This window comes from Bacillus sp. EKM202B (assembly GCF_011066025.1).
GTDB lineage: Bacteria > Bacillota > Bacilli > Bacillales > Bacillaceae_G > Bacillus_A > Bacillus_A toyonensis.
Map to the genome: position 1 here is coordinate 1 of NZ_JAAMNK010000014.1, position 57,671 is coordinate 57,671.

Sequence of the window (57,671 nt, forward strand, 5' to 3'; positions counted from 1 at the left end):
TCTTTTGAAGAAAATTTAGCCATAAAAAATGCACCTCCAATTGTTAATTATGTGTCTAACAATTGGGGTGCACTTCATTAGGGTGGCCTTTTTGGTTTGTATGAATGTGTGATTGGTTGGTGGAATGGGGGAATGATTTGTCGATAAGTCAATATACCATGTTGAACCGCTAATATATTTCGAGAATTAATCGATGTTAGATTCCTCTTCTTTCGTTTTCTCTTGTTGTGCGATTAATAAATTGCGCAATACGTGTCCGCGGTAACTTTCTAGTTTTCGTCCTTCATGATAGCGGACACCTAATTTTTTAAGTTCAGCTACGTACCAGCCTTTTGTTCCGTAATACATGAGACCACTTCCTTTTTTCTTTTGAACAGTATATGTTGTGGGGATTTGGAACTTTCTTATCAAATTAATATTGAATATTCAGTTTATTTACATTATGATTAATTTAGTATCGGATGGCAGTGAGTAGCCTCGCTGTAAGCCCGGATTTATATTTGAAAATGAAGAGAGTAACTTCTTTCCACTTGAGCTTCTTTAGCAGGAGTACGAGCTAGAAGGATAAGGGGAGTAAATAAAATTCAATGCAGCTGTATACGATGCTTTTCTGGCTTTTAACATAGTAACGGAGGGTGAAATATGCGCAAAGGAACTTTTTTCATGGCTGGACATTCGAGACTTCCGAAAGGGATGGCGGTTCGCAGTATGTACGAAACGTTAACAATTACAATTGAAGCAGATCATAAATATCATGTCATTATTGAAGCGTCATGTACGCTTGCAACAGAGCACGGGAGAGGCTTCGTCGCCCAAATTTTAAGAGGACATAGTTTACGAGATGGTATTGAAGAAATTGTGCAAGATATTACAGATCATTATCAAGGAAAAGCGCAAAATGCTATCGTCAGTGCGGTCAAAGATTTGCATCGCCAATATGTAAGTTATTTAAATGATGAAAAGCCTGTGGAAGAGTACGAGGAAACAAATTTATAATCAATGTCTAGTTTATGACGATAAATGAGAGCCAGTTGTATTTCCTTTAAAGAGATGCGACTGGCTTATTTTATTTGGGAGTAAGTAAGATGAATACGTGAAAAGAAATTCAAGTTGTAAAACAAGAAGCGAAAAAAGGGGATTTATAAAATGTGTAAAGTATGTCGAGGAAATAATAAAAAACGAATTGACAGTTATAATATTTAGAATTATTATTTAATTAATAAGATCCATTCGAGAAATTAGCCTTCTCTAAATTCGATCTTGTTTTCCTGTTTACACATGTTTTCATATGAACTGTCTATTATTATTGTACTTTAAGAGATTAAAGACACTCGTAATGATAAGCCAGTTGTACGTTTCTACGATTTTCTGTCGTGGTGCGTATGACTGGCTTTTTGCTGTTAGGGCAGTAAGACCAAATCTCGGCATAAGAAGATAAGGATAACTGTCTGTAAAAAGCGTCAATACGTTCTTCATATTTCATTTAGGGAGGAATTGAAATGTCGATTATTACAGAACAAAGTACGAAGATGAAGTTTGCAAAAAAATATGAGGGTTATGAAATTATTCCTCATCCGGAGCATAAACGTTTATATCATATTATGTTAAATCAGCAATTGCTTAAGCAGTTTTTTGAAGAGGTAAAAGAGCATTCAGAGCAGTCATTACAATACATTCCGTATTCACGGTTTAATCTTGCTGATGGAATGAGAAAGATTTTTGGGCAATCATTTATGGATAACATTCGCGGCATTATTCATGACCGTGAAACGGGCGGATTTACAATTGGGGTGCAAGGTGAAACGGCAGATCCAGCAGATTACGTGAAATTTGCAACAGCAATAACACATTTAATTGGGGCACCAAACTTCGATGCAATGACAGGAACGTATTATGCAAGATTTAATGTGAAAGATACGGATAGTAGTGATTCTTACCTTCGTCAAGCGTACCGATTGTTTACACTTCATACGGACGGTACATTCGTTGATGAACCGACAGATTGGCTTCTTATGATGAAAATGGAAGAGCAAAATGCAGTAGGAGGAGAATCTCGTTTGCTACATTTAGACGATTGGGAAGATCTTCAAAAATTTAGAAACCATTCACTCGCATCTGTTAAATTTACGTATAAAGCACCACCAAGTAAAAATGCGCAAGAAATCGTCTATCGTGAAACGTTTTTTGATATAAATAACGCACCATGTATTTGCTTTATTGATCAGTTCGCTTATCCAGATAATATGGAACAAGCAAACTATTTGAAAGACTTATCCTATTCAGTTGAAAACTCACAGGCAACACATGCATTAAAATTACCAGTTGGTGACTTAGTTCTTTTAAACAATTTATTTTGGATGCACGGAAGAGCTGCATTTGAGAAGAATAAAGATTTATATAGAGAACTCATGCGTCAGCGCGGTTGTTTTTCTAAATAATATGTACGGCAGGTCTTTTGAATAGACCTGCCTTTTATCCCGCTATTTGCCGGGCAGTAAAACTCCCACCTTAAAATTCGGCTGAAGCAAAGAAGTTAGGTGGAAGATTAACTGCCTGTAAACGCCCGATTGGTGAAGACTAATAATCAGTGGGGATGGACGAAACCCCACTGATTAAAGTTTCACTTTATACGATTAAGGGGGAATTAGAGTGTATGACTTTATAATTATTGGCGGAGGAATTGTTGGTCTATCAACTGGAATGGCTTTAACGAAAAAATTCCCTCGTGCGAAAGTCGCGATCATTGAAAAAGAAAAGGAACTTGCACACCATCAAACTGGACATAATAGCGGAGTAATTCATTCTGGCATTTATTATAAACCAGGGAGTTATAAAGCGAAGTTTGCCAAAGAAGGAAATGCAGCTATGGTTCAATTTTGTAAAGAAAATGACATCGCTTATGACATGTGCGGAAAAGTAATTGTCGCTACAGAAAGAGAAGAACTTCCTCTTTTACATAACTTATATGAGAGAGGCTTACAAAACGATTTACACATTTCAAAAATAGATAAGGAAGAATTAGCTGAAATTGAACCTCATGTAAAGGGACTAGGGGCCATCCGTGTTCCTTCTTGCGGGATTGCTGATTATAAAGGAGTCAGTTATGCATTTGCTCGCTTAATTCAAGAAAGCGGCGGTGAAGTACACTTAGGAACAACCGCAGAGCGTATTACTGAGAAAAAAGATGCTGTAACAATTGAGACAAACAAAGGCACATTTAAAACGAAATTTCTCATTAACTGCGCTGGCTTGCATAGTGATCGCATTGCGAAAAAGACAGGTATATTAACTGATATGAAAATTGTTCCGTTTCGTGGTGAATATTACGAACTTGTCCCAGAAGAACGCCATCTTGTAAAACATTTAATTTATCCAGTTCCAAACCCAGAATTCCCGTTTTTAGGTGTTCATTTTACAAGAATGATAAACGGAGACGTACATGCAGGACCAAACGCAGTAGTAAGCTTCAAGCGCGAAGGTTATACGAAAACGGACTTTAATATGAAAGACTTCATGGAAACAATGACATACACAGGCTTTTGGAAAATGGCGATGCCAAATATGAAAGAAGGCATAAAAGAGATGGTGCGCTCATTTAGTAAACAATCATTTTTAAAAAGCTTACAGCGCCTCATACCAGAACTAACAGAGAAAGATATCGTGCCAACACATGCAGGGGTAAGGGCACAAGCTATTTTATCAAACGGAAATATGGTTGATGACTTTTGCATTATTCCTGGCATCAATTCTCTACATATTTGTAATGCACCATCTCCAGCTGCAACGGCAAGTATAAAGATTGGTGAGGAAATTGCTAAGCAAGTGCCGGATGTGGTGGCGGTGAGGGTTTGATGGATCCCCCAGGGTTTTCGGGGGATTTTTTTGTTTTGAGGTTTGGTGAGTGTGGGGCTAAATTGGAGGCTAATAGTCACCAACTGTTTACTGTATAAAAAAGTAGACAGTAGTGTATGTTTTTTTGAAAAATGTATACAGATTTATTCCGCTATTCGCCGGGCAGTAAGACCCTCGCCTCAAAATTCAGCGAAAGCAAAGAAATTAGGTGGGGATCGGGCTGCACGTAAAAGCCCGATTGGTGTGGGCTAATAATCAGTCGGGGATGGACAAACTCCCTACTGATTAAAGTTTCACTTTATACTCTATCCGTTGGCATGATACTTGCAATGAAAATAGTATTAATATATAGGGGAGAGATAGAAATGAAGGTTAGCAAAATATACACAACTATTGATGCGCACGTAGCTGGGGAACCGCTTCGAATTATTACGGGCGGCGTGCCAGAGATAAAGGGAGAAACGCAACTAGAAAGACGCGCATACTGTATGGAACATTTGGATCACCTTCGTGAAATTCTTATGTATGAACCGAGAGGGCATCACGGGATGTATGGTTGTATCGTTACACCGCCTGCAAGTGCTCACGCTGATTTTGGTGTTTTATTTATGCACAATGAAGGCTGGAGTACGATGTGCGGCCACGGCATTATTGCTGTTATTACAGTAGGAATTGAAACAGGTATGTTTGAAGTGACTGGTGAAAAGCAAAAATTCATTATTGATAGCCCTGCCGGGGAAGTTATTGCGTACGCAAAGTTTAACGGGAGTGAAGTAGAGTCAGTATCATTTGAAAATGTTCCTTCGTTTGTATATAAAAAAGACGTTCCTATCAAAATAGATAACTATGAATTTCAAGTAGATATCGCGTTTGGTGGAGCCTTTTATGCTGTAGTGGATAGTAAAGAATTTGGTTTGAAAGTCGATTTCAAAGACTTACCTGCTATTCAAACGTGGGGCGGAAAAATTAAACATGATATTGAAAGTCAAATGGAAGTAAAACATCCATTGGAAGAAGGTTTAAAAGGAATATACGGTGTTATTTTCTCAGATGAACCGAAAGAAAAAGATGCTACTTTACGAAATGTAACAATCTTTGCTGACGGGCAAGTAGATCGTTCTCCTTGCGGCACAGGAACTTCTGCGAGACTCGCAACTCTTTTTGAAAAAGGTGCCTTACAAAAGGGAGAAACTTTTATCCACGAATGTATCACAGATGGTCATTTTGTGGGAGAAGTATTATCTGTAACAGAGGTAGCTCAATATGAAGCAATCGTTCCGAAAGTAACCGGGCAGGCATTTATTACAGGATTTCATCAGTTTGTATTAGATCCGAGAGATGATTTGAATCGGGGATTTTTGTTAGGATAGAAGGAGGAGGTGGAAAGATATGCTAGTCATAAGCGCAAACGAACAAAGAAACTTAGTAAATATGAACGAAGTCATTGCATACGCGGCGCTTGCTTTACAAGAATTTTCCGCAGAAAGAACGATCACACCAATACGTACTTCATTACCATTTGCAAGCGAACAAAATACGGCATTAATTATGCCTTCAGTAGCGGAAGGACTTGAGGCACTCGGCTTAAAAGTAGTAACAGTCGCCCCGCAGAACAAAAAGATAGGAAAGAAAACGATAAACGGGATTGTAATGCTATCAGACTTTCAAACGGGAGAACCACTCGCACTTTTAGAAGGATCGTACTTAACGATGATCCGAACAGGTGCCTTATCAGGAGTAGCAACAAAATATTTAGCTCGTCATAACGCAAAAACTTTATGTATTATTGGAACCGGTGAACAGGCGAAAGGAATTGCAGAAGCAGTATTCGCGGTTAGAAATATCGAAAAGGTCATTTTATACAATCGAACGGAAGAAAAAGCGTATGCATTCGTGCAACATATACAAACGACATTCGGCAAACCTGCTTACGTTTATAGAAATCCAAATGAAGCGATAAGCGAAGCAGATATCATCGTCACAACAACAAATGCATCTACACCAGTCTTCTCAGAAAAACTACAAAAAGGTGTCCACATAAACGCCGTCGGTTCATTCAGACCGAGCATGCAAGAACTACCATCTCACGCCATCGCGAACGCAAACAAAGTAGTAGTCGAATCAAAAGAAGCAGCATTAGAAGAAACGGGCGATCTTCAAGTGCCAATAAAAGAAGGTTTATTTAAAGCTAGCGACATACACGCCGAACTTGGTCAAATTATAAGCGGTGAAAAAGCTGGTAGAGAGAATGAGGAAGAGATTACTATTTTCAAATCAGTTGGTTTGGCCGTAGTAGATATTATCGTTGCGAAGTATTTGTATGAGAAAGCGGTGGAGCGTGGGATAGGGAATAGGATTGAATTTTGAGGCTGCCTTTTGGTGGTCTTTTTTTGTGGGAGGTATTTGTTTCTATTAATAGATTTCAAACTTTTTACCTTTGCGAAAAAGTTTGACAATACATACTGGTAGTGGTAATTTAAAACTTATAAGAAAACTCGGAATTAATTCCGAGTTTTCTTATGTGTATAAATAGTTCGAGGGGGCCGAAAGATGAAACAGAAGTTATTTGCATTACCATTTGTCCTAATACTACTTATTGCATTAGCGGCTTGTTCTGGGGAAAAAGATTCTTCGAAGCAAGCGGGCACTAGTAAGTCAGGGAATCCGAAAGATGGAGGGGCGTTAACGATTGGTATTAGCGATAATCCAGATACGATGAATCCGCTTTATGCGAATGATCGTGTGTCATTAACTGTGCAGCAAGCTTTATATGCGCCGCTATATCACATGGAAGACGGTAAGAAAAAGTTTGTTCTTGCTGAGAGCTTTACGCCTTCAGAAGATCAATTAACGTGGACGTTGAAATTAAAAGATAATTTAAAATGGCATGATGGTAAGAAAATTACATCAGACGATATAGCATTTACATTCCAATCTATTTTAGATGAGAAGCAAAATAGCTCAAGTCGTGAAAACTTTATTTTTAAAGGAAAACCGCTTGAGGTGAAAAAAGTAGATGAGTTAACGACTCAATTTGTTTTACCGCAAGTAAGTGCATCCTTCGAAGGTGTAATGAATGATTTCTTCCCAATTCCGAAACATGTATTTGAAGGGGAAGCAGATTTAGCGAAGAGTACGAAAAACTTACAGCCTGTTGGATCAGGTCCGTTTAAGTTTAAAGAGTATAAATCAGATGAGTACGTTGCATTAGATCGATTCGATGATTATGTAGGTGGTAAAGCTAAATTAGACTCTATCGTATACCGCGTTGTAAAAGACCGTAATACAGCAAATGTTTCACTGCAAAATGGTCAAATCAACATGAAGATGATTGAGCCGCAAGACTTTAAGAAATTAGATAGCACTGGGAACTTCTCAATGGTGACATTCCCTGAAGGTAGATTATTCTACTTATCTTATAACATGAATACAGATTTGATGAAGAAAAAAGAAGTGCGCCAAGCAATTGCGCATGCGTTAGATAAGAAAGAAATGATTAACTCAGCGTTCGTTTCAGGTGAATTTGCAGAACCAGCAAATTCAATCTTAACGCCAGATGCTATGTATTATGCGAAAGATATTAAAGACTATAAGTATGATAAAAAAGAAGCGAAAGATTTATTAGCAAAAGCTGGCGTGAAAGATAAAGAAAAAGTACGAGTTATGTATGTAACGAATAATAAAATTATGGAAAGCTTAGCGTTATATACACAACAAAAATTACAAGAAGTTGGCTTACAAGTTGAACTAAATGCATTAGATGCTAGTGCGGCAAGCGAAAAAGGCTTAGATAAAGAGAATAAAGAATATGACATTACATTTGGTGGTTACATTATGGGACCTGAGCCAGATTCATATAAGAGCTTATTCTTAAGTAATGCAGAATACAATTATGCACGTTATAAAAATGCTGACTTCGATAAGCTATGGGAAGAAGCTGCAGTTGAAACTGATAAAACAAAACGCGCAGAGCTATACCATAAAATTCAAGAGACAGCTAGAGAAGACGTACCTTATCTACCAATCGCTTATCCGAAAGCAGTTATTGCAGTAGATAAAAAGTTTGATGGATTAAAAGAAGCGAAAGCAATTCCTGTCACAATGTTTGAAGATCTATCTAAGATTTATGAAGTGAAATAAGAAACAGTAAAGAAGCTGGTGGAAATCAGCTTCTTTATCCCGCTTTAACGGGCAGTAAGACTCCCGCCTCAAAACTCGATGAATGCGAGGAAGTAGGGCGGGAGTCGTCGGATTGTCCATTAAAGCCTAATTGGTGCAGGCTGATTAAAGTTTCGCTTTATCCTGAGGGGGGAAGTTTGTGTATAAAGTAATTGCAAAGAGGCTTTTAAATGCAATTCCACTTTTATTTGTTATTTCTATTATTTCTTTTCTATTAATAAAATTAGCGCCAGGGGATCCGGTTCGAAACTTTGTCACGCCGAATATGAGTCCAATTGACGTGGAGCGTATTCGCAAAAGTTTAGGACTAGATCAACCCATTTACGTGCAGTATTTTTTATGGTTAAAAAACATTTTAACAGGAAACTTTGGTTACTCGCTTCAAAATCATCGTCCTGTTTTGGAGCTTATCACAGAAAGATTACCTGCAACAATTGGGTTAATGGGATCATCTTTACTCGTCTCATTCGTAATCGCAATACCACTTGGATTATTTACAGGTGTGAAAAAGAATTCATACTTTGACCGCATTATAAACTTTATTTCATACGTTGGTATTTCTATGCCGGTTTTCTGGTTTGCACTACTATTAGTCTACTTATTCTCTTTAAAATTGAACCTACTTCCGAGTATGGGTATGCGCACCGTAGGTAAAGATTCTGTCTGGGATATTGTGCAACACGGCATTTTACCTTGCATGGTGCTAGCGTTCCAAAACGTATCTGTTTATATGAGATATATTCGTTCAAGTACGATTCAGCAATTAGAAGAAGAATATGTACAAATTCAATATGCGTACGGCGCTTCAAAGAAAACAGTGTTATTTAATCACGTACTTCGAAATGTATTAATACCGATCATTACAATTTTCGGATTATCGATTCCAAGTTTAGTAGGCGGAGCGTTTATTACGGAAACAGTATTCTCATGGCCAGGACTTGGTTCACTGGGGGTAAATGCTATTTTTAGATTTGATTATCCGATTATCATGGCAATTACATTACTATCATCATTCATGTTAATTCTCGGTAACTTAATTGCTGATATTTTATATGGCGTAGTAGATCCGCGCATTCGCATGAGGGGGTGATTTGGAATGAATAATAGGAGATTTCAAACGATAAAAAGTAGTTTTACAAAAAATAAGTTTGTAGTAATGGGAGTTATTATACTTTCGGTTTTAACGATCGCATCAATTTTTGCATTCGTATCGCCATACGATCCTAGTAAAATGTCGATTCCAGATCGTTTACAAGAACCGAGTTTAAGTCATCCTTTCGGAACGGATGATTATGGAAGGGATTACTTAACGAGGGCGTTATATGGCGGACGCGTTTCACTTGCGGTCGGTTTCCTTGCGATGGTTGTTTCTATTACAATCGGCACTGCAGTTGGAACAATTAGCGGATATTTTGGCGGAAAGTTAGACAACTTTTTAATGCGAGTTGTTGAAGTACTTATGTCAATTCCATCATTCTTTTTAATGCTACTATTAAATGCGTATTTAAAACCAGGAATTACGACGTTAGTTCTTATTATTGGATTACTAACGTGGATGGACACTGCGCGTATCGTAAGGGCAGAAACGTTATCTGTAAAAGAGCGAGAGTACGTTTTATACGCAAAAGTATCAGGACAAAAATCACTCATGATAATTGTAAGACATATCATTCCTAACATTTTATCAACCATTATAATCGCCGCGACATTAACTATTGCGACATCGATTTTAATGGAATCATCACTTAGCTTCTTAGGATTAGGTATTAGAGAACCAGATTCTTCTTGGGGCAGCATGCTAAACAATGCACAAGGATATACTGGTGAAGCTTGGTATTTAACACTCTTCCCAGGATTTCTTATCCTTTTAACGGTACTTAGTTTTAACGTAATTGGTGAAGCGCTTAAGAAAGCTTTCGCGCCAAAAGGAGCTGGACATGAAAACTAACGTGTTAAGTGAAAGGAGTGAGAAACGTGTCTGAAAAACTACTAGAAGTGAAAAATTTAAAGACTTCTTTTTTCATAGAAAGTGGCGAAGTTGAAGCAGTTCGCGGCGTTACATTCTGCTTAAATAAAGGAGAAGTAGTCGGTATCGTTGGGGAGTCTGGAAGCGGAAAGAGTGTAATGGCAAAGTCCGTTATGTCTCTCGTTACGTCGCCAGGCAAAGTGAAAGAAGGAGAGATTCTTTTTCATAATGAAAACATCCTTTCTAAATCTGAAAAAGAATTGCGTTCTATTCGAGGAAATCAAATTTCACTTATCTCTCAAGATCCAATGTCGGCGCTAAATCCAGTCGTGAAAATTGGGAAGCAAATGACGGAAGTAATTATACGACATCAAAAAGTGAAAAAGAAAGAAGCAGAGCAAATCGCGGTCAACTTGTTAAAACAAGTCGGTCTTTCTTCACCAGAAGAAAGGGTGAAACAATATCCGCATGAACTAAGCGGAGGTATGAAGCAGCGAGTTATGATCGCAATGGCGATGTCTTGTAACCCTGACCTTCTCATTGCGGACGAACCGACGACAGCACTTGATGTAACGATACAAGCACAAATACTAGATTTAATGAAAAACTTAAAAAACGAAACGAACATGGCGTTACTTCTTATTACGCATGACTTAGGAATAGTCGCACAAAACTGTACACGCGTTATCGTTATGTATGGCGGACTTATTATGGAAGAAGGACCTGTACTTGATATTTTCCAATCGCCGAATCATCCATATACGAAAGGGCTATTAAACTCTCTGCCAAAAATAGCGAACGGCGTAAAAGAAAGACTCGCTCCGATTCAAGGTGTAACACCAAACTTATTAAACCCACCACAAGGTTGCCCGTTCGCAGAGCGTTGCCCGCATGCGATGGACATTTGTGAAAAAGAACGTCCACCATATTTTGAAATCGGAAACGAAAGACGTTCCATGTGCTGGCTAAACGATAGGGCGGTAGGTGATTTTCATGCATGAAGAAAACTTAATTGAAGTTCGGAACTTAAAAAAGTATTTTCCTATTAAAAAAGGACTATTCGGCAGAAAAACAGAGCAATTAAAAGCAGTCGATGACTTAAGCTTCACTATTAAAAAGGGTGAAACGTTCGGGTTAGTAGGAGAATCTGGATGCGGAAAATCAACGACAGGAAGAAGTATCATTTGCTTACACGATGTCACTTCAGGTAACGTTTTATTTGATGGAAAAGATATCGCAAGTTTAAAGGAAAGTGAACTAAAAGAATATCGAAAACGAATGCAAATCATTTTCCAAGATCCATACGCATCATTAAACCCGGCAATGAATGTATTCCAAATTATTAGCGAACCGATGAACATTCACGGTTCTTACGAAAAAGAAGAACAAAAAGAAATCATTTTAGACCTTCTGAAAAAGGTAGGATTAAAAGAAGAACACTTATATCGCTACCCGCACGAATTTAGCGGAGGCCAGCGCCAGCGCATTAGCATCGCGCGTGCATTATCTGTAAAACCAGACTTTATCCTATGTGACGAACCAATCTCAGCACTCGATGTCTCAGTCCAAGCACAAGTCGTAAACATGCTGCAAGACATCCAAGAAGAAACAGGAGTCACATATTTATTCATCGCACATGACCTATCGATGGTACGGCACATATCAGACCGCATCGGAGTCATGTACTTAGGAAACATAGTAGAAATTGCCGACAGTGAAGACCTATACACAAAACCGGCACATCCATACACACAAGCACTACTCTCATCTATGCCAGAACCAGATCCGACAAACATTGGCAAAGAACGGATTATCCTAGAGGGAGAAGTACCGAGCCCACTAAACACACCATCCGGCTGCAAATTCAGAACGCGCTGCAAATTCGCCACTGAAAAATGCGCACAGGAAGTACCGAAGATGGTTGAGATTGCGAAGGGGCATGAGGTGGCTTGTCATTTGTTTTAGAGGGAGAGCACTAGGGGGGACCTGGTGCTTTTTTCTTTTGTGGTGGGGTGTGGGATTGGTTGTAGACTAATGGTCAGTGATTGTTTATAGTTGCATTTCCTGTTATATAATTTTCCTTATTTTTCAACTATAATTGTAATGATATGTTAGATTGTATATTTTATCCTTAATATATTTAATGGAAGGGGGACTCTCTATGAAATTGCTTCGTTCATTTCTCATTTTGACTCTTGTTGTATTGTTAAGCGCATGCAATACAGCAACAAAAGTCACAAAGGTTCAAAAAAATGGCGAAACGACTTTAACAATTGGTTCTTTGCAGGGGTATTACGATGTACAAACGCTTAAAGCTGAAAAAGGAAATGTGGAAATTCCTTATGAGGCAGCAGTTGAAGAAGGTACGATTTTATTGCAAGTCAAAAAAGATGATAAGGTCATTTATGAAGAAGAAGTTACTTCTCAAAAAGAGGGTTTGCTTTCTTTTGAAGCGCCAAAACCCGGCTCATATGATTTAATTGTACGCGTGAAGGGTGAAGAAGAGAAAGCGAAAGGGATTCAAATACATACGAAGCTATGAAAAAACGGCAAGCGGAGTATAATCGCTTGCCGTTTCCATTTCCAGTTGGTTCTGGCATAACAAATGCTCATCAATTTCAAGAAGTGAACGTAAAGTAATTCCGAAGTATACAATATTTTACTTTCAGCGATGTAATCCCTAATAAAAGATTCAATAAATTTTATAATGTAAATATTTAATTCTAATCATTAAAAATCCTACTTTTTCTTACTTTAATTGTTTCTAAAATATAAATAAGAATACCTAAACCAAATATCTTTTCAGCATTAGAAATATTATTACCTAATTTAATAATAGGTACATTTAAGCCAAATCTTTCATTCCATTCTAAAGGCATATATCCCCTCTTGCAGTTTATTAATATACGATCATCCATTGTATGAAAAGACGTTTCGAAAAAATCAAATTCCACTTCTATCTCAGAAATTTTTATCTCTTTTTCATTCATCAAAGAACCACGTACCATTCCAAATCCTTGTATCATATTTTCTTTAAACATACCTACACAATTATAATTCGAATCATAAATAGCCCAATCATAATTTTCAACTTCACTTTGAAAATATGCGAGAATTTCTCCATCACTTGCTTCCAATCCAAAAACTTCTTTATTTTTTAAAATAGGTAATGTTGAAGAAATCATCTTTGTTCCTGCTACATATCTTCCATCAGGAGTATATAAACCTAAATGTTTATTATTGCCGGGTAATTCTAACAAAACATAAGTATCAATATCCCAAAATGTTAAATCATTTTTAACTATATTTTTTTCTAGTAAATTTCCTTTTCTTAATTGCCAAAATCCAATACTAAAAAATACAAGAGAAGCTATAATAATTAAGATTACTGGTCCCCAATTAATGTTACCCCAAGTATTATACATACCAATTAATCCATAAAGAAAAAGTCCAGTTCCAATTAAACACTTAAACTTCCCTCTTTTTTTATAATACTCAAATAATTCCACGCAAACACCTCTATCAGTTGGTCTTAATATTTCAATTATCCTTCAAATGGTCACATTACCGAAAGTGAAAAATTGTACGCTAAGGGTGTAAAAACCTATTATAGCAGGTTTTATAGAGCATATAAGTCTATGTTGATGCTACCCCAATATAGACTTATATTTAACTTTATAATAAAAGAGGACGTGGAGTAACTGGATTATTCTTAATCATTCGACAAGATGCAACAATTTAAGATGGTATTTTTTGCTATGATAAGTAAGGAATTTACATATCGTGTTATTGGGGGATAAAAAGAGATGTTGAAAAAATTTACTACATGTATTTTAGGTGGCGCTTTAGTATTCAATTTATCTGGTTGCGACAATACATCCGACAAAACTTCTTCAGAATCTAAAGAAACCAATTCTAAACAAGAAGAAAAGAAAGTGCAAACAACTGATGAGGCGAAAACGAAAGAGAATACAAAGCAGAAAAATACAGAACAAACAAAAGAGAAATCAAAAATAAAAGAAAAAGAGTATGCTGTAAACAAGGATTTTCATACACCTAAATTTGATGTAACTGTAAAAAGAGTTGTAGAAAGAGATAAGGTTGGTAAAGAAAGTATAGGATTCCAAAAACCTGAAGATGGACATGTCTTTATTGTTGTAGAAGCAGAAGGGAAAAATATCACAAACGAACCGATGAAATTAGCCGTTTTACCATCAGTGGATTTAGTGGATGAAAATGATAATGCTTACCAAAGTGATGTGTTGGCAGCTAGTAGTTATGCGGTTGAAAAAGGCGAGACCTCTACTCTTACTAAGGGATTAAAACCAGGGGAGGTAATGAGAGAAAGTAAAGTTTACGTGATTAATAAAGAAAAATTTGATACAGGAAAATGGTATGTAGTTGTTAACAATGAGTATAAGGAGCAAATTAAATAGTGTTTATTTATGAAGAGGAGATGGCTCCTCTTTTTTTGTTATAAGTTAACACAGAATTTCGTTATGAGGGACTACCTTTTGGTGGTCTTTTTTGCATAAAATCTTGTAAAGCAAGAAAAAGTAGAATATTAATATTCTAATATTCAATAGAAATATAAAATATTTAAAAGTTCAAAATAATACATTATAATATATTTAGTAAAATTAACCAAAATATATTTTGCTTATTATGTATTAAAGGGGAAATGAAAATGGCTGGACAAATTCGTATGTCACCAGAGGAGCTTAAATCGAAAGCGGCTCGATATGGACAAGGTGCAAATCAAATTGAGGACATTTTAAGTCAACTACAAAACTTACAAAATGAATTAAGAGGAGAATGGGAAGGTCGTGCTTTCGAAGGTTTTGATCAACAGTTCAATCAATTAAAGCCAAAAGTACAAAACTTTGCACAGCTATTACAAGAAATTAATATGCAGCTTAATAAAACTGCAGAAGCTGTTGCTTCTCATGATGAAGAATTATCACGTAATTTCGGTTTGAAATAAAAATTGTTTTACTCTATATAACAAGTATTTCAAATGAGCCATACAGCTTATATTGTATGGCTCATTTGATTGCGTGCCTAGTGAGCGATTGATAGGGATATATATTTAATGAGATTTCTTTGATGCGTTTGGAAAACTTATAGAAAGGGTTTGAAAGAATGGGACAATTTCAAAGTAATTTACAAACAGCAACGCAAATTGCTACGAAAATGGGATCAGCCTCTGATAGGATTCAAAGTGCAACCAGTCGTTCTATAACAAAGGCGGCGCGTACAACGTTGTCTGTTAATTTCAAATCACAAGAAGCGAATCAGCAAGTTTTAGACTTGACGAAACAATTTTCCGCTGCCTTCCAGCAAGCGGTTGATAATATTCATTCGGTAGCTAAAGAATTTGAGAGAATGGATAACGAACTTCACAATACTTTTCGCTGATGTGACAACCTACGTAAAGTAAAATAGTAGGAGGAATATGATGAGTCAAGATATTGAAAAACAAATTAATCAAGTAAATCAAAAGTTACGAAGTGTATTTGAAGAACAGGACCGAAATCAATCTGCGATTCAAGCTCAAGAACAAGCGGAAGCAGATTTTTATGAATGTAGAAGTCGAAATCGTCGTTTGTTTGATCGAATTTTAGGAACTTGGCATGGTGATAGAGAAATGTCTCAGTTTTTTATGAATACGTATCAAGATGCACAACATATTGAACGAAAAGTCACATTTGAATTGGAAAACCAAAAAGAAACGCTGCTTAAAGAAAGACGAAACCTTAGTGATTTAGAAAACGACCTTTCCTATCAACAACAACAATTAGCGAGGGAGGTCAATGCATGAGCTTAAATATGTATTTAGGAGAAGTACAAGGCCAAACTCAAAGCATGAATGCTGTATGTAACGCTACTATTCAAGGTATGGAACAAGTCATTCAGTCAATTGATGCCTTTGCAATTGATACTGTTCTACAAGGACAAACTTATAGCAGTGCAAAATCATTTTTTGTACAAACCTTTCGTCCTTTAGCGCAAGGCATCATTTATCTGTGTGAAGAGTTAATTCGTCAGAACGATGCTTTTCCAAGTCAATTTCAATCACAAGTCGCTTCCACAGATGTAATTGAACAAGAAATATTAGAACAAATTCGAGAAATTGACCGAATGAAAGCAAGTATGGAAGCCATCAGTCAAGCTATGCCAATCCCAGGTATGGACGCTATGGCGAATCTTTTTACTGTGATGAGGAAAAAACTGCAAGAAAAGCTGGATCATTTGTATCAATTCAATCAGACCTCTAGTAATAATTATAGTACAGCACTTCAATTAGCAGCTAGTATTGCTGCAGGTCTTGCGGAAGTTCAAAGTGGGAAAGGGTTTAGTCCCGTAAGTGGTACGTTTAGTACACAAGGTTTGAATATGGAATGGACAACTTCAATTCAAACAATTACAGAAGATAGAAATCGTCAGACTGATAACCTTCTAAATAGTGGTACAATTGAAGAAGGAGCAATTGATGGTAGATTTTCATCGGAATCAGAAGAAAAAGGTTTTGATGGTAAAAAACTAGCAAGGGATATAGCTGGTGAAATAAGTGGTGAATATGATATTCGTCGGGCTTGGGATGGTGTTGATCCATCATCTGGAGAAAAACTGTCTACTTTGGACCGATTTTTAGCTGGTGGGATGGTAGTAGCTGGTCTTACCCCAATTGGAAAAATTTCGAAAGTTGGTAAGGGTGTAAAGATGACTGCTGACGCTACTAAGGTTGTAAATAAAACTAAAAAAGTACCTGTTGAGAAAGTAAATGAAGCTAAAGGTACAAGTGAAGTTAATAAGAAAGTCAGCGGAACTAGTGTAAGAGAAGAAAACGTTACTTATCGTAGGGTTCAAGGTGGTGATAGTAAAGAGTTAATTTTAGTTAATGATGATGGTACACTCTCTTTAAATAGTAAATGGAGGGCAGATCATAATTTAAATGTATCTACTGGAAAAGATCACTCTACATATTTCAAAAATAAACGAGCAGACTCATATATTGTGGAATTTGATGTACCACAGTATTTAGATGATTTAATTAGAGAAAATGCGATTTCTCAGAAGGGTTATAAAACTAATCCACTTAACCAAGGTAGAACAGCTCCTAAGATTGTTGACAAGGGTATTTTTGATAAATATGGATTTGAAGGTGTTGCATACGAATTACCTGACCCCATTAGTCGGTGGTTGGTAGAATACGGACGGAATGCTAAACTTATTAAGTAAGAGAGGAGAGCGTGTTAAATGATTAAGCCTTTATACGCCGAAAATATTATAGTAGGTGTAAAATATAAAAATAAGCTCAATTGGTATATAACTGAATCGGATTTATGGTATTTAGATTATAATCAAGCTGGATATTCTCCTAGTGAATATCCAGAGGAAAGAAAAGGCATTAGTATTTTAAATGAGACTACAATAGCTAACTTTTTAGAAAGAATAGAAAAATATAAAAGATTTACAGAAGATATTAGGTTAGAATTTTTAAGGGAACTAAGAACTAATAGAGAAGAAGCCTATTATGATTATAATCCATGTTTCCTAATAGACTTTGAGCGTTTAATTTTTTATTCTAATTATCCGGAATCAATATCTTTTGAAGAATATATTCCGAATAACTGGAGAGGTTATTTACAGCGATTTGATGAACAAGTACCCTATGAATATAGATATTGGGAAGATGAGAATAAAAACTATTTAGTTAGAGAGGATTAGGTCATGGAAGAAAATAAAGTAGTTATGATAAAAGAAACATTTAAAAATGAAGAAACTGGTGAACTAACGCCAGGAGTTACTATAATACTTGATGGGAATTTAAGGGAAGTGTTGGAGATAATTATGGAAAAAGAAGGCTATTCGGATTATCCAGAAGCTTTAAAAGAAGTAATCTTTGAAGGGATTCATCATTTTGTGAAAAGAAATAAATAATAAGCTGACATATACTTTTAAGGTAAAGGGCAATTCTGAAAGGGATATGCCCTTTTTATTTTTTAAATTTGAAATGTAACTCAGATATTATCTTTTTCTTCCTTATTGATACCAATATATTTTAAGTGTAATTTATGAGGTGCTATGATTGAGTATTTCTTACAACATAGCGAAATCTTTTGTTTGTTTATAGAACCAATAGCCGAAGGTTTTGCGCATGGTGTGAGTCCCAATAGATTCGATACCAGCAAAATCTTTGGCTTTTTGAAATTTTTGATAAGCCTAGATTTTATTGATGGGTTGATCTTCTTTTCGAGAAGGGAATAATATTTCACAGAAGGTGTAAAATGGGATGTTGATTTAGATGGTGATGGTGAAGATAATAGTATTAAGGATAGGGTGAAAACGGGTTCGAAAAAAGCTTGGTCAACAGTTGCGGGGTGGTTTAATTAACATGAAAAAAAATACAGATTTTAATAAAAAAGCTTTTGAATATTATATGGCTCTTTATGCTGTAAATGATATAAGATCGACTATAATTACTCTTGTGATTGGGATAGCAGATATATTTGTGCTTTTACCTGCTTTTGCGAATCCTGTTCAACCGATATATATGTACATAATAGTTCCACCAGTTGCTTTTTTAAATGTATGGGCAATATGGATTGCTATAAACCCTCGGAAACGGCAATTACAATACACTCTATTTCGTGGGGTATTTGGCATCGTATGTTCAGTAGGATTATTAATTATAACCCAAAAGTTTGCATATGGAATGTTAGGATTACAAACTCCAATCTATTTTGTTTTTCAGTTGGTTTGTATATTTTTGCTTTGAATCATTATTATAAAAACCATATTAAAAAACTTCAGGGACCAATCAAAAAATCAAAATCATCGAAAAAAAACTCTGGTTTCGGAGTATTGGCTTTTGTAGGATTGGGTCAACTCGTTGCTAATATCAGTCTTGGTTTTGCAACACAAAAGATGGTAGCAATTGTATTAATGTGTGTATACTCCATGCTTTCGTTTATTTTGTTTCATTTCATTATGGAACTCCATAGGTACTATTATTTAAGGAAGCATATAGAAGATGGGGGTAGAACACATGAAACCTTTTAAAGAGGTTTATTGAATTTTAAGTATTGTGATTTATGGAAGGGAACCAAAACTTATGGTTAAAGAACCTGTGATGTATGACTATATTGGCTGTTTTTATCCAGAAGGAGGAAAGCTGATATGCAAGCATTTAAAGTCGGGAAATTAGTCACATTCCTTGCAATTATAATACTTCTTGTAGTTGCTATTTTATCTCCTTACAACTTATTTAAAAAGATTTATTTTATTATTGGTGTTCTTATTATTGGCGCAATTTCACTTGGTGCAAATAAATTCTTTGAACTGATACACAGTAAATTTAATAAGAAATGATATTACTTATGTGATAGGGAAATTCCCCTCTAAATCCTTAATGATTTAGAGGGGAATTTCTACAATATGATTTTACCGGATTACGTGGAACTAAATTAGTCCATCACCATATTGGTGGTGGTCAAGCTGTTGGGATTCCGCTGCTACTACATCCTGGTTTTGGAGGGATTCATAACGCAGAAAAAGCGATTGAAGCATGGGGGAAAAGATGCAGGGATTGAACCACCCCCATATTCTAATGCAGCACATCATCTAACACCTTGGAACGATAGTAGGGCAGAAAAGGCACAAAAATTATTAAAGGAATTTGGGATAGACCATGATTCGGCGGCTAATGGAGTATTTTTACCTTATAAAGTTAATGAATACGTGACTACTGAGGTCTTACACATAGGGAAGCATAGTTCAGAGTACATACTTAAAGTAGAGAGTATTAAGTCTTGTTAAGAAACGGGGCGGTACTCAAGAAGATGCTGTTGACGCCTTACATGATATAAGAGAGCGTTTATTGAATGGTGAATTAAAATTAAATAAACCGAAGAAAGAGTAATCTTATAATAGAAAAATAACAAAGGAGAGTAAAAATGAAAATTTGGGAATTAAAGAGTTCATTTGATGACTATGAATCCTTTCAACTATTGAACTTAGAAGATTCTAAAAAGTATTTTGAAGGAAAAATTGACTCGGCAGTAAAAGCATCTGATTCATGGGGAGAAATACGTATTAAATGTGTAGAAGAAGGAAATCAAAGTAATTTGCCTCATTTTTGGGGAGAAGTTGGTACACCAATGGTTAGTGGGAAAGCTAAAAAATTTTTAGAGTCTATACTTGGTGATAATGTAGAATTTCTGCCCCTAATTCATGATGTGACGGGAGAAGTGTATTATATAATTAACGTTTTAAATGCACTAGATGCTATTGACTATGAGAAAGCTATACTAAAGAAACTACGTTCTGGTTTAGTAATAGATTTCAAAAAATACGCATTCTTACCTAATATGGTTAAGAACCAAACAATATTCAAAGTTTACTTAAATGAAATATTACATATTCCTTCCGTTTTTGTATCAGATGAATTTAGAAATACAGTGTTAGAAAGTGATTTAAAAGGTTTTGAATTTATAGAGGTATGGGATTTAGAAGCAAACATATAAAAGAAAGGCCTAAAATAATTGATAGGAGTTAGTGACATGGATGTAAAGGATTTAAAAATTCTAAGAATGTTAAACAATTATGAGGGAAATGAAAAAGAAATTTTTGAACTGATTCAAGCTGAAGCAATGGTGAATTTTATATGTGGAAAAATCTGATTTTGGAAATTGGAGATATATTGAAAAGTGTTAATTATAAGCTGAAGACACCTGCAACGGATACTGAAGTTCAAAGATTAAGAGAACATGTAAAAGAGAAATTTAATGTTGATTTACCGAGGGAATACGAAGAGTTTCTTAAAACTGTAAATGGTTTAGACTTTGATGGACTGGTACTTTACGGAGTTGATTCTTCTTTACTAGAAACAAAAAAAGATGAACATATTTGCGGCTTTATAGACACGAATGAGATTTGGTATGAAAATGAATTTCAAAAAGAGTATCTTTTCTTTGGCGATTCAAATATTGCGTGGTTTTGTAAGAGCTTATCAGACGGTACTTATTTAGAACTTGATAAACCATCAGGTACGGTAATGAACACATATAATGATTTTAATACAATGCTTGAGGAAGCGTTAAAAATAACTCTTCTTTAATAGGGGGGTATTAAAAATTATGTTTAATTTTTTAAAAGAATATGTTGTAGCAGACAGAAGTGTCCGTTCTAAACAAAAACCTATTTTCTATCCTATATATCAAGATGAGATAGATGAGGCAGAAAGCTTATTACAAATGGAACTTCCAAAAGAACTGAAACGCTTTTATCAAGAAATAGGTTGTGGTTTTTTAAAGTCTGATACAAGAACGTTTTTCAACAGATTTATGGACCCGATTTCAGTTGCAGATTTCCGTTTAAGGCAAGATATTTATGAATATAATCCAAACCTAGATGATGTAGATGATGATGATTCATTAGTGTTTTTTGAAGTAACAGAACTTAACTTTTTAACAATTAAATTTAAAGAGTGATTGGGTATTAAGATTAATTAATGGAATGAAAGATTTGGATTAAATGCACCTATTATTAAATTTGGGAATAATATCTCTAACGCTGAAAAATATTTGATTTAGGGGTTATTTTCAGTATTTTAGAAATAATCAAAGCAAAAAAAGTAGAATGTTTCATGATTAGAATTGATTATATGCTAATATTCAATAGAAAGATTTGATGTTTGAAAATTCGCAACAAAATCTCATAATATGTTTAGTAAAATTAACCGATTCAAATTTTACTCATTATGTATTAAAGGGAAAATGAAAAAAACTTGGTCAACAGTAGCAGGGTGGTTTAATTAACATGAAAAAAAGTATAGATTTTAATAAGAAAGCTTTTGCACATTATATGGCTCTTTATCCTGTAAATGAAATAAGAGTCCACGTAATTGTTCTTGTCCTTTTGGGGGCAGACGTGTTTGTTCTTTTGCCTGCGTTCGCAAATCCTTTTCAATTACTCTATGTATATATAGTAACTCCTCCAGTTATTTTTTTAAATTTGTGGGCGATATGGATTGCTATCAATCCTCGGAAACGACAATTACAATACACCCTATTTCGAGGAGTATATGGCGCCATATGTTCAGTCGGATTATTGGTTATAACTCAAAAATATGCTTATGAAGTGTTACAATTACAAACTCCCATCTATTTTATTCTTTCATTTGGTTTGTATGGTTTTGCTTTGTATTATTTTTATAAAAATCATATTGAAAAACTTCAGGAACCAAGAAAAAAATCAAAATCAGCGAAAGGAACTGGTGGTGTAAAAGTAGCAACTATTGCAGCGGGATCGGGGCAGTTAATTGCTAATATAATTCTTAGCATTGCAACACAACAGATGGGGGCAATTGTATTTATGTCTGCATGCACAGTGATTTCGTTTGTTTTGTTTTATATGATTATAGAACTCCATAAGTATTATTATTTACGGAAGCATATAGAAGATGGAGGGAAAATACGTATAGGCTTTTAAAGAGAATTTGTTGGATTTCAAGTGTATAATCGCATTCTTCTTATGGAAGCCATTCACGAGACTTATAGCAATAAAAGATGTATAAGTGGAAGATTATATTCTAGTAAAACATCTGAAGGAATGTAAATTAGGTTTGTTCTTATTAATGATAAGATTATAACTGTTTATCCAATGTATTAAAGAATGTGAGGTACTCAAAAATGAAAGTAACTACTCAGCCCATAGTTTAAAAATGCAAGACAATATAGAGGTAATTGCTAAGAAGCACTCCCCCTAAGCTTCAGATGAAATTAAATGATTGAATATTTATATTTAAATAAATGACTATTTATGCTTTAATATTTCTATGTACATAACTGGGATGATTAGGAAATTATATTTAATATGTTTTAAGAAAGGGGAATGTTTTTTATATGGAAACTCCAGAAAATCAATTTAAACGTGCACTTAATCCTTGGTTCTCCATTTGGACAAAACCACGTGATACAATGAAAGAAATTTTTATATCCAAACCTAAGAATGTGTTTTTACTCATTTTATTAGGCTCATTCGTACAGACTTTAGATCGAGCATCTTCTAAAAATATGGCGGATTCAATAAGTAGTCCATTTTCAATAATCTCAATAGTTATATTCGGTACCTTCGTTGCTTTCTTAATTTATTATTTTTTGCTACCAGCGTTATTTAATTGGGTGGCAAAAAAACTTGGTGGACAAGGTACTTTTGAAAAAACACGTTACTCAGTTGCCTATTCTTATATCCCTTACGTTTATTCTCTTATATTAGTTTGGGTGCCTTCATTTTTCTTGTTTGGGATAGAAAACTTTACGAGTGAGACACCGAAAATGGATAGTAGCATAACTTTAACGATTTTGTTTATTATTTTTGCCATAATTGATGTAGTTATTGGAATTTGGACAATCATTATTTCCTTAAAATGTTTAGGAGAAGCACACCAATTTTCAGCATGGAAAGCATTATTAACAATAATAGTGTCCTTTATGATTATCATTCTTCCTTTGGTAATAATAGTATTTCTTATAGTAGGGGTTACAATCCTTTAATAATTTATTTGCTTCTTATGAGCTTAGAAATTTAATTGAGGTTTGGGGACAAGCACAAAATAAGAGGAAAGAAATATATGCTATTAAAAAAAAATCCAGAAGATCCGGTTTATCAGTTCTTAGCAGCAACATTTCATCAAGATACATTTTACGAAGAAGCACTCCAAGAGTTACTTGAAGAAGAAAGTACGGAATATTTACAAGACGCTATTATTTTTCTAACTGAATTTATTCAAAGTGATTATAGTGATAAAGAAAAAAATGAGTACATACAGTTTTCTACAGATGGGATATATTTTGAAGGATTAGAAATAACACCATTAGAATGGCTTGAACAAACAGTTAAAACGCTAAAACAAGCATTAAAAAACACTTAATAAAAAAATCGACCGCCCCGTAATAGGCGGTCTTTATGTTGGTTCTGGGCAAGTTATCGGAGGGATTGTAGAAGGATTCAATTCACTAGATGATACAGTAACAAAAGAAAATATTAAGTATGCTATAGGTCATCCCTTAGAGACAGCATATACCATGTATAATACTTTTTCTGATTCATTTGTGAATGATTTTTGGCATGGTGATGCAGAAAGTCGTGCAAAATGGGGAACAAGTACTTTTATGGAAGTTGGGATAGGATGGATTGGGGATAAAGGGATAGGCAGAGTAGGGAAAATAACTACACTCGGTGAAGGCGCGAATCTAGCAAAATTCTCAGAAGGTATCTCTTCCGTTTCGAATCAAATACCATTGAAAGACCAATTTGCTTTTGCTGGTGGAACTACTTTAAAATCCAATATTACAGGTAATACTTTTACACAAGCTAAAGATACTTTTTTATTCTTCGATAAATTCAAAGCACACCCTAATTCTGTTTTCTTGAATAATAAAGCTGTTGAACATCTTTTTCATAGAAACTTTAATAGAAATAGAGAACCTGGTGGGTACCATCATGAGAGTATGATGGGAGGCGGAAAAATAAAACCTGGAACTGAGTCACCACCTAATCGTTTTGGTGTATATACTGCTGAAATCGAAGTTAATGGGGTTCTAAAGGAATCACCATCGACCTTTTTCCCAAAACATTGGGATAGAACTAAAGTAATGGAAGCCATTCATGAGGCTTTTAATAATAAAAGACATCGACATGGCAATGTATATTCTGGTAAGACTTCTGAGGGAATGGAAATTAGATTTGTTCTTATTAATGATAAAATTATAACTGTTTATCCAAAGTACTAAAGATGGTGAGGTACCAAAAATGAAATATGATTATAAAATAACAAAATATGAAGATGTAGATTCTTTAAAAATAGAATTGCCTAAAGAAATAGAAATTGTAGCCACATTTTTAGAAGATGATATCCAAGAGATTCCCATTAAATGGTGGTTACAACAAATCGATGAAGTATTAAACAATATAAAAGAATATAATGAATTTCAAGGTAATCTATGTGCAGTTCAAGTGAAAAAAGAAGAAACTCTGCTAGTCGATTTATATTCTAATCATGATCCTAATATATGTAAAATAGAAACAACTGAACTTAGAGATTTAATTGAGATATGGGGACAAGCGCAAAAAAATGTATAAAAATAACAATTTAAAAAATAATTTTTATAAAAACATTTAAATTAAGACTCTTCTTAAGTGTGGGCTAGATAGCTCACGCTTTTTATTTCGGGTGACTATAACATTTATTTTTAAAATTTATAATCATACTATTTGTTGCGAACAAACTTTCAAAGAATCTATTGGTGCTACAGCTAATTGAAGGCGTATTAACAATTTGAGAGTAGTTATTGATAAGAATGAAAATGTAATAGCTGTGTTCCTAAAGAATAAGAAAAGTTTAACATGAGTTTATTTTTTTTATTCGGGGAATATGGGCGTAATTGGTTATCGAGAAAAAATTCAGGAGAATAAAATTATGAAAAAAATAAACCATGAATTATTTGGTGAAATTGTTCACGATTTATATTGGAGCGGACAACAAAAGATAACTATTTTTGGGCAGGAAAAAATAGTTTCTTTAACTATTGATGGAGAAGAAGATGATTTAATTCCTAAAGTTTAAGAAGAAGCATATAGGAAGTTCATTACTGATATAAACAAACTTACAAAAGAAGCTGAACAAGCAATATTCGAGTATTATAAAGAAGAATATATGGAATATAGAGATATGGTAGGTGATGAATCTGCTGATAAAATAGCGCCGATTATAACAACCATTCAAGAACTAGGAAAATTGGTGGAACCTGTTGGGTTAATTATATTACCAGATTTTGAAGATGGAATTAGAAGAGTTGGATTAATATTCAATTGTACCTGGGAAGAGGACGGTGTCGGGGTGAAATTTGAAAATGAGCAAGTTGTAGAAGTTGGTTATCAAGACATCGTTATTTAAACTTCAAATTATGTGCTGTCACTATATCGAATAGAAGCTGGGTTTGTAAAATAACAATGAAACTACGTGTTTTTTCGTCATACAAAAACCTCTACATATAAGTAGAGGTTTTTAAATTATATATGAATGAATTATGCTTTTTTAGATAAAGCAAATCGAGTTCAGATAAACGAAGATTATAGAATACATAATTTTAACTAGACTTATTATTAGCTAGTTTATCCCCACCACCAAGCTCCGCCTCAATCTGCGAAGTCTTCGATGACTCATCCATACGCCAATACGTAATAAAGCTGATCGCGATACATCCAGCTACGTAGAAGTAGAAGAGTGATTCCATTCCGATACTCTTTAGCCATAATGCGATGAACTCAGCTGTTCCGCCGAATATCGCAACGGTTAGTGCATATGGTAAACCTACGCCGAGTGCGCGAATTTCAGTTGGGAAGAGTTCTGCTTTTACAATTGCGTTAATCGATGTGTAACCAGTAACGATAATGAGACCGACCATCATGAGTAAAAATGCTACGATTGGTTCTGTCGTTTTTTCCATGAAGAAGAAGATCGGTGCTGTTAGTAATGTTCCGAGAATACCGAAAGCCATTAATAGTGGGCGGCGTCCAATTTTATCGGATAATAGCCCCGCAATCGGTTGAAGTACGACGAAAATAAGTAGTGCGACAAAGTTAATCCAGCTTACAACTTCTTTCGGAAGGCCGACTGTGTTTACCATGAACTTTTGTAAATATGTTGTGTACGTATAGAATGCAACAGTGCCTCCGAGTGTTAGGCCGACTACTGTTAATACTGCTTTCGGATGTTTCATAAGAGCGCTAATGGTTCCTGCGCTTTCGCGTTTTTGCGATTTTATGTTTGAGAATTGCTCTGATTCATCCATCGTGCGGCGAAGCCATAATACAGCTACTGCGCCCATCGCCCCAATAATGAATGGAATACGCCATCCCCAAGCTTTCATATCTGGTTCGCTTAGTAATTGCTGAAGAACAATTTGAACACCTAACGCAACCATTTGCCCAGCAACGAGCGTTACATATTGGAAGCTTGAATAAAAACCACGGCGACCACTACTAGCCATTTCAGATAAATACGTTGCGGAAGTTCCGTACTCTCCGCCAAGTGATAATCCTTGCAGTAAACGAGCAAGAACTAAAATAATTGGTGCCATAATACCGATGCTTTCGTAACTAGGTGTACAGGCGATAATTAAAGAACCACCGGCCATAACTGTAATCGAAAGCGTTAATGCTGCCCGGCGTCCGTGCCGATCTGCATATCGTCCCATTAGCAAACTGCCGATAGGGCGCATTAAAAATCCAACTGCGAAAATAGCTGCTGTGTTCAGTAATTGACTCGTTGGATCACCTTTAGGAAAGAACTCTGCTGAAAAATAAACAGCGAAAGCAGAGTAAACGTACCAGTCGTACCATTCAATTAAATTGCCGACAGAACCTTTGAAAATATTACCGGCGACTCGGTTAGATTTTGCTTGAGCCATACTAATTCCTCCTCTTGCTTATAAATAAAATGATATTTATGAAAGCGCGTTCAATATAGTTGAATTGTACTGTTCATGAATTAAAATCTCAATATTATGACAATTTTATTCTTTTTGTACTTTATGTACATGGATATTTTTAATAGTTGCTTCATTTTCAGTTTTGTCATAATAATAGAAAAAGGAGATTGATAGTTTTGAATATTTTATCAAAGGATATGAAATATGAAGAAATCACGCAAAGTATCATTGCAAACGAAAATAGTAAGCTTAATTATTACGTTAATTTTATTTGTCGTTCTCCTATTAGCAGGAATATTTGTTTACATTCAGTCCGTTGATACGAAACGTCAAGTGGAACAGCTAGCACTGCAAACGGCTAAATCTCTTTCTTTTATGCCAGCTATAAAAGATGCTTTTCAATATAACGAACATAAAAGTAGCATTCAATCCATTGCGGAACAAGTTCGTGAGCAAGCTGGTGCGGATTATGTAATTGTGGAAGATCGCTATGGGTTTATGTATTCCCATTCTAATTCGGAGTTGATTGGTACAAAGAGTAACAATCCATATAACTATGAAGCGCTCACTTTTGGCGGATACTATACGCTCGAAGGAAAGGGTTCAAGTGGCCCAGCTTTAATGGCGAAGGCACCTATTATTGTTCATAACGGAGACTACGATCAAGTTGTAGGCGTTGTGACAGTAGAGTTTTTAATACAAGGTATTGAATCTAACATATTGAGCAGAACGAAAGAAATTATCCTCTTTTCCTTAGCGGTATTATTAGCCGGAATTGTTGGTGGCATTCTTTTAGCGCGTAGCATTCGTAAAGATACACTCGGTTTAGAGCCCAATGAAATCGCAGCGTTATACCGGGAACGAAGTGCGATACTACTATCTATAAAAGAAGGAATCATCGCCATTGATCAAAACGGTTTTATTACGATGATGAACACCTCGGCAGAAGAAATGCTTCATGTAAATGATGATTATATGCAGCAGCACATTTCAAAAGTTTTACCTGATTTTAATATGGAAAGAGTGCTAGAAAACGATCAAGAAATCGCGTTTCAAGATAAAGTGTTTATTTTAAATAGGACGCCGATACTTGAAAATAACAGTACGGTAGGCGTTGTATGTAGTTTTAGAGATAAAACAGAACTGCAAAACTTAGTGAATACGATATCTGAGGTAAGAAAGTATTCGGAGGACTTACGTGCTCAAACGCATGAATTTACAAATAAACTTTTCGTCTTATCAGGATTACTTCAGTTAGGGCACTACAAAGAAGCAATTGAATTTATCCAACAAGAATCTAATATTCATCAAAGTCAAAATCATATTTTATTCCATCAAATTCATGATGCAAAAGTACAAGCTATTTTATTAGGTAAAATCGGAGCAGCATCTGAGAAGAAAATTGATTTTCATATTGAAGGAGATAGTGCGCTTCGTCCATTACCAGAACATATAAAAGTGTCGCATCTTATTACGATTCTTGGAAACATAATCGATAATGCATTTGATGCGGTGAGTGGGCAAGAGGAGAAGAATGTTTCTTTCTTTGTTACGGATATTGGGCACGATATTGTGTTTGAAGTGATAGATAGCGGGATAGGGATACCGGCAGAAAAAATAACGACCATTTTTCAAAAAGGATTTTCAACGAAAGGAACTGATCGTGGTTACGGACTAGCAAACGTGAAAGAAATGGTAGATCTACTAGAGGGAACAATTGAAATTCAAAACGAGAAAAATGGGGGAGCGATTTTTACAATTTACCTTCCGAAAACATTTAGAGAAAGTACATGACAAACAGGGGGATGGGCATATGTTGAAGGTTGCAATTGCAGAAGATGATTTCCGCGTCGCGCAAATTCAGGAAGAGTTTTTATCAAAAATAAAGGACGTAAAAGTGATTGGGAAAGCATTGAATGCGAAAGAAACGATGGAATTACTACAAAGGGAAGAAATTGATTTACTTCTATTAGATAATTATTTACCAGACGGAATTGGAACCGACTTATTACCACAAATCCATGCTGATTTTCCAAACGTTGACGTCATTATGGTTACTGCGGCAAATGAAAACCATATGCTAGAAAAAGCAATTCGAAACGGCGTAAGCAACTATCTTATAAAACCGGTCACGTTAGAAAAATTCGTTCGCACAATTGAAGACTATAAAAGAAAGAAGCAATTATTACATAGTAACAATGAAGTGAATCAAGCACTTATCGATAACTTCTTTGGCCTTTCGCAAACACAAGACATAAAAAACTTACCGACAGGTGTAGATCCGTTAACACTGCAAAAAGTGAAAGGGATTATAAAAGGATTCGAAGAGGGCATTACAATAGAAGAAATGGGCGAACAAATGGGGGCCTCCAGAACAACCGCAAGAAGATACTTAGAATATTTAGTAGCGACCGGCGAATGCACAGTAGAGTACACATACGGCATTATCGGACGACCAGAACGAAAGTACCGAATAGGACGAGGAATATGAAAAAACGATTATTACTATGTATATGGATCATGACAGGAGTAATAGCTGGTTGTTCTTCGGAAAAATCCCATACGAATAAAGTAAACATAGACAAAGTAGAAATCGTTGCGCCAAACGTTCAAGGAGCAGGATGGGACTTAACAGCACGAGCGATGCAACAAACGTTGACAGAAGAAAAAATCTTCACAAAACCAATTACTGTCACAAACAAAGTAGGCGGCAGCGGTGATGTCGGATGGAAATATACGAAACAAAAAGGCGGTCACGTACTGGCGATTAACTCAAGCTTACTCATAACGAACAACCTACTAGGCCACAGTAAACTAACATATAAAGACTTCACACCACTCGCGACACTAGCATCGGACTGGGAAGTCGTTGTTGTATCAAAAGAATCAAACATAGAAAACGCAAAACAACTAATGGAACAACTAAAACAAAACAAGGAAAACTTCAAAATCGGCGTTGCCCCAGGCCTAGGAAACGACGATCACCTATCATTCGTACAAGTAAGCAAAGCATTCGGCATAAACCCTGCCGAACTACAATTCTTCGTCTACGAAAACAAAGAAAAAATCATAAACGCCCTAACGAACAAACAAATAGGCGCCGCAACCATGACCCTATCCGAAGCCGAAAAACAATACAAAGCCAGCAAAATAAAAATACTAGCCGTATCCGCACCAAAACGCCTAGACCGACTACCAGAAATTCCAACGTGGAAAGAACAAGGAATCAACGTCATCTTCCAGCACTGGAAAGGAATTATGGGCCCGAAAGATATGACGGAGGAAGAGGTTGCTTATTGGGATGGTGTGATTAAGAGGATGGTGGAGAGTGATAGTTGGAAGGGGATTTTGAGGGAGAGGGGTTGGGAGAGTTTTTATAAGGGGAGTGGGGAGAGTAGGGGGTTTTTGGAGGAGAGTGATTTTAGGTACGAGGAAATGGTGAAAAAAGAGGCTTAAAAGGGAAGTGTTCAATCAGGCTTTATTTTTGTAGTTACTTCTATATAATATAAAAGAGATGAGAGTGTTAGGCTAATTACATTAAAAGAGCTAGATAGGGATAGATAAAATCTAGCTTACTGATTAAAAATATATTAGTCGTTAAAAGATATAAAAGGCATTTTTCAGTCTATAAAGTGTGGAAACATAAAGTATAGAGTTTCTGTGAGATTTAAGGAGGACATAATGAAGAAAAATATTTATGTTGTTGGAGCAGTAATTGTTCAAGATGAGAAAATTTTATGTGCACAAAGAGGACCATCTAAATCGCTACCTCTTATGTGGGAATTTCCAGGTGGGAAAATAGAAGAGGGAGAAACACCTCAAGAGGCGTTAAAGCGTGAAATTGATGAAGAAATGCATTGTAGCGTGCAGATTGGTGAGCAAATTGATTATACAGCCTATGAGTATGATTTTGGTATTGTTCATTTGAAAACTTTCTATTGTAAACTTGTTGAAGGAAGTCCGGTTCTAACTGAGCACGTAGCAATTAAATGGTTATATCCGAATGAACTAGCAGCTTTAGAGTGGGCACCTGCGGATATCCCGACTATTGAGAAATTATCAAAAGAATCGATTGTAAAGTAATTTGAAAAAAACTATTCGTTTTATACGGATAGTTTTTTATATTTGTAATAAATTTGCACTTTAAATCAGTGAGTAATACAATTAATATAAAAAATTGTCATAAATGGTGATCATATGGAGAATTTTATTCAAAAATTAGAGGGGTCTTTATATAAAGGGTTTATTGATCAAAAACATAATCATCCTGGAATATATAAGCCGAAATTATTAGTAAACAATACGAAAAAAAATGAAAATGTTTTAAGCTCATTATTGGAGGAGCTAGAAAATAGTACATCTTTTATTTTCTCAGTAGCTTTTATTACAGAAAGTGGGCTAGCGACTTTAAAATCACATTTCCTTGATCTTAAACAAAAAGGGGTTAAAGGACGTATATTAACATCTACATTCTTAAACTTTAATACACCAAAAGTGTTTAGAGAGTTAATGAAACTTGAAAATGTAGAAGTAAGATTAACAAATTTATCTGGTTTTCATTCAAAGGGATACATATTTGATAACAAAACACATTGTTCATTAATAGTTGGTAGTTCAAATCTGACTGCACATGCTTTGAAGGTAAACTATGAATGGAACGTCAAGTTAACATCGCATGAAGATGGAGAGATTGTTCAACATTTTAAAAATCAATTTGAAGAAGTTTGGGAGCATTCTCAAGTATTAACTGAAGAGTTAATTGGAAATTACGAAACAATATATGAACAAGTTGCAGAAAATAAGTTACTAGATCGAGTTATAGAATTACCTGGTCAATATCATAATTGAATTGAAGAAGCTTTGAAAATTACCCCAAATAAAATGCAACAAGCTGCGTTAAAAGAAATACAAACTATTCGAGACGCTGGAAAAGAAAAAGGATTAGTTATCTCTGCAACAGGAACGGGGAAGACATATCTTTCAGCATTTGATGTCAGAAGTTTTGCACCTAAACGGATGCTATTTATTGTTCACCGAGAGCAAATATTAAATAAAGCAAAATCAGATTTTCAAAAGGTTCTTGGTGGAGTAGATGAGGATTTTGGAATTTTATCAGGATCAAATAGGCAAATAAATGCTAAATATTTATTTGCGACAATCCAGACTATTTCAAAGGAAGAAAATTTACATCAATTTGATCCTGGGTTATTTGATTATATTTTAATAGATGAAGTTCATAAAGCTGGTGCTAGTTCTTATCATAGAGTCATTGATTATTTTAAACCGAAATTTTTAATGGGAATGACCGCTACACCTGAACGTACAGACAATTTTAATATTTATGAGCTATTTGATTACAACATTGCTTATGAAATTCGATTGCAAGAAGCACTTGAAGAAGATATGCTTTGTCCTTTTCATTATTTTGGAGTTACTGATTTTGAATATAATGGTGAAAAGATAGATGACACTACTGTTTTATCTAAGCTTGTTACGGAAGAACGAGTGGATCATATAGTTGAAAAAGTAAAATATTACGGTTTTTCTGGTAAGAAAGTAACAGGACTAATGTTTTGCAGCCGAAAAGATGAGGCAGAACAATTATCACATGCCTTAAATAATAGAGGTTTTCGCACATTTGCATTAACCGGCGATCATTCCCAAGAGGAAAGAGAACTGCGGGTGAATCAATTAGAAAATGGCATACTGGATTATATTTTAACAGTAGATATTTTTAATGAAGGTATTGATATTCCGAGTGTGAACCAAGTTGTTATGTTGAGACAAACTCAATCAAGCATTATCTTTATACAGCAGTTAGGGCGTGGACTTCGAAAACACGATTCGAAGGATTTTGTTACGATTATTGATTTTATTGGAAACTATAAAAATAACTATTTAATTCCGATTGCCCTTTCAGGAGATAGATCACAAAATAAAGATAATATACGTAGATATACAAATGACACGAGTTATATTAAAGGTATTTCAACAGTTAACTTTGAAGAGATAGCGAAAAAGCAGATCTTTAAAGCGATTAACAATAGTAATTTAACAGCAATGAAAGTATTGAAGGAAGCTTTTGCTGAGTTGAAAAATAGAATAGGAAGAACTCCATATCTATATGACTTTATAGTAAACCATTCTATTGATCCAGTTGTACTTGCAGAAGGATATTCGAACTATTATCAGTTCTTATTGAAAATGAAAGAAGATGTCCCTGCATTAACAGAGTACGAAAATAAAGTTTTAACGATGTTTTCATTGGAAGTATTGAATGGAAAACGTAAAAACGAAATCGTTTTGTTAGACTTATTATTAAAGCAAGAAAAAGTTGATAAGGATGAGTATATAAAACAACTTGAAGAATCTAATTGCTTAACAGATGATGAAACGATTACTTCAGTACAACGAATTTTTGAATTAGAGTTTTTCTCACAAAACAGTCAAAAGAAATATGGAGAAAAGCCAATTCTCTCTTTACAGGACGATAAGATGTATATGTTTAATGATTCTATCCGAAAAAGCTTAGAACAAAATCAATACTTTAAGCGTATGGTTATGGACATTATTAAAAGTGCAAGGAAAAAGAGCAAAAACTATGAGTGTGATAGTAACCTTACTGTATATAAAAAATACTCAAGAAAAGATGTGTGTAAACTTTTAAATTGGCATAATGACGAGAGCTCAACTATGTATGGTTATAAGACAAAGTACTATACTTGTCCAATATTTATCACATACCATAAAAATGATGAGGTAGAATCCAGTGTGGACTACGGTGATGAATTCCTTAATCAAGATGTTCTTAAATGGTATACAAGAAGTAATAGAACATTAAAATCAAAGGAAGTTCAAACAATTATTGATGCTAAAGAAAATAATATTGACGTCCATATTTTTGTGAAAAAAGATGATGACGAGGGAAGCGACTTTTACTATTTAGGAAAAGCGACACCTGATAAAGCAAGTGTAGAACAAACTGAAATGAAAGATAAAAATGGAAAAGAACTACCTGTTGTTACGATGAATATGATTATGGAGAAATCAATTGATAATAAGATCTATGATTATATAAAGGACGGTAATGTTTTGTAGGTATATTAAATTTTTAATATCTTTATGTTTCTAAAATTATTAAGCGAATATAGATGGGGCTGTATCAAAATGACATCGGAGTATGCTTTTGATATGGTCTTTTTTATTGGAATTTAATATGTTTTTTATTAGATTTGTGGATTCATTTAATTGGTTTAAGCAGAATGTGGAGATGGGTCTTTCTAATCGAAGTAACCGATAACTAACCCCTCCTAAGCCCCTTACAAGCCCCTACCAAGTAATAAATCACTAAGAAAAAACACAACAAAAACAAAAACAACAACAAACACCGTAGTAGGCGTCGAAAAAAATTTTGAAATAACACGCCAAAAACCTGGCCCTCCTTTCTATATATAGTACAAAGAGGGATTTTTCATTTTTGAATGGAGACAGGAGGAATTAGGATGGCGGTGTATCGTAATGTGCAGGTGAATTTTTGGCAGGATGATTTTGTTTTGGATTTGACGCCGGAGGAGCGGTATTTTTATATTTATTTGTTAACTTGTTCGAAGACGACGCAGTGTGGGATTTTTCCTTTTCCGAAGCGGTTAGCTGAGATGGAGACGGGTTATAACCGGGAGACTGTTGATAAGCTTTTGCAGCGCTTCATTGATTATGGAAAGATCCTTTATGATGCGGAGACGCGGGAGTTATTCATTTTAAATTGGCTTCGTTATAATCCTGTGACGAATACAAATGTGGAGAAGTGTGTGCTCCGTGAGCTGAAGGGTGTGAAGAATAAGGAGTTTGTACATATGTTTTTGCAGAAGTGTGCGGAGGAGGAGCTGAATGTTCCGATGCTTTTAGCACATTTCGGTATGCCTAGTGATATGACTATGGATGATGTTGATCCAGTTTGCGAGGAAACAGTGGAAGAAGAGGTTATAGAGGAGGAAACGGGAAGTAAGGTGTTCACGTTTTATGAACAACATTTTGGTAGTTTGTCTCCGTATACGGTAGAGGAATTGAATGCATGGATGAATGATTTGTCAGAGGAGCTTGTGCTGAAGGCTCTTCAAATTTCGTATGAGAATAAAAATCGGAAGATGGCTTATGTGAAGGGGATTTTGCGGGGATGGCACGGGAAAGGATTTACGAAAGTGTCTGAGGTTGAGGCGGATACGGCAAGGTTTCGAAAGAAGGAGTCGTCTGTTAGTAGTGGAGAGACGGAGAATTTTTTGGCGAAGTGTGAGGAGTGGGAGAAGAATACGCCGTCAGAGGAAGAGTTGCAGCGCTTTTTAGCGGAACGCGGGTGGCGGCCATGAGTATTCAAAATGTGGAGGCGGAAAAGACGGTGCTAGGTTCTCTATTACTTGATGGAGAGCTTATGAAGGAGTGCCGTTTGACGGAGCACTATTTTTCTATGCCCGTGCACAAGTCTATATTTCAGTTAATGCGAAAAATGGAAGAGGAGGGGCAACCGATTGATCTTGTGACGTTCATTTCTAGAGTAGATCCGAATTTTTTGAAGGGGATCGGGGGAATGGAGTATTTTATAGGATTAATGGATGGTGTGCCTGCGACTAGTAACTTCTCTTATTATGAGGGGCTTGTTCGAGGTGCCTGGAAAATGTATCAGGCGGGTGTTCTCGGGCACAAGATGGGAGAGCGTCTTATTGCAGAGAAGAATGAGAAAGTTATTGGTGAGACGATTACGGCACTTTGTGAGTTAGAGGAAAAGGACTGCGTATGTGAGTTTGATTTGAAGGATGCGTTAGTTGGTTTGTATGAAGAGCTTCATCAAGATACGAAAGAAATTACAGGTATTGAGACTGGTTATACATCGCTAAATAAGATGACGTGCGGATTGCAGGAAGGTGATTTTATTGTCCTTGGTGCGCGCCCTTCTATGGGAAAGACTGCGTTTGCGTTAAATGTTGGACTGCATGCGGCGAAGTCTGGAGCGGCGGTTGGATTGTTTTCGTTAGAGATGAGTAGTAAGCAATTGTTAAAAAGAATGGCTTCTTGCGTAGGTGAAGTGTCAGGTGGTAGGCTGAAAAATCCGAAGCACCGTTTTGCGATGGAAGACTGGGAAAAGGTGAGTAAGGCGTTTGCGGAAATTGGGGAATTACCACTTGAGATTTATGATCATGCAGGTGTTACGGTGCAAGATATTTGGATGCAAACTCGTAAGTTAAAGAGGAAGCATGATGATAAGAAGCTTTTAGTCATTGTAGATTATTTGCAGCTTATTACGGGAGATCCGAAGCATAAGGGCAATCGATTTCAGGAGATTAGCGAAATTTCACGTAAGCTTAAGTTGTTAGCGCGTGATTTAAATGTTTGTGTAGTAGCGCTATCGCAATTGTCTCGTTCCGTAGAGTCCCGGCAAGATAAGCGTCCTCTTTTATCTGACCTAAGAGAGACAGGACAAATTGAGCAAGATGCGGATGTCATTATGCTTATGTATCGAGAGGATTATTACGATAAGGAAACGATGCAGAAAGAGATGACGGAGATTCATGTGGCGAAGCATCGAAATGGACCTGTGGGGAGTTTTAAATTGAGATTTATGAAGGAGTTTGGGCGGTTTGTGGAGAGGGTGAATTAGTGGGAGGGAGAAGCTTGTGTTTTTAAGAACGGAGTAGAAGCGGCTTCAATTATGAAAGGAAAAGAGAAAGGGAAGATTGTTCGTTTAATAATTGGAGGAAATACAGATCTTAAGACGGAAAATTTGTATATTATTTTCATTTTCTTTAGCGGTTCTGGTGCAAAGATAAAATAAAGCACTTCATTCATATTTGTATAAGCTAGAACATTGTTAACGCGTATCCCTATCCTGCTTAAAGCAGGGAGAACCATCGCTAAAAATAGATTAGGTTATTACAAGGTAAAGGGAGTCCATTCTACTGGATTCCCTTTATTATTTCTTCTTTAATATCAACATGAATGTTTAACAAATCGTATTACTTAAAAATCTTTCGCAAAATATTAATTTTGTTCCTATACGGTGGAAATAAAAACCCTAAATCTATCCTTGAGCTTTTCTTTAAAATGCTTTTACGATGTGTAAAAGCATCAAAACTATGTTTCCCATGATAGGAGCCAAATCCTGCAGTTCCTACTCCGCCAAAAGGTAAGTGGAGATTAGCCATATGTGACATTGTATCGTTGACGCATCCGCCCCCAAAAGAAATTCGTCCTAATACCTGCTTTTCAACATTTTTGTTTTCAGTAAACACATACAAAGCTAACGGTTTGGGATGGGTGTTAATCGTATGAATGACTTCATCTAAATCATTGTAATCCATAATTGGTAAAATTGGCCCGAAAATTTCTTCTTTCATAGCTGCATCATCCCATGATTTTACTTCAAGAAGTGTTGGTTCAATATATAAATGGCTTCTAGATGAATTTCCACCAAATACTATATAATTTTTGTCTTGCTCTAATATAGAAAGAAGTCTATCGAATTGTCTCTCATTAACAATTCGACCATAATCATTGCTTTTTAATACATCTGATCCATAAAAGTTTGTAATGATTTCTTTCATTTTCGAAATCAGTTTTACTTTGATAGATTTGTGTGCAATAACATAATCAGGTGCAATACAGGATTGGCCAGCATTTATGAATTTTCCCCAGATAATGCGCTTGGCTGCTATATCGAGGTTAGCGGTTTCATCGACAATAGCGGGGCCTTTTCCACCAAGTTCTAATGTTACTGGTACAAGATTTTTCGCCGCAGCCTCCATGACAATTTTTCCAACTGGAACGCTACCAGTAAAAAAGATGTGGTCAAAAGGTGCATGAATCAATAAAGAAGTTATTTCACTGCCGCCTTCAATTACACGAATGTATTGCTTATCAAACGTTTCACTTATTATTTTGTTCATTACAGCTGAAACATTTGGTGCATTTTCTGAAGGCTTGAGAACTACACAATTTCCTGCTGCAATTGCCCCAATGAGAGGTTCAATTAATGATTGAAATGGATAATTAAAAGGCCCAATAATTAGCACGGTACCATATGGCTCTTTTATTATGTAGCTTTTGGATGGTGCAAAATGAATAGGGGTTTTTACTTTTTGAGGTTTCATCCACTGTTTTAGATATTTCATTATAAAATTGATACTGTTAAATGCGAAACCAACTTCTGCAGCGTATGCTTCAAACTCGCTTTTGTGTAAATCTTGATATAATGCGCTCAGCACTTGACTTTCATATTTTTGAATAGAATTTTTTAGCTTTTCTAACTGTTTAAGCCGAAATTGAAGACTTCTTGTATGATCATGATGGAAAAATTGTCTATGTTCTTGAATAAGTTGTTGTATTTCATCAACCATTAGGAAATCCCTCCAATAGTAAGAAAATATTCACATACCATGTCCATCAATTGTATAAAGCATTTCAGCCACATATCCTATTTACTAATGCATCCGTTTGTTGATAAAAGTTACTGTTAAACTAAGGGTGATAATCTTTGAAAATTTATCCTGTAGATCTGACGTTTTTTTGTTTACGTAAGTGGGATGTATTGGACTATAAATTATTATTAATTATCAGCTTTTGATGAATTAGAATTGTTTTCTAAAAAATAGGGGGCATTATTATTAATCAAACTTTATTCTAAACTAATATCAGCAACAGGAAATAAAATTCCTGTCGCTGAATAAAAGGCATAGCACAGTACGCTTCAGTCACCTGAATATTCTTCTGAGGGACAGATATTCACTTAGAAGTACACTTAGATTAAGAGAATAATACAAACGAATCCTCTTAATGTGGATGTGTAGTTATTTATTTTGGTAAAATATCTATCCCATATTTTTCTTGTAATTTACCTTTAGCAAACTCTTAAAATCCATCTCAGCAATCAACACACTTACTAATATAAGCGTCGCTCCTAAGTATCCTTTTCCGGTAAGTGTTTCACCTGTGAAAACGAAAGCAAAGCCTGCTGAAAAAACAGGTTCTAATGAAAAGATAAGGCCTGTATGTGTAGGCGTCGTGTATTGCTGGGCGATCACTTGCACGATGAATGCGACTGCGGTACAAAATATGCTTAAGGCTAAGATAATTAACCATGAGTTGGTTGTGCTAGGAAGTTTTGGCGTTTCTATAATGAATGAAAATATAAGACTAAATAGACCGACGAAACCGAGTTGTATGACTCCAAGTGCAATGGAGTTCACATGTTTCGTTACGCTTCCGGTAATGATGACGTGAATGGCATAAAATAAGGCTGACAGTATGCAAAATATATCGCCGTTACCGATTTTGAATTCGCTCGTTAATGTTAATAAGCCGATTCCTATTATCGTTAAAATGATTCCTACTATAACTTTCTTTTCCGGAATGTGTTTTAAAAATATAGCTGATAATATCGGAATGAAAATGACTGTGAGACATAGTAAGAAACCAGCATTAGAAACACTCGTATACTTTGTGCCGAAAGTAGCGAAAATGTAAACGATAAATAAGACAGAAGCGAGTATAAATGCATATTTTACCGTTTTAAAATTGATTTTGAATACATGTTTGTAAAATATTAAACCTGATAAAAGAAAGGCAATAATAAATCGTAATGCGATTAAATTGTATTCTTCTATGCCTTCGAGTCCAACTTTTGTAAGTAAGATAGATGCACCCCAAAAGAATGTAACTAGTAGTAGCCCTAAATCTGCTTTTAATTGTAGTTTCATTTCTATTCCCTCGTTATGTATAAATTTTATAATTCCATACCCCTATCCCCATTTTATATTTTAATATTAATTCTGAATATTTAAAACATAAATTTATCGACGGTTTTTTCTTTTCCGCATAATTGGGAAGTAATAGTATGTATAAAAAAAGCCCAGTTTAGAAGGGCTTTTTTTCTATGTAAAATTTCATTTGTTTTGTTTACATAATATCTTTACAATTATTTGATAAAATAAAGTCAATTGCGTATTGTGATGGTGGGTGGTTATCCCTTCTTTCTATTTGGAAGGAAAGGAGGTGATAATATGGAGGTTTTGTTTGACCTTGTAAAAGAGTTTGTCAAAGCGACTGTGCGCGAAGTTTCAGCGTATTTTTTGCGGAAGCAACTTCTAGATAAGGACAACAAAAAACCCACTCCGCGCCGTAGGAAGCAGAAGGGTGGGTTTCGTAAAAAGAAATAGCTTATAATAACTACCACCCATACGGTAGCAGTTAGGGAAGAGATGTTATCGCATCTCTTCTTTTATTATATGCCATTTTATTTGATGTCATACTTATATAGCATTCTACCGAAAATATATCATATTCCTATTTTGTGGTCAATTTGATTGCATAATTGAAAAGGTGTAGTCTTATTCCTCTTCAAACTGAAAAATATCCCGGTTAATGAGTTGGTGGAGATATTGGTCCATTTCAGCAGCAGAAACTTTTCTTTCATTTTTAAACCACCATGCGCTTAATGAGGTGATTGCCCCTGAATAAAATTCAATGATTAGATCATTTGGCATCGTATGGTTTTTGCACAGTTGATTTAACGCTTCTACTTCTTGTTTTCTTGTTTCGTGACTTAAATACTGTGTCCGGTTAATAAATTGTTCATCAGACATTTGTATCTCTAATATTTTACCGATTTCTTCATGATGTAGGAATTGTTCCGTTACTTGAAATGGTTTACTTAATCGATCTGAAACCGGTATTTCAGCAATCATCTTGCCATATCGTTTAAATCCAAATGCTAATAAAGCATCTTTATCTTCAAAATGTTTGTAAAAGGTTGTTCGGTGTACCATCGCACGATCACAAATTTGGTTAATCGTGATGGTACTATATTTTTGTTTTGATTGCGTCATTAATTCGAATAAGGAATCCCATAGTAATTTATGTGTACGTCTAATACGTAAATCAAGTTGTTTTTCATTATCGTTCATCTACAATTCTCCTTTTTTGTAGATTAAGTATACAATGGCTGAAAATTGATTCTCCCTTTTTAATCTACATATGTATATTATATTACATGTGTTCTGGTGTATTTAAAGTTTTTTTAGTAAGAAACAGGAGGAGAATCTGCAAATGAATATGACAACTAAGAGCCCTGCAAGTGGCAAAGTTGATACTTCTAATATGAAACATACCCCCATTTTAATTGCGTTACTTTTAGGGGCAATGGTTGCATTATTAAACGAAACGTTACTTGGTAATGCGTTAACTGTACTAATGAAAGAATTTGGCGTAACAGCTTCAACAATTCAATGGCTTTCTACAGCATACATGTTAGTTGTTGGTGTTTTAGTACCGATTACAGCGTTACTTCAGCAATGGCTTACAACGAGAAAAATGTTCTTAATCGCTATGGTAACATTTTTAGTAGGTACATTAATTGCGGGATTCGCACCGACATTTTCTGTTTTATTAGTAGGCCGTATCGTCCAAGCTGTAGCGACCGGGTTAATTTCACCGTTACTAATGAATACGATTTTAATTATTTGTCCACCTGAAAAACGTGGTGCCACAATGGGATTAATCGCACTTGTGATGATGTCCGCTCCGGCAATTGGTCCTACATTATCTGGAGTAATCGTTGACTCACTGAATTGGCGCTGGTTATTCTATATCGTTATTCCTATCGTAATCATCTCAATTATGATTGGGATGAAGTACATTCAAAATGTGTCAGAGATAACAAGGCCAAAAGTAGATTATCCATCTATCCTTTTATCGACATTAGGATTTGGTGGGCTTGTGTATAGCTTTAGTGCATCGGGTGATTTAGGATGGTCCGATGCGAAAGTGTATGGCACTTTAATTGTTGGGCTTATCTCATTATGTATTTTTGTCGTTCGACAATTGAAAATTGAGAATCCAATTTTAGAATTACGAGCATTTAAAGTCCCGATGTTTACATTATCAGTTGGATTAATCGTCATTGTGATGATGTCGTTATTTTCAACGATGACTTTATTACCGATGTTCCTGCAAACAGTTTTACTCGTTACAGCCTTTAAATCAGGAATCATCATGCTTCCAGGAAGTATTATTAGCGCCATAATGGGACCAATCGCGGGTAAACTATTTGATAAATTTAGTCCGAAAGTTATTATCGTTCCTGGCATTGTGTTAGTAGGGATTGCAATGTTCTTATTTAAAGACATTACGCCTGACACATCAATGTTACAAATTATTGTCATGCATAGCGTATTAATGGTTGGACTCATGTTTGTCATGACAGCACAAACATACGGCTTAAATCAATTAACACCAGATCTATATCCGCACGGAACAGCGTTGTTTAATACGTTACAGCAAGTAGCTGGCGCAATTGGTACAGCTATATTTATATCGAAAATGTCTTCAGGAACAACTAAGTATATGGAAAGCTCTGCAAACCCAATGGACCCAGTGGAGAAGTTAAACGGTTTAACGTCAGGGTTCCAAGGTGCATTTGCACTTGGATTAATCTTTATTGTTGTCGCTTTTATCGTATCGCTATTCTTAAAAGAAGAGAAAAAGGGAGTAGAAGTAAAGGGGGTTTTACAGAACGAAAATTAAGTTTTATATAAAAAGACATCTTTACGATTAAAGATGTCTTTTTATATTTCTTTCGTAATAATAGTTCAAACAGCCGAGGGAAATGTGGTGTATGTATTATCTGTTTTTTAGTAAGAAGAACTATTGAGAACAACGATGTAAAGCTTTACTAATAACTAAAAGTCCAATAATGAGGGAAAGTGTTCTTATAATAAGTTCTGCAACTAATAAGTCACCCATCGTTTTAGTGACATCATACATAGTCCCTGTAATGAGAATAGGTGCGATCATAATGGTAATTCCAATTACTATTTGAAGAAGTAAATTCACGTTTTTACTCAAGATAATCACCTCTAAAAATATTATAAAACAAAATATTTAATTTTCTGTATTATACATTTATTATACTGTATCGAATTAAGATTATGGTAATGTTTCTAAAGTAAAAAAGAGGTGTCACATAGTTATAAGGTGACACCTCTTTGTAGCTAGTAGAAATTAAAGATGCTTCAATAATATAGCGATCTGGGGCATCACCGATGTAGTTAAAGGGGTAACAAGTTGTTAATGTTAGTTTCTCTTTTTTTACAATGACAGTTCGATCTTCTGCATCTGTTATCCAATGGGTGTTAACCTTACATTTCCTCCGTAACATCATACCGCAACAATTGCCCCTGATCATAAAACTTCTCAAAAATAAGGCCCATTACATAGAAGAATACTAAACCGAAGCAAATGTGAATAAGTGTGAAAGTAGCTCCAAATGAAGAAAATTCATATACGATAATTGGTAATTTTGCAGTTGTCCAAACGCCTAAGAAAAATACGATGTATTTAATGCTCGCCCCTTTTTTCAAAAGTAATGCGGCGATTGGAAAGGCGACGTAGAGGGGGCCAGCTGCAATTCCGCCTAATAATAGAGAGAATAAGATACCATATATGCCCGATTTTTCGCCCATATATTTCATTAACGTTTCTTTCTTCACCCATTGATCAAGTAATCCTACAAATAGTAGGACAGGAGGAAGGAGAAACAGCATATCTAAAATGCTATTCCCTGTTAGTTGTAATGCCGCCTTGCCTAAAGATTGATTTATAAAAGTTAATATAAAGAGCCCCAGTAGTAAAACGAAAAAGAAGCGATATCTTTTTAGTTCGTTCATACCATCACCACCCAAATAATATAGGAGAATAGGAGAGACATGAGCAGAGCAGATGCATTACGTGCGTAAGCGAAGCTTCGCCCAAATATCTTTTGTTCCATCGGCATAGTTGTAAGCCCTACTGACATGAGTGTAGACATAAGTGCCGCAACTTGAGGAAGACCTGCACCATGTTGAACTAATGTATTTCCAAGAGGGAATACGACAAAGCTTGGGATGAGTGCCACAGAACCGAGGATTGCAGAATAAATAATACCTAACAATCCAGACTGCTCTCCAATGATGGAAGAGATGAAGGACGGCGTTAATACGGAAAGTGATAAGCCAACGAAAAGCATGATGGAAAGCATGGCAGGTAGAAGATTTCGAAACATTTTCCATGACTTAAATAGAGCGTCTTTCGTTTTATTACGATCTTTCATAAAAGAAATTCCCGTAAGGACAATGGCTAAAGTGTAAAGGATCATACCGTTAATCATGATCGGATTCCTTTAAGTCTTTATATTTGTCTAGGAAAAAGGATAAGTTCTTCATTTTTTCTTCAATATCCATTTGAAAATCTGCTAATTGTTCCTTTCCAGCAGGGGTAATTTTGTACATCTTTCTCGGTTTATCTTGATGAGCTGTACTTACATAAGATGCAATCGCACCTTCGTTTTCTAATTTCTTTAGTGTGCGGTATAGGATGGCACTATCGATTGGATTGACCGGAAGTTCTTCTTCACACTTTTGCAATAATTGCCCGCCATAGTGATCCCCCTCGGCTAGAAATAATAAAAGGAATGCCCCTGTATGTCTTCCTGTATGTTTCATAAATAGACCTCCTAAAATAGATTATTTCACTGTTAATGACAGTATACTGTTGTTAACAGTATATGGTGAATGAAATGCTATGTCAATTTTAAAATGTGCAATTTTTGAGAGGGAAAATAACAATAAATATGAAACAAACAATACAATGGGGGTGCACTTCATTGTGAAAGTAGCCTTTAGTGCTGGGAAATTACTATATGAAGTAATATGTATGTAGAACATAAAAAAAAAGACACTCTCAAGAGTGCCTCTCCTTAGCAGCCGAATCCGCCGCCCCAACAGCTAGCTCCAACGATGATTAATAAAATAAAGAGTACAACAAGTAGGGCGAATCCGCCACCGAAACCACAGCCTCCACCACAACTACCGCCATAACCCATATTAACTCCTCCTTCCGTAATGGATTTAATTCACTTTATGTTTTTACGGATAAACTTGAGCAGGTCCTTTTGAAAAATAAAAGTACTTGGGATTTTATAAGAGTTGACGAACTTATTTTTGTCACCGGTATTTCGTCGTTTACATATTGTATTTTATTCTGTGTATTGGGAGAAGGAGGATCTTTATGGCTAATTCTGAGATGATTTTACGCTTACTTACAGATTTAAAGATTGAACAGCAAGCTTTAAGAGAACAGTTGGAGAAAATGCAAACAGCTTTGACTATTCTTGAAGAAAAACCAAATACTCCTGAAGAGAAATCAACTATTATTGAAGAAAAACCAGCTGTTACAAAGCAAAGAGCTTATTCTGGACGCCCAACATCTTTTCGTGATTGGAGAGCATCAACTCAAAAGAATTCATAAAAATATAAGAAAAGAAGACACCCATTAAGGTGTCTTCTTTTCCTTGTACAATCCAAATGCGATTAGAAGGTATATCCATATTGCTTTAAAACTAAGAAGAAAATAACAATTATCGACTCCAGTTTTAGTATAGCATGTAATAATAAATAATTTTATGTAATATTGCATATATATAGATTAAAGAATGTTTATTCGTATATATTTTAGTTGTCTGTTATTTCTTTTAATTCATTTACTTATATTATTTTTTGAGCGCTCCAGTAATGGGGCCTTTTTTTAGTTATTATTCATGCAGTTCGATTGCTTTACATTGAAATTTTTATGGTAGTTTTATTAAGAAATAGATTCATATCTTTTAGGGCAGGAATGAGAACTACTCAAATGCGGAATGATATACTTGAGTGGTTTTGTGTATGTAATATTATTTATAAAAGTTTACAACAATATAAATATATGACCTTTTACTTTTCTCCTATATCATATATGATATAGTCTGGGACGCCACTGCACTTATGTATATTTAGGAGAACTAGAATGAATAGGAATGATTACACTCAAAGGTTACTATTTAACGAACCTATTGTTTTAATATAAATCTAGTGTATTGAATATTTGGAAGATAGAATGTATAAAACAAGAGAGAAGTTAATTTTACTAATGCATTGTAGTAAGTTTCCGAAAAATCTGTTCTTTAATTTTGGTGGTATCAGATGCATGAAATGAATGTTCTATTTCATAAATCTGGAAGTGAAAAAATCATGTATAGGGGAGGAAGGTATTACTACTAATCTAGTAAAATATACCGTAATAACTATGACAAGAAATCTAGGAAAATACGTAATTACTTTAACAACAGGACTAACTTTATTATCAACTGTGCCATTAACAACTTTAGCAGAAGAGAGTGTTAATCAACCGAATCAATTGTCAATTGCAGACGGAGAAAAAGACGCACATGTTCATGGTGATATAGAGACCGTTAAAGAAGCTAAGACAGGAAAAGTCACGGAAGCGGAAGCTTTAAAAAATATTGAAAATGCGTTTAAAGATGTAGATGGTAAAGGAGATGGAAGCTCTCGCTCTATGCAACCCAAAATGCGTAGTTCTAACCGTATAGGGTATTCAGCAGCAGATCCATCAGCAACGAAGAAAAGTGGAACAATTAGTGGAATTCCGTTTGTAGAGTGGATTATACCAGCTGGTAACACAGATATTCGACCTGCAAACCCAATGAAAGCAAAGTATATTACGATTCATGAAACAGCAAATACGGCACCGGGTGCGAATGCTGAGAGTCATGCAAAGTATTTATACAATCAAGCAACAAGCGGTACTGTTAGAACTGCTTCTTGGCATTTTACTGTAGATGATAAAGAAATTTATCAGCATCTACCAACAAATGAAAATGGCTGGCATGCAGGTGATGGTGGTACAGGTACAGGAAACAGAGAATCAATCGGTATTGAGATAGCGGTTAATCAAGATGGCGACTATAATAAAGCGGTAGAAAACGCGAAAAAATTAGTAGCGCATTTAATGAAACAAGAAGGAATCAGCGCGAGTAATTTACGACGCCATGAACAATGGAGTGGAAAGAAGTGCCCTGATATTATTATCACAAGGGGGACTTGGAATTCATTTGTAGAAGGCGCTAATGGATATCTGAATGGGGGTACTGGAACGAATCCTCCGTTAGTAGACGAAAAAGAAGATGTAGATGGTAACGAAACAAACCCAGCTGAGCCAAATATTGAGTTAGAAATCACTGGTACAAGCGTGAATGTTCGTAGTGGTGCAGGAGTGAATTATGGAGTTGTCCGCATTGCTAAGAAGGGTGAAAAATACAAAGTGTTATCTATTAAAGATGGCTGGTATGAAATCAAGAAAGGTGAGTGGGTGAAATACGATCCAAGCTGGAGTAAGCTCACTAACAATGCTCAAGATAAAGACCCTAATACAACAAAAGAAGGTTGGGTATTTAAAAATAACAATTGGTATTATACAAATAGTGATGGCAAAATGGCTACTGGTTGGAAAAATGTTGGTGGTGCATGGTATTACTTAAATAGTAGTGGTGCAATGGTAACAGGTTGGCAATCAATCGGTGGTGCATGGTATTACTTAAATAGTAGTGGTGCAATGGTAACGGGTTGGCAATCAATCGGTGGTGCATGGTATTACTTACATAGTGAAGGTGCAATGGTAACGGGTTGGCAATCAATCGGTGGTAAATGGTATTACTTAAATAGTAGTGGTGCAATGTTAACGGGTTGGCAATCAATAGGTGGTAAATGGTACTACTTAAATGGTGAAGGTGCAATGCTAACGGGCTGGCAATCAATAGGTGGTAAATGGTACTACTTAAATGGTGAAGGTGCAATGTTAACAGGTTGGCAATCAATCGGTGGTAAATGGTACTACTTAAATGGTGAAGGTGCAATGTTAACGGGCTGGCAATCAATAGGTGGTAAATGGTACTACTTAAATGGTGAAGGTGCAATGTTAACAGGCTGGCAATCAATCGGTGGTGCATGGTATTACTTAAATAGTAGTGGTGCAATGGTAACGGGTTGGCAATCAATTGGTGGTAACAAATACTATTTTGACCAATCGGGTAGTTGGATTGAAGGAAAAATCTAAATAAGTATAGTTTGATATATTTTGTGTATAAAAGAGATAACTTCTATGAAAAAATAATGAATAGAATGTAAATAAAAAAGACACTGTAAAGTGTCTTTTTTATTTAAGTTATGCGCATTGCTTAATAAGACGCTAGTTCCTCAGTCTGACTATGAGTAACTATGTAGGGTGATTTAATTATAACATTTTAACCAGTAATGGGTCTATATGGAATTTTATCGATAATTTCATTTGATTATTCAGAATGATACATGTGGTAAAATATATATATTACCTATAGTAATTGTAAAATATAATGATGTATATAACTAGCCTTGTAATGAATTTCTATTATATTTAAGATTGAAATATAATAGAAAAGTACAAAGAAGGGGCTGTGGAATATGGGCGCTTGGGGAACTGGGTTATTTGATGATGATACAACTTGTGATGTGAAAGAACAGTTTATTGAGTACTTAGAAGAAGATAATAGTGTAGAAGAAGCAACTAAGCTCATTTTAGAAGAGTATTTAGATGAGTTTGATATAGATGAAGATTTAGAGGTTATGTCTTTAGTATATATTGGTCTTGCGGCAATACAATTGGAGAAAGGGTGTCTTCAGGATGAGGTTCGCAACAATGCGATTGCATTAATTGAGCGAGGGGCTGATCTTGAGCTTTGGGAAGAAGCTGATGCAGAAGATTATGAAGAGAGAAAGAAAGTTTTAAATACATTAAAACAACAGCTGATAAACTATTAGTATATCGAAAAAGGAAAAATACTTTTTGAAATGATTAGTCTTTGTTTTCTCTTGTAAAAAAATGTTCAATAATTTATCATTGCAAACGCTTACTTGTTGTGTATAATAAAAGTAAGTTAATAAGTAAAAGGATTGTTACTGTTCGGCAGGCAAAACCTAAATTGATCTAGAGGCTACGGGTGTAGTGTAGCTTTTGGAATCAGTTTAGGTTTTTTTATTACCTTTTGTGACTTTAAGAAGAAGAAGGCGGAACAATATGAGAATCCATAAAATCTTAAATAACAATGTTGTTTGTACGATGAAGGATAATGAGACAGAAGTTGTACTTATGGGCAGAGGTTTGGGGTTTCAGAAAAAAGTAGGCGATGCGATTGATGAATCTAAGATAGAAAAGACCTTTGTACTAGAAACAAGAGAATTATCAGAGAAACTCGCTAGGTTACTAACTGAAATTCCTGTAGAAAATTTAGAGATTACAGAGAGAATTATTCAGTTTGCTAAGACAGTTTTGCCGGGGACTTTAAGTGATTATATTTATCTTACATTAACGGATCACTTAAGTTTCGCCTTAACTCGGCATAAAGAAGGAATGGATCTGAAAAATACTTTGCTTTGGGAGATTAAGAGATTTTATCAGAAAGAGTTTGAAATTGGTCTACAAGCTTTGAACATAATTGAAGAGGAGACTGGCTTTAGACTTTCTGAAGATGAAGCAGGATCAATTGCCTTGCATTTCGTGAATGCGCAGCAAGGAGAGCCGGCAATGCAGCAAACGGTGGCGATGACGAAAATCGTCCAAGATATTTTAAATGTTGTAAAGTACCACTATAAGATGAACTTAGATGAAAATTCATTTAATTATAGTCGGTTCGTAACGCATTTACGATACTTTGCCCAGCGTTTAATGCAGAAGGAATTGCATTCGGCAGAGGATGATTTTTTATACGAGCAAGTGAAAAGTAAGTATGAAGAGGCATATTGTTGTACAGAAAAAATTGAAGCATACTTACAAAAAGCACATAATAGTCATCTTTCAAAAGATGAAAAAGTGTATGTAACGTTGCATATTCACCGTGTAACGAAACGCAATGAATTATGTAATTGAATAAACAGGATTGTTACTGTTTGGCAGGCAAAACCTAAATTGACTTGTAATGGAGTGATTCGTATGTATCACGTCGTTACGGTTAGTTTAGGTTTTTTCTTTTACCCACCTCAAAATTCGGCTGAGGCCAAGAAGTTATGTGGGAGTCGGGCTGCCGTAAATGCCCGATTGGTGAAGGCTAGTAATCAGTGGGGGATGAATACCCCCACTGATTACAGTTTCACTTTATAAAAATGATAAATGGGATGATTGTAGGGAGGAGAAATAACTATGAAGTATGAAAAATTAGCAAAGGACATACTGAAACATGTTGGCGGGAGAGAAAATATAAATAGCGTTGTACATTGTATAACTCGCTTACGATTTCAGTTAAAAGATGAGGGGAAAGCAAATACAGAAGTACTGAAAAGTATGGAAGATGTTGTGACTGTTATGAAAAGTGGCGGACAATATCAAGTTGTAATTGGTAACCATGTATCCGACGTATATAAAGCGGTTATTGCTGCTGGAGGGTTTCAAGAAACAGAGGAAGAAAGTGCGAGTGAGAAGAAAAAGAGTAGTCTTATAGATATTCTTTCTAGCATTTTCACTCCCATTTTAGGAGTACTAGCTGCAACTGGGATGATTAAAGGATTTAATGCACTATTTGTAGCGCTAGGCTGGTTAAGTACGCAGTCAGGAACGTATCAAATATTAAATGCAGTTGGCGATTCATTATTTTATTTCTTCCCAATCTTCTTAGGATATACAGCAAGTAAGAAATTTGGAGGATCACCATTCATTGGTATGGCAATTGGGGGAGCGTTAGTGTATCCGGCTCTATCCGGTTTAAAAGCAAGTGAGCCATTATATACGCTATTTGCAGGAACGATGTTTGAATCACCAATTCATATTACGTTTTTAGGAATTCCAGTTATTTTAATGAACTATGCATCATCTGTTATTCCAATTATTCTTGCTACTTATTTTGGAGCGAAAGTAGAAAAGTCTTTAAAGAAAGTCATTCCAGATGTTGTGAAAACATTTGTACTACCATTCTTAACGTTACTAATCGTTGTACCAGTTACATTTCTTGTTATTGGTCCGATTGCGACGTGGGCAGGTCAATTTTTAGGACAGGCTACACTTTGGGTTTATCATTTAAGTCCATTAGTAGCAGGGATAGTACTTGGTGCTTTCTGGCAAGTGCTCGTTATTTTCGGACTTCATTGGGGAATTGTCCCGATTGGCTATAACAATTTAGCAGTGCACGGTATTGATCCTATATTAGCGCTTATATTCGCTACTTCATTTGCTCAAATTGGGGCTGTTCTTGGAGTTTGGATGAAAACGAAAGATCGGAAATTAAAAACACTTAGTATTCCAGCTTTTATTTCGGGTATTTTCGGTGTTACAGAGCCGGCGATTTATGGTGTTACACTTCCTCTTAAAAAACCGTTTATTATGAGTTGTATTGCGGGAGGAATTGGCGGCGGAATACTTGGCGTATTCGGTACGCAAGCTTATATGACAGGTGGACTTGGTATATTTGCGCTTCCAACATTCATTAGTCCGAAAGAAGGGATTACAGCTGGATTTTGGGGCGCGATTATTGCGATGGTTGTCTCTTTAATAGTAGGTTTTGTTCTTACTTATTTATTTGGTTTTACTAAAAAGAAAGATTCTACAGAATCAGCTGAAACAATTGATAGAATTGCTGCATCAAACGATGCTGAAGCAATTCTGAGTCCATTTCATGGCGCCGTTATGCCACTTCAAAATATTGACGATGCTGCATTTGCATCAGGTGCGTTAGGTGAAGGGGTTGCGATTGATCCTTCAGAAGGAAAGTTGTTTTCACCAGTTTCAGGTACGATTTCTGCACTTTTCCCGACGAATCATGCAGTAGGAATTACGGCGGATTCAGGTGCTGAAATTTTAATCCATATTGGAATGGATACTGTGAAATTAAATGGCGGATTTTTCTCCTCTCATATTGAACAAGGAGCGAGAGTAGAAAAAGGGCAATTACTTATTGAGTTTAATATAGCTGAAATTCAAAAGGCGGGTTATGTTGTGACAACACCAGTTGTTGTTACAAATTATAATAAATATAGTATTAAAAAAACTGAAGTAGAAAAGATTCAAGCTGGAGATTCCTTACTAGAGTTAGGAGTTAAATAGTAGTTACATTTCATACAGGTTTACACGAAGAAAGGTATTCTTTAAAACTTACAATGCCTTTCCTCGTTAATTCTTATATAAAGGAGTTTTTCTATATGTCTAAAGTTATTTTTCCTAAAGGATTTTTATGGGGTGGAGCAATCGCAGCCAATCAAGTTGAAGGAGCATATTTAGAAGATGGAAAAGGATTGACGGTAGTTGATCTATTGCCAACGGGTGAAAAACGTTGGGATATTATGAAGGGGAATATTCATTCCTTTACACCGGCAGAAGGGGAGTTTTATCCATCACACGAAGCGATTGATTTTTATCATCGTTATAAAGAAGATATCGCGCTGTTTGCAGAAATGGGATTTAAAGCGCTACGTGTATCTATTGCTTGGACACGTATTTTCCCAAATGGTGAAGATGAAAAGCCGAATGAAGCAGGATTACAGTTTTATGATAATTTATTTGATGAACTGTTAAAGCAGGGCATTGAACCAGTCGTTACGATGGCTCATTTTGATGTTCCTATTCATTTAGTAGAAAAGTATGGAAGCTGGAGAAGTAGAAAACTTGTCACTTTCTTTGAGACGTATGCAAAAACGATTTTTAATAGATATAAAGATAAAGTGAAATATTGGATGACATTTAACGAAATTAATATGCTTTTACATTTACCTTTCATGGGTGCAGGGCTAGCATTTAAAGAAGGTGAGAACAAAACACAAATTCAGTATCAAGCAGCGCATCACCAACTTGTCGCAAGTGCGTTAGCTGTAAAAGCGTGTCATGAAATGATTCCAGACGCAAAAATCGGTTGTATGCTTGCTGCTGGTGCAACGTATCCATACACATGTAATCCAGACGATGTTTTTCGTGCGATGGAACAAGACCGTGAATCATTCTTCTTCATTGATGTACAAGCAAGAGGACAATATCCTGGATACGCAAAACGCTTCTTTAAAGATAACAATGTAACAATTGAAATGGAAAAAGAAGACGAGGAAATTTTAAAAGAGCATACAGTTGATTATATTGGATTTAGCTACTATTCAAGCCGAGCAACAAGCGCAGATCCAGAAGTGTTAAAAAGCATAACGAGCGGGAATGTATTCGGTTCTGTTGAAAATCCATATTTGGAAAAATCAGAGTGGGGATGGACGATTGATCCGAAAGGCTTCCGTATTACAGCGAACCAACTTTACGATCGTTACCAAAAACCTTTATTTGTTGTTGAAAATGGTCTCGGTGCAATCGATCAATTAAATGGTGAAGACGAAGTGAATGATGAATACCGTATTGATTACTTGCAAAAGCATATGATCGAAATGTCAGAAGCAATTCAAGATGGAGTAGATATTATCGGGTATACAAGCTGGGGCCCAATTGACCTTGTAAGTGCTTCTACTGGAGAAATGAAAAAACGTTATGGATATATATACGTTGATAAAGATAATGAAGGAAAAGGTTCATTAAAAAGATCGAAGAAAAACAGTTTCAATTGGTATAAAGAAGTAATTGAGACGAATGGTGAGAGTTTGGAGTCTTAAGTATGGAAAGGAGACATCTTAAATGATGTCTTCTTTTTTCATTGTAAATAAAGGATAGAGCTATATTTCCCTTTACACGAACATAACGGTATTATATAGTTAAGTGAACTTAACTATATAACGAAACGAAATAACAACATGGAGGAAGAATGCTATGACTAGATCGTATAAAGAAATAATTAATGAAATGAACCGGGCTTATAACGAATTTTACATTTTACTATTTCAGGAGCTAAAAGATGAGTACGGTCTTACAGGACAGCAAGAGAGCATGCTATTTCATATTAATTTAAATGAAAATACGACAGCGAATCACATTGCGACTACTTTTAATATATCGAAAAGTGCTGTGAGCCAAGTTTTATCGAAATTGGAAAAACAGAAGATGATTTCGAAACAAGTAAACCCTAATAATAAACGGGAGTATTTCCTTACACTTGGTCCAAACGGTAGTAAGTATATAGAGCGGTTGTCTGATTTAGATGATGTATTAATTGAGAAGTACTTTTCGAAAATCGATATACATGCTTTAGAGCAAATGACCGATACGTTAACGAAAATAAATAAAGTTATATTAGAAGAAAAACAGAAGGATCTTGATTGTAATGAGTAAGAACTTAGATGAAGCAATTAGTAGAAAGGAGGAGAAGCATGTTATGAGTTACATACCAAATATGATTACGATAGCAAATTTTGTATGTGGGCTTTTGGCTATTTACGCTGTTTTCGTTCACGATATTTATTTAGGAGCAGTTTTTATTATTACAGGTATGTTATTTGATTTTTTTGATGGTATGGTCGCTCGGAAACTTGATGCTGTTTCGGAAATTGGCGGAGAGTTGGACTCGTTTGCGGATTTAGTTACCTTTGGTGTGGCACCGTCTATTCTTGCATATAGTGTCGCATTGAAAGAATTACAGTCTATCGGGATGATATGTGCGCTTGCTTACAGTATTTGTGGCATGCTTCGGCTTGCGAGATTTAACACGCAGCAAAGCAAACTCCCGACATTTATCGGAATGCCAATACCATTCGCGGCAATGTGTCTCCTCATTTTATGCTTTTTGAATAATCCAGTTTCCGTGGCGTTTGGCACATGCGTACTCGCTTATTTAATGGTGAGCAAAATCAAATTTCCTCATTTTAAAAAAGATATATCGGAAAGCTTGAACTCCGAAAGATGGGACTAATGAGAAAGGTAAGGAGCATTGCATGATTCGTATGGCATTAAGATCATTCAATATACAAATGTATTGTTTGCTAGGTGTGATGGTATTAGGATGGCTTATGACACCTTTTTCAGCCCAGTTTGTAGGGGGGGGCATTGGTCTTTTAGTGAGTATGTATTGCGCCTGGATTTTAGGAAGGCGTATTGAAAAGTTCGGAGACAGCATTGTGAAAAAAGAAAAAGCGCCGATGCTTGGAATGATAAATCGGTTTGCAGCCGCAATACTCAGCGCGATCATTATGTATGAAATTGAACATCATGATTTCATGTGGACATTTGCTGCTGGAATTATGGGTGGGTATTTCTTAATTATTATTAATTTAGGATATTACAGCATGAAAGATGTGAAGGAATAAAGAGTTGTGTGAATCACTAATTTGGATGACTTACATGTATAAACGTAAAAGCTTTCCTGTATGGAGAGCTTTTTTATTATAAAGAAAAGACACCCTAAGGTGCCTTTCTCCGACTTGAACCATTTTCATTTCATACGAATCTATCCGTATTACCCCTTTGTTATAAATGTAAACACACCCTATAAAACAGAATCGTTTATATACACCAGATTGTTAGTTCATAAAATAAAAGAGATTTGAGATCAGTATCGGAGTAACGCCACATCCCCTATAATGATTGATATGTTACGCCTGTCAAAAGAATCTGCTTTATAGAACATGTCCACAATTTATATTTTACTATATTTAATATTCATTAAGTGTATTTTTTCACTAATATGTATAATTACATAAAGTTTACGGGGAAAAGAGAGTATACTTTAATATTGTGTAATAAAGATAAAGGCCACCTACGGAAATAGGGGGCCTTTTAACGTAAAAAGAAAAGACACCCATATATGAGTGTCTTTTCCGATAGTTTTTTAGCAGAAGCAAGAAGCTCCAACGATGATTAATAAAATAAATAATACAACTAATAAAGCAAAGCCTCCAGAAAATCCACAGCCGCCACAACTACCACCAAATCCCATAATAGTTCCTCCTTTTAATAAGAGGGGAAAACAAAAGGTCACTCATGTATTTTAACGGATTCAAATTACTTTATGTTTTTTACGCAATAATTGAGCAGGTCCTTTTGAAAATAAAAAAAGACACCCTAAGGTGCCTTTCTCCGACTTGGATTATCTGAACTTTAAATAATAACACTTTTCGAATTATAATAACATTTTTCGTTTTATATAAATATATAGAAATATATATAGAAATTTATATAAATATATGACATTATATAACATGAATTACTATTTTATTTAATATATTTCCAAGGGAGGAAGATTTGTCTTGAAGAAGTTGTTTTCATTTTTATTATTTGTATTTGTAATTTTTTCAGCGAACAACATTTCATTTGCTGATGAAGTTATACCATTTAACAAATCGTTCTTTGCATATAACGAGCCATCGTTTACATCTGCAAAGGGAAATGGTGGAGCTCAATATGGACCTCAAAAAGCTCTAACTGTAAAAGAGAAGCGTTCAAATGGTTGGTGGAAGATAGGAACTTGGGAAGGCGATAAGTGGATTAATACCGATGGGGAAAAAAAGAAAATAGAGAAACCCTATATTACTTTTGCTGAACCTAAATTCACATCACCAAAAGGGAACAATGGTAATGTTATAGCACCTCAAGTAGTTACGGTAATAGATGGACAAGAAGATGGATGGTTAAAGATTCAAACCAATGAAGGAGATAAATGGATTTTCCTTAATTCTGAAGCGGTAAAAGTAGATAAAAATTTCTATGCGTATAATGAACCTTCATTTACATCTGAAAAAGCAAGTGGTGGAAACCAATATGGGCCACAAAAATCACTTGTTGTAAAAGAAAAACGTACAAATGGTTGGTGGAAAGTAGCAACTTATGAGGGTGATAAGTGGGTTAACCTAGATGGGGAGTTAAAAGCATTTGATAAACCATTTTTAGTGTTTTATGAGCCTGCATTTTCATCTCAAAAAGGAAATATGGAAGTACCTTATAGCCCTACTACTATTAGAGTAATTGAGGGAAATACTAAAGGATGGTTGAAAGTTCAAACTTGGGAAGGCGACAAATGGATGTATCCAGGTGTTGCAGAGACAGTAGCAGTTAATAATAACTTTTCTTCTTATAGCGAACCGTCTTTTACATCAGCTAAGGGGAGTGCATATGGGCCACAAAAATTCCTTGCTGTAGTGGAAAAACGTGCCGATGGTTGGTGGAAGATAGTTACTGCAAGTGAAGGCCTTAAATGGGCTGCGCCTAACGGAGCTAGAATTAATGTAGATGTAAATTTCTCTACTTTTGATAAACCGTTTATAGAAGCTGATAGAGTTGGATATTATGGTCCTCAACCGATTTTTGCATATGATATGCAGAAAACAGAGCAAGGAACTTTTTATCTAGTAGGCACTAATTTAGGGAAAAAATGGATGAGCCTTGACGCTGAA

At 35.4% G+C, this 57,671-nt stretch carries 56 protein-coding genes and 10 pseudogenes (1 of these 66 running past the window's edge); 52 read left to right on the forward strand and 14 right to left on the reverse strand.

The features are described from left to right. Positions 1-186 precede the first annotated feature (186 nt). On the reverse strand, positions 187-417 hold the full coding sequence (locus tag G9F74_RS17070; protein ID WP_101557945.1) for a YflJ family protein: 231 nt from the start codon (positions 415-417) through the stop codon (positions 187-189). A gap of 225 nt (positions 418-642) precedes the next feature. Here G9F74_RS17070 and G9F74_RS17075 point away from each other — a divergent pair, with 225 nt between their 5' ends. From G9F74_RS17075 to G9F74_RS17125, 11 genes are all read left to right on the forward strand, one after another. Further along, on the forward strand, positions 643-996 hold the full coding sequence (locus G9F74_RS17075; protein ID WP_001225458.1) for a DUF3870 domain-containing protein: 354 nt from the start codon (positions 643-645) through the stop codon (positions 994-996). 503 nt (positions 997-1,499) lie between these two features. Then, entirely contained in the window at positions 1,500-2,438 is a 939-nt protein-coding gene (glaH, locus tag G9F74_RS17080; protein WP_016107912.1) for a glutarate dioxygenase GlaH, read from the forward strand. A 211-nt stretch (positions 2,439-2,649) separates the two neighbouring features. Continuing rightward, positions 2,650-3,852 carry an L-2-hydroxyglutarate oxidase gene (lhgO, locus tag G9F74_RS17085; protein ID WP_016107913.1) on the forward strand — a complete coding sequence of 401 codons (1,203 nt, stop codon included), beginning with the start codon at positions 2,650-2,652 and terminating at the stop codon, positions 3,850-3,852. A 317-nt stretch (positions 3,853-4,169) separates the two neighbouring features. Beyond that, positions 4,170-5,222 carry a proline racemase family protein gene (locus G9F74_RS17090; RefSeq protein WP_002038054.1) on the forward strand — a complete coding sequence of 351 codons (1,053 nt, stop codon included), beginning with the start codon at positions 4,170-4,172 and terminating at the stop codon, positions 5,220-5,222. A 19-nt stretch (positions 5,223-5,241) separates the two neighbouring features. Then, the gene (locus G9F74_RS17095) at positions 5,242-6,219 is read left to right on the forward strand and encodes an ornithine cyclodeaminase family protein (protein WP_016107914.1); all 978 of its coding nucleotides are present in this window, start codon (positions 5,242-5,244) and stop codon (positions 6,217-6,219) included. Positions 6,220-6,402: 183 nt separating this feature from the next. Then, complete coding sequence (locus G9F74_RS17100) at positions 6,403-7,992, forward strand: ABC transporter substrate-binding protein (RefSeq protein ID WP_016107915.1); 1,590 nt, start codon at positions 6,403-6,405, stop codon at positions 7,990-7,992. 178 nt (positions 7,993-8,170) lie between these two features. Then, complete coding sequence (locus G9F74_RS17105) at positions 8,171-9,121, forward strand: ABC transporter permease (protein ID WP_000278784.1); 951 nt, start codon at positions 8,171-8,173, stop codon at positions 9,119-9,121. A gap of 6 nt (positions 9,122-9,127) precedes the next feature. Beyond that, entirely contained in the window at positions 9,128-9,979 is an 852-nt protein-coding gene (locus tag G9F74_RS17110) for an ABC transporter permease (RefSeq protein ID WP_016107916.1), read from the forward strand. Positions 9,980-10,005: 26 nt separating this feature from the next. Then, positions 10,006-10,998, forward strand: a complete 993-nt coding sequence (locus G9F74_RS17115) for an ABC transporter ATP-binding protein (RefSeq protein WP_001291132.1) — start codon at positions 10,006-10,008, stop codon at positions 10,996-10,998. Further along, positions 10,991-11,962, forward strand: a complete 972-nt coding sequence (locus G9F74_RS17120) for an ABC transporter ATP-binding protein (protein WP_016107917.1) — start codon at positions 10,991-10,993, stop codon at positions 11,960-11,962. Before G9F74_RS17115 ends, G9F74_RS17120 begins: the two co-directional genes overlap by 8 nt. A gap of 196 nt (positions 11,963-12,158) precedes the next feature. Further along, the gene (locus G9F74_RS17125; protein WP_016107918.1) at positions 12,159-12,539 is read left to right on the forward strand and encodes a BA_1872 family lipoprotein; all 381 of its coding nucleotides are present in this window, start codon (positions 12,159-12,161) and stop codon (positions 12,537-12,539) included. A gap of 181 nt (positions 12,540-12,720) precedes the next feature. On the opposite strand, the gene G9F74_RS17130 is transcribed toward G9F74_RS17125, so the two are convergent. Then, complete coding sequence (locus G9F74_RS17130) at positions 12,721-13,506, reverse strand: hypothetical protein (protein ID WP_016107920.1); 786 nt, start codon at positions 13,504-13,506, stop codon at positions 12,721-12,723. Positions 13,507-13,803: 297 nt separating this feature from the next. Between G9F74_RS17130 and G9F74_RS17135 the strand changes: the two genes are divergently transcribed. The 7 genes from G9F74_RS17135 (at position 13,804) to G9F74_RS17165 (ending at position 17,941) form a co-directional block, all read left to right on the forward strand. Further along, the gene (locus tag G9F74_RS17135; protein WP_016107921.1) at positions 13,804-14,433 is read left to right on the forward strand and encodes a hypothetical protein; all 630 of its coding nucleotides are present in this window, start codon (positions 13,804-13,806) and stop codon (positions 14,431-14,433) included. A 251-nt stretch (positions 14,434-14,684) separates the two neighbouring features. Continuing rightward, positions 14,685-14,981 carry a WXG100 family type VII secretion target gene (locus G9F74_RS17140; protein ID WP_000918591.1) on the forward strand — a complete coding sequence of 99 codons (297 nt, stop codon included), beginning with the start codon at positions 14,685-14,687 and terminating at the stop codon, positions 14,979-14,981. Positions 14,982-15,139: 158 nt separating this feature from the next. Continuing rightward, positions 15,140-15,415 carry a TIGR04197 family type VII secretion effector gene (locus G9F74_RS17145; protein WP_000529664.1) on the forward strand — a complete coding sequence of 92 codons (276 nt, stop codon included), beginning with the start codon at positions 15,140-15,142 and terminating at the stop codon, positions 15,413-15,415. A gap of 40 nt (positions 15,416-15,455) precedes the next feature. Beyond that, on the forward strand, positions 15,456-15,818 hold the full coding sequence (locus G9F74_RS17150; protein WP_016107922.1) for a DUF3958 family protein: 363 nt from the start codon (positions 15,456-15,458) through the stop codon (positions 15,816-15,818). Further along, positions 15,815-17,239 carry a pre-toxin TG domain-containing protein gene (locus G9F74_RS17155; RefSeq protein ID WP_016107923.1) on the forward strand — a complete coding sequence of 475 codons (1,425 nt, stop codon included), beginning with the start codon at positions 15,815-15,817 and terminating at the stop codon, positions 17,237-17,239. Before G9F74_RS17150 ends, G9F74_RS17155 begins: the two co-directional genes overlap by 4 nt. An 18-nt stretch (positions 17,240-17,257) precedes the next feature. Next, a complete protein-coding gene (locus G9F74_RS17160; protein WP_000595046.1) occupies positions 17,258-17,728 on the forward strand; it encodes a hypothetical protein in 471 nt (156 codons plus the stop codon). Between the two features lie 3 nt (positions 17,729-17,731). Beyond that, positions 17,732-17,941, forward strand: a complete 210-nt coding sequence (locus G9F74_RS17165) for a hypothetical protein (RefSeq protein WP_000392187.1) — start codon at positions 17,732-17,734, stop codon at positions 17,939-17,941. A gap of 80 nt (positions 17,942-18,021) precedes the next feature. Here G9F74_RS17165 and G9F74_RS30110 read toward each other — a convergent pair. After that, positions 18,022-18,268, reverse strand: a pseudogene (locus G9F74_RS30110) (tyrosine-type recombinase/integrase); the annotation flags it as partial. A 127-nt stretch (positions 18,269-18,395) separates the two neighbouring features. On the opposite strand from G9F74_RS30110, the pseudogene G9F74_RS17170 reads away from it, so the two are divergent. The 14 genes and pseudogenes from G9F74_RS17170 (at position 18,396) to G9F74_RS17235 (ending at position 25,958) form a co-directional block, all read left to right on the forward strand. After that, positions 18,396-19,063: pseudogene (locus tag G9F74_RS17170) on the forward strand (hypothetical protein). Between the two features lie 13 nt (positions 19,064-19,076). Then, positions 19,077-19,169, forward strand: a pseudogene (locus G9F74_RS17175) (DUF4176 domain-containing protein); the annotation flags it as partial. An 11-nt stretch (positions 19,170-19,180) separates the two neighbouring features. Continuing rightward, a complete protein-coding gene (locus tag G9F74_RS17180) occupies positions 19,181-19,372 on the forward strand; it encodes a hypothetical protein (RefSeq protein WP_016107925.1) in 192 nt (63 codons plus the stop codon). A gap of 107 nt (positions 19,373-19,479) precedes the next feature. After that, positions 19,480-19,593, forward strand: a pseudogene (locus tag G9F74_RS30115) (hypothetical protein); the annotation flags it as partial. Further along, a pseudogene (locus G9F74_RS17190) lies at positions 19,562-19,922 on the forward strand (AHH domain-containing protein). The pseudogenes G9F74_RS30115 and G9F74_RS17190, both read left to right, overlap by 32 nt. 34 nt (positions 19,923-19,956) lie before the next feature. Next, positions 19,957-20,526 carry an imm11 family protein gene (locus G9F74_RS17195; RefSeq protein ID WP_000707075.1) on the forward strand — a complete coding sequence of 190 codons (570 nt, stop codon included), beginning with the start codon at positions 19,957-19,959 and terminating at the stop codon, positions 20,524-20,526. A gap of 140 nt (positions 20,527-20,666) precedes the next feature. Then, positions 20,667-21,119, forward strand: a complete 453-nt coding sequence (locus tag G9F74_RS17200) for a YrhA family protein (RefSeq protein ID WP_033668471.1) — start codon at positions 20,667-20,669, stop codon at positions 21,117-21,119. A gap of 19 nt (positions 21,120-21,138) precedes the next feature. Then, positions 21,139-21,489 (forward strand): annotated as a pseudogene (locus G9F74_RS17205) (SMI1/KNR4 family protein); the annotation flags it as partial. 331 nt (positions 21,490-21,820) lie between these two features. Beyond that, the gene (locus tag G9F74_RS17210; RefSeq protein ID WP_000748161.1) at positions 21,821-22,492 is read left to right on the forward strand and encodes a hypothetical protein; all 672 of its coding nucleotides are present in this window, start codon (positions 21,821-21,823) and stop codon (positions 22,490-22,492) included. A 413-nt stretch (positions 22,493-22,905) separates the two neighbouring features. Then, complete coding sequence (locus G9F74_RS17215; RefSeq protein ID WP_016107928.1) at positions 22,906-23,556, forward strand: Yip1 family protein; 651 nt, start codon at positions 22,906-22,908, stop codon at positions 23,554-23,556. 77 nt (positions 23,557-23,633) lie between these two features. Next, positions 23,634-23,933 (forward strand): contact-dependent growth inhibition system immunity protein, encoded by a 300-nt coding sequence (locus G9F74_RS17220; RefSeq protein ID WP_016107929.1) that lies wholly within the window; start codon positions 23,634-23,636, stop codon positions 23,931-23,933. A 19-nt stretch (positions 23,934-23,952) separates the two neighbouring features. Then, a pseudogene (locus G9F74_RS17225) lies at positions 23,953-24,795 on the forward strand (EndoU domain-containing protein); the annotation flags it as partial. Positions 24,796-24,814: 19 nt separating this feature from the next. Further along, entirely contained in the window at positions 24,815-25,144 is a 330-nt protein-coding gene (locus tag G9F74_RS17230) for a hypothetical protein (RefSeq protein WP_016107931.1), read from the forward strand. Between the two features lie 337 nt (positions 25,145-25,481). Continuing rightward, positions 25,482-25,958, forward strand: a pseudogene (locus G9F74_RS17235) (DUF6985 domain-containing protein). Between the two features lie 193 nt (positions 25,959-26,151). Here G9F74_RS17235 and G9F74_RS17240 read toward each other — a convergent pair. Continuing rightward, entirely contained in the window at positions 26,152-27,474 is a 1,323-nt protein-coding gene (locus G9F74_RS17240) for an MFS transporter (RefSeq protein WP_000035832.1), read from the reverse strand. A 225-nt stretch (positions 27,475-27,699) separates the two neighbouring features. Here G9F74_RS17240 and G9F74_RS17245 point away from each other — a divergent pair, with 225 nt between their 5' ends. From G9F74_RS17245 to G9F74_RS30120, 8 genes and pseudogenes are all read left to right on the forward strand, one after another. Continuing rightward, positions 27,700-29,289, forward strand: coding sequence for an ATP-binding protein (locus tag G9F74_RS17245; protein ID WP_016107934.1), 1,590 nt, complete (start codon positions 27,700-27,702; stop codon positions 29,287-29,289). A 19-nt stretch (positions 29,290-29,308) separates the two neighbouring features. Beyond that, positions 29,309-29,986, forward strand: coding sequence for a response regulator (locus tag G9F74_RS17250; RefSeq protein ID WP_016107935.1), 678 nt, complete (start codon positions 29,309-29,311; stop codon positions 29,984-29,986). Further along, positions 29,983-30,951 (forward strand): tripartite tricarboxylate transporter substrate binding protein, encoded by a 969-nt coding sequence (locus G9F74_RS17255; protein ID WP_016107936.1) that lies wholly within the window; start codon positions 29,983-29,985, stop codon positions 30,949-30,951. Before G9F74_RS17250 ends, G9F74_RS17255 begins: the two co-directional genes overlap by 4 nt. 225 nt (positions 30,952-31,176) lie before the next feature. Beyond that, positions 31,177-31,578 (forward strand): (deoxy)nucleoside triphosphate pyrophosphohydrolase, encoded by a 402-nt coding sequence (locus tag G9F74_RS17260; protein ID WP_000739608.1) that lies wholly within the window; start codon positions 31,177-31,179, stop codon positions 31,576-31,578. Between the two features lie 114 nt (positions 31,579-31,692). Continuing rightward, a pseudogene (locus G9F74_RS17265) lies at positions 31,693-34,593 on the forward strand (DEAD/DEAH box helicase). Between the two features lie 404 nt (positions 34,594-34,997). Beyond that, on the forward strand, positions 34,998-35,858 hold the full coding sequence (locus G9F74_RS17270; RefSeq protein ID WP_016107938.1) for a DnaD domain-containing protein: 861 nt from the start codon (positions 34,998-35,000) through the stop codon (positions 35,856-35,858). After that, positions 35,855-37,144 carry a replicative DNA helicase gene (dnaB, locus tag G9F74_RS17275; protein ID WP_016107939.1) on the forward strand — a complete coding sequence of 430 codons (1,290 nt, stop codon included), beginning with the start codon at positions 35,855-35,857 and terminating at the stop codon, positions 37,142-37,144. The genes G9F74_RS17270 and dnaB overlap by 4 nt, the downstream gene beginning before the upstream one ends. Positions 37,145-37,195: 51 nt before the next feature. Further along, complete coding sequence (locus G9F74_RS30120; RefSeq protein WP_255253891.1) at positions 37,196-37,318, forward strand: hypothetical protein; 123 nt, start codon at positions 37,196-37,198, stop codon at positions 37,316-37,318. Between the two features lie 181 nt (positions 37,319-37,499). Here the strand turns inward: G9F74_RS30120 and G9F74_RS17280 are convergent, their stop codons facing one another. Both G9F74_RS17280 and G9F74_RS17285 read right to left on the reverse strand, forming a co-directional pair. Next, positions 37,500-38,879: an aldehyde dehydrogenase gene (locus G9F74_RS17280; RefSeq protein WP_016107940.1), complete on the reverse strand. Its 1,380-nt coding sequence runs from the start codon at positions 38,877-38,879 to the stop codon at positions 37,500-37,502. Positions 38,880-39,350: 471 nt separating this feature from the next. Then, a complete protein-coding gene (locus G9F74_RS17285; protein ID WP_016107941.1) occupies positions 39,351-40,238 on the reverse strand; it encodes a DMT family transporter in 888 nt (295 codons plus the stop codon). Positions 40,239-40,541: 303 nt separating this feature from the next. On the opposite strand from G9F74_RS17285, the gene G9F74_RS17290 reads away from it, so the two are divergent. Next, a complete protein-coding gene (locus G9F74_RS17290) occupies positions 40,542-40,697 on the forward strand; it encodes a hypothetical protein (RefSeq protein WP_000453392.1) in 156 nt (51 codons plus the stop codon). Positions 40,698-40,868: 171 nt separating this feature from the next. Here the strand turns inward: G9F74_RS17290 and G9F74_RS17295 are convergent, their stop codons facing one another. Continuing rightward, complete coding sequence (locus G9F74_RS17295; RefSeq protein ID WP_016107942.1) at positions 40,869-41,444, reverse strand: TetR/AcrR family transcriptional regulator; 576 nt, start codon at positions 41,442-41,444, stop codon at positions 40,869-40,871. A 142-nt stretch (positions 41,445-41,586) separates the two neighbouring features. Between G9F74_RS17295 and G9F74_RS17300 the strand changes: the two genes are divergently transcribed. Continuing rightward, the gene (locus tag G9F74_RS17300; RefSeq protein WP_016107943.1) at positions 41,587-43,062 is read left to right on the forward strand and encodes an MDR family MFS transporter; all 1,476 of its coding nucleotides are present in this window, start codon (positions 41,587-41,589) and stop codon (positions 43,060-43,062) included. Positions 43,063-43,182: 120 nt separating this feature from the next. On the opposite strand, the gene G9F74_RS17305 is transcribed toward G9F74_RS17300, so the two are convergent. The 6 genes and pseudogenes from G9F74_RS17305 to G9F74_RS17330 form a co-directional block, all read right to left on the reverse strand. Continuing rightward, positions 43,183-43,383, reverse strand: coding sequence for a hypothetical protein (locus G9F74_RS17305; protein WP_000042280.1), 201 nt, complete (start codon positions 43,381-43,383; stop codon positions 43,183-43,185). A gap of 151 nt (positions 43,384-43,534) precedes the next feature. Next, a pseudogene (locus tag G9F74_RS17310) lies at positions 43,535-43,678 on the reverse strand (sortase domain-containing protein); the annotation flags it as partial. After that, positions 43,677-44,204 carry a permease gene (locus G9F74_RS17315; RefSeq protein WP_001004197.1) on the reverse strand — a complete coding sequence of 176 codons (528 nt, stop codon included), beginning with the start codon at positions 44,202-44,204 and terminating at the stop codon, positions 43,677-43,679. The gene G9F74_RS17315 and the pseudogene G9F74_RS17310, both read right to left, overlap by 2 nt. Continuing rightward, positions 44,201-44,683, reverse strand: a complete 483-nt coding sequence (locus G9F74_RS17320) for a hypothetical protein (RefSeq protein WP_000606978.1) — start codon at positions 44,681-44,683, stop codon at positions 44,201-44,203. Before G9F74_RS17320 ends, G9F74_RS17315 begins: the two co-directional genes overlap by 4 nt. After that, positions 44,676-45,017 carry a PadR family transcriptional regulator gene (locus tag G9F74_RS17325; protein ID WP_000683176.1) on the reverse strand — a complete coding sequence of 114 codons (342 nt, stop codon included), beginning with the start codon at positions 45,015-45,017 and terminating at the stop codon, positions 44,676-44,678. Before G9F74_RS17325 ends, G9F74_RS17320 begins: the two co-directional genes overlap by 8 nt. Positions 45,018-45,271: 254 nt before the next feature. Then, a complete protein-coding gene (locus G9F74_RS17330; protein WP_000540377.1) occupies positions 45,272-45,397 on the reverse strand; it encodes a YjcZ family sporulation protein in 126 nt (41 codons plus the stop codon). Positions 45,398-45,582: 185 nt separating this feature from the next. On the opposite strand from G9F74_RS17330, the gene G9F74_RS17335 reads away from it, so the two are divergent. The 9 genes from G9F74_RS17335 (at position 45,583) to G9F74_RS17375 (ending at position 55,589) form a co-directional block, all read left to right on the forward strand. Continuing rightward, complete coding sequence (locus G9F74_RS17335; RefSeq protein ID WP_000013684.1) at positions 45,583-45,822, forward strand: hypothetical protein; 240 nt, start codon at positions 45,583-45,585, stop codon at positions 45,820-45,822. 813 nt (positions 45,823-46,635) lie between these two features. After that, on the forward strand, positions 46,636-48,462 hold the full coding sequence (locus tag G9F74_RS17340; RefSeq protein ID WP_131202424.1) for an N-acetylmuramoyl-L-alanine amidase: 1,827 nt from the start codon (positions 46,636-46,638) through the stop codon (positions 48,460-48,462). A gap of 383 nt (positions 48,463-48,845) precedes the next feature. Beyond that, the gene (locus G9F74_RS17345; protein ID WP_000501498.1) at positions 48,846-49,202 is read left to right on the forward strand and encodes a DUF4259 domain-containing protein; all 357 of its coding nucleotides are present in this window, start codon (positions 48,846-48,848) and stop codon (positions 49,200-49,202) included. 256 nt (positions 49,203-49,458) lie between these two features. Further along, positions 49,459-50,307 (forward strand): BglG family transcription antiterminator LicT, encoded by an 849-nt coding sequence (gene licT, locus G9F74_RS17350; RefSeq protein ID WP_001219859.1) that lies wholly within the window; start codon positions 49,459-49,461, stop codon positions 50,305-50,307. A gap of 270 nt (positions 50,308-50,577) precedes the next feature. Next, positions 50,578-52,470, forward strand: a complete 1,893-nt coding sequence (locus G9F74_RS17355) for a beta-glucoside-specific PTS transporter subunit IIABC (protein ID WP_016107945.1) — start codon at positions 50,578-50,580, stop codon at positions 52,468-52,470. Positions 52,471-52,565: 95 nt separating this feature from the next. Beyond that, positions 52,566-54,005, forward strand: coding sequence for a 6-phospho-beta-glucosidase (locus tag G9F74_RS17360; RefSeq protein WP_016107946.1), 1,440 nt, complete (start codon positions 52,566-52,568; stop codon positions 54,003-54,005). A gap of 154 nt (positions 54,006-54,159) precedes the next feature. Continuing rightward, the gene (locus G9F74_RS17365; RefSeq protein WP_016107947.1) at positions 54,160-54,618 is read left to right on the forward strand and encodes a MarR family winged helix-turn-helix transcriptional regulator; all 459 of its coding nucleotides are present in this window, start codon (positions 54,160-54,162) and stop codon (positions 54,616-54,618) included. Further along, positions 54,611-55,195 (forward strand): CDP-diacylglycerol--serine O-phosphatidyltransferase, encoded by a 585-nt coding sequence (gene pssA / locus G9F74_RS17370; RefSeq protein ID WP_000042023.1) that lies wholly within the window; start codon positions 54,611-54,613, stop codon positions 55,193-55,195. Before G9F74_RS17365 ends, pssA begins: the two co-directional genes overlap by 8 nt. 22 nt (positions 55,196-55,217) lie before the next feature. After that, positions 55,218-55,589 (forward strand): ATP synthase subunit I, encoded by a 372-nt coding sequence (locus G9F74_RS17375; protein ID WP_016107948.1) that lies wholly within the window; start codon positions 55,218-55,220, stop codon positions 55,587-55,589. A gap of 521 nt (positions 55,590-56,110) precedes the next feature. Here the strand turns inward: G9F74_RS17375 and G9F74_RS17380 are convergent. Next, a complete protein-coding gene (locus G9F74_RS17380; RefSeq protein WP_000505673.1) occupies positions 56,111-56,218 on the reverse strand; it encodes a YjcZ family sporulation protein in 108 nt (35 codons plus the stop codon). Between the two features lie 310 nt (positions 56,219-56,528). Here G9F74_RS17380 and G9F74_RS17385 point away from each other — a divergent pair, with 310 nt between their 5' ends. Then, positions 56,529-57,671, forward strand: the 5' portion of a protein-coding gene (locus G9F74_RS17385; RefSeq protein WP_016107949.1) for a C40 family peptidase. The gene runs 765 nt beyond the window's last position; the window shows 1,143 of its 1,908 coding nt (coding positions 1-1,143); it begins with the start codon at positions 56,529-56,531; its stop codon lies off the right edge, out of view.

Excerpts from the sequence above, each read along its gene's own strand:
- G9F74_RS17325 (WP_000683176.1), bottom strand. The coding sequence starts at position 45,017 with ATGAAACATACAGGAAGACATACAGGGGCATTCCTTTTATTATTTCTA.
- G9F74_RS17360 (WP_016107946.1), top strand. The coding sequence starts at position 52,566 with ATGTCTAAAGTTATTTTTCCTAAAGGATTTTTATGGGGTGGAGCAATC.
- G9F74_RS17260 (WP_000739608.1), top strand. The coding sequence starts at position 31,177 with ATGAAGAAAAATATTTATGTTGTTGGAGCAGTAATTGTTCAAGATGAG.
- G9F74_RS17250 (WP_016107935.1), top strand. The coding sequence starts at position 29,309 with ATGTTGAAGGTTGCAATTGCAGAAGATGATTTCCGCGTCGCGCAAATT.
- G9F74_RS17200 (WP_033668471.1), top strand. The coding sequence starts at position 20,667 with ATGTGGAAAAATCTGATTTTGGAAATTGGAGATATATTGAAAAGTGTT.
- G9F74_RS17125 (WP_016107918.1), top strand. The coding sequence starts at position 12,159 with ATGAAATTGCTTCGTTCATTTCTCATTTTGACTCTTGTTGTATTGTTA.
- G9F74_RS17340 (WP_131202424.1), top strand. The coding sequence starts at position 46,636 with ATGACAAGAAATCTAGGAAAATACGTAATTACTTTAACAACAGGACTA.
- G9F74_RS17135 (WP_016107921.1), top strand. The coding sequence starts at position 13,804 with ATGTTGAAAAAATTTACTACATGTATTTTAGGTGGCGCTTTAGTATTC.
- licT (WP_001219859.1), top strand. The coding sequence starts at position 49,459 with ATGAGAATCCATAAAATCTTAAATAACAATGTTGTTTGTACGATGAAG.
- G9F74_RS17335 (WP_000013684.1), top strand. The coding sequence starts at position 45,583 with ATGGCTAATTCTGAGATGATTTTACGCTTACTTACAGATTTAAAGATT.
- dnaB (WP_016107939.1), top strand. The coding sequence starts at position 35,855 with ATGAGTATTCAAAATGTGGAGGCGGAAAAGACGGTGCTAGGTTCTCTA.
- G9F74_RS17120 (WP_016107917.1), top strand. The coding sequence starts at position 10,991 with ATGCATGAAGAAAACTTAATTGAAGTTCGGAACTTAAAAAAGTATTTT.
- G9F74_RS17380 (WP_000505673.1), bottom strand. The coding sequence starts at position 56,218 with ATGGGATTTGGTGGTAGTTGTGGCGGCTGTGGATTTTCTGGAGGCTTT.
- G9F74_RS17345 (WP_000501498.1), top strand. The coding sequence starts at position 48,846 with ATGGGCGCTTGGGGAACTGGGTTATTTGATGATGATACAACTTGTGAT.
- G9F74_RS17100 (WP_016107915.1), top strand. The coding sequence starts at position 6,403 with ATGAAACAGAAGTTATTTGCATTACCATTTGTCCTAATACTACTTATT.
- G9F74_RS17300 (WP_016107943.1), top strand. The coding sequence starts at position 41,587 with ATGAATATGACAACTAAGAGCCCTGCAAGTGGCAAAGTTGATACTTCT.
- G9F74_RS17375 (WP_016107948.1), top strand. The coding sequence starts at position 55,218 with ATGATTCGTATGGCATTAAGATCATTCAATATACAAATGTATTGTTTG.
- G9F74_RS17245 (WP_016107934.1), top strand. The coding sequence starts at position 27,700 with ATGAAGAAATCACGCAAAGTATCATTGCAAACGAAAATAGTAAGCTTA.
- G9F74_RS17230 (WP_016107931.1), top strand. The coding sequence starts at position 24,815 with ATGAAATATGATTATAAAATAACAAAATATGAAGATGTAGATTCTTTA.
- G9F74_RS17155 (WP_016107923.1), top strand. The coding sequence starts at position 15,815 with ATGAGCTTAAATATGTATTTAGGAGAAGTACAAGGCCAAACTCAAAGC.
- G9F74_RS17165 (WP_000392187.1), top strand. The coding sequence starts at position 17,732 with ATGGAAGAAAATAAAGTAGTTATGATAAAAGAAACATTTAAAAATGAA.
- G9F74_RS17145 (WP_000529664.1), top strand. The coding sequence starts at position 15,140 with ATGGGACAATTTCAAAGTAATTTACAAACAGCAACGCAAATTGCTACG.
- G9F74_RS17280 (WP_016107940.1), bottom strand. The coding sequence starts at position 38,879 with ATGGTTGATGAAATACAACAACTTATTCAAGAACATAGACAATTTTTC.
- G9F74_RS17290 (WP_000453392.1), top strand. The coding sequence starts at position 40,542 with ATGGAGGTTTTGTTTGACCTTGTAAAAGAGTTTGTCAAAGCGACTGTG.
- G9F74_RS17090 (WP_002038054.1), top strand. The coding sequence starts at position 4,170 with ATGATACTTGCAATGAAAATAGTATTAATATATAGGGGAGAGATAGAA.
- G9F74_RS17315 (WP_001004197.1), bottom strand. The coding sequence starts at position 44,204 with ATGAACGAACTAAAAAGATATCGCTTCTTTTTCGTTTTACTACTGGGG.
- G9F74_RS17270 (WP_016107938.1), top strand. The coding sequence starts at position 34,998 with ATGGCGGTGTATCGTAATGTGCAGGTGAATTTTTGGCAGGATGATTTT.
- G9F74_RS17210 (WP_000748161.1), top strand. The coding sequence starts at position 21,821 with ATGAAAAAAAGTATAGATTTTAATAAGAAAGCTTTTGCACATTATATG.
- G9F74_RS17215 (WP_016107928.1), top strand. The coding sequence starts at position 22,906 with ATGGAAACTCCAGAAAATCAATTTAAACGTGCACTTAATCCTTGGTTC.
- G9F74_RS17110 (WP_016107916.1), top strand. The coding sequence starts at position 9,128 with ATGAATAATAGGAGATTTCAAACGATAAAAAGTAGTTTTACAAAAAAT.
- G9F74_RS17095 (WP_016107914.1), top strand. The coding sequence starts at position 5,242 with ATGCTAGTCATAAGCGCAAACGAACAAAGAAACTTAGTAAATATGAAC.
- G9F74_RS30120 (WP_255253891.1), top strand. The coding sequence starts at position 37,196 with ATGAAAGGAAAAGAGAAAGGGAAGATTGTTCGTTTAATAATTGGAGGA.
- G9F74_RS17150 (WP_016107922.1), top strand. The coding sequence starts at position 15,456 with ATGAGTCAAGATATTGAAAAACAAATTAATCAAGTAAATCAAAAGTTA.
- G9F74_RS17365 (WP_016107947.1), top strand. The coding sequence starts at position 54,160 with ATGACTAGATCGTATAAAGAAATAATTAATGAAATGAACCGGGCTTAT.
- G9F74_RS17240 (WP_000035832.1), bottom strand. The coding sequence starts at position 27,474 with ATGGCTCAAGCAAAATCTAACCGAGTCGCCGGTAATATTTTCAAAGGT.
- G9F74_RS17195 (WP_000707075.1), top strand. The coding sequence starts at position 19,957 with ATGAAAATTTGGGAATTAAAGAGTTCATTTGATGACTATGAATCCTTT.
- glaH (WP_016107912.1), top strand. The coding sequence starts at position 1,500 with ATGTCGATTATTACAGAACAAAGTACGAAGATGAAGTTTGCAAAAAAA.
- G9F74_RS17160 (WP_000595046.1), top strand. The coding sequence starts at position 17,258 with ATGATTAAGCCTTTATACGCCGAAAATATTATAGTAGGTGTAAAATAT.
- G9F74_RS17285 (WP_016107941.1), bottom strand. The coding sequence starts at position 40,238 with ATGAAACTACAATTAAAAGCAGATTTAGGGCTACTACTAGTTACATTC.
- G9F74_RS17180 (WP_016107925.1), top strand. The coding sequence starts at position 19,181 with ATGCAAGCATTTAAAGTCGGGAAATTAGTCACATTCCTTGCAATTATA.
- G9F74_RS17295 (WP_016107942.1), bottom strand. The coding sequence starts at position 41,444 with ATGAACGATAATGAAAAACAACTTGATTTACGTATTAGACGTACACAT.
- G9F74_RS17355 (WP_016107945.1), top strand. The coding sequence starts at position 50,578 with ATGAAGTATGAAAAATTAGCAAAGGACATACTGAAACATGTTGGCGGG.
- G9F74_RS17075 (WP_001225458.1), top strand. The coding sequence starts at position 643 with ATGCGCAAAGGAACTTTTTTCATGGCTGGACATTCGAGACTTCCGAAA.
- G9F74_RS17330 (WP_000540377.1), bottom strand. The coding sequence starts at position 45,397 with ATGGGTTATGGCGGTAGTTGTGGTGGAGGCTGTGGTTTCGGTGGCGGA.
- G9F74_RS17220 (WP_016107929.1), top strand. The coding sequence starts at position 23,634 with ATGCTATTAAAAAAAAATCCAGAAGATCCGGTTTATCAGTTCTTAGCA.
- G9F74_RS17255 (WP_016107936.1), top strand. The coding sequence starts at position 29,983 with ATGAAAAAACGATTATTACTATGTATATGGATCATGACAGGAGTAATA.
- G9F74_RS17140 (WP_000918591.1), top strand. The coding sequence starts at position 14,685 with ATGGCTGGACAAATTCGTATGTCACCAGAGGAGCTTAAATCGAAAGCG.
- G9F74_RS17320 (WP_000606978.1), bottom strand. The coding sequence starts at position 44,683 with ATGATTAACGGTATGATCCTTTACACTTTAGCCATTGTCCTTACGGGA.
- pssA (WP_000042023.1), top strand. The coding sequence starts at position 54,611 with ATGAGTAAGAACTTAGATGAAGCAATTAGTAGAAAGGAGGAGAAGCAT.